This window comes from Staphylococcus sp. NWU MKU2 (assembly GCF_033283605.1).
Lineage (GTDB): Bacteria > Bacillota > Bacilli > Staphylococcales > Staphylococcaceae > Staphylococcus > Staphylococcus haemolyticus.
The window spans coordinates 1-57,671 of record NZ_JAVSMH010000010.1; the positions used below are offsets into that span (position 1 = coordinate 1).

At 32.7% G+C, this 57,671-nt stretch carries 62 protein-coding genes, 2 tRNA genes and 1 riboswitch (1 of these 65 running past the window's edge); of the genes, 56 read left to right on the forward strand and 8 right to left on the reverse strand.

Translation table 11 applies throughout. The features are described 5' to 3' along the window. Positions 1-82: 82 nt before the first annotated feature. From SBL15_RS11440 to SBL15_RS11475, 8 genes are all read left to right on the forward strand, one after another. Positions 83-157: transfer RNA gene (locus tag SBL15_RS11440), tRNA-Gln, on the forward strand. A gap of 3 nt (positions 158-160) precedes the next feature. Next, positions 161-233 (forward strand) — tRNA-Lys (locus SBL15_RS11445). A 222-nt stretch (positions 234-455) separates the two neighbouring features. Then, positions 456-1,262, forward strand: a complete 807-nt coding sequence (cdaA, locus tag SBL15_RS11450) for a diadenylate cyclase CdaA (RefSeq protein ID WP_011275189.1) — start codon at positions 456-458, stop codon at positions 1,260-1,262. A 1-nt stretch (position 1,263) separates the two neighbouring features. Further along, positions 1,264-2,196, forward strand: a complete 933-nt coding sequence (locus tag SBL15_RS11455) for a YbbR-like domain-containing protein (RefSeq protein ID WP_107612593.1) — start codon at positions 1,264-1,266, stop codon at positions 2,194-2,196. A 23-nt stretch (positions 2,197-2,219) separates the two neighbouring features. Further along, positions 2,220-3,572, forward strand: coding sequence for a phosphoglucosamine mutase (glmM, locus tag SBL15_RS11460; RefSeq protein ID WP_107612591.1), 1,353 nt, complete (start codon positions 2,220-2,222; stop codon positions 3,570-3,572). Between the two features lie 668 nt (positions 3,573-4,240). Beyond that, a complete protein-coding gene (gene glmS / locus SBL15_RS11465) occupies positions 4,241-6,046 on the forward strand; it encodes a glutamine--fructose-6-phosphate transaminase (isomerizing) (protein ID WP_037538885.1) in 1,806 nt (601 codons plus the stop codon). Between the two features lie 259 nt (positions 6,047-6,305). Beyond that, on the forward strand, positions 6,306-7,088 hold the full coding sequence (locus SBL15_RS11470; protein ID WP_317956037.1) for an ABC transporter ATP-binding protein: 783 nt from the start codon (positions 6,306-6,308) through the stop codon (positions 7,086-7,088). 71 nt (positions 7,089-7,159) lie between these two features. After that, entirely contained in the window at positions 7,160-8,014 is an 855-nt protein-coding gene (locus SBL15_RS11475) for an HAD family hydrolase (protein WP_233641638.1), read from the forward strand. A 56-nt stretch (positions 8,015-8,070) separates the two neighbouring features. Here the strand turns inward: SBL15_RS11475 and SBL15_RS11480 are convergent, their stop codons facing one another. Next, complete coding sequence (locus SBL15_RS11480) at positions 8,071-9,189, reverse strand: lytic transglycosylase (RefSeq protein ID WP_107612585.1); 1,119 nt, start codon at positions 9,187-9,189, stop codon at positions 8,071-8,073. 131 nt (positions 9,190-9,320) lie between these two features. Between SBL15_RS11480 and SBL15_RS11485 the strand changes: the two genes are divergently transcribed. Beyond that, positions 9,321-10,052 (forward strand): metallophosphoesterase family protein, encoded by a 732-nt coding sequence (locus SBL15_RS11485; RefSeq protein ID WP_107612583.1) that lies wholly within the window; start codon positions 9,321-9,323, stop codon positions 10,050-10,052. Between the two features lie 77 nt (positions 10,053-10,129). On the opposite strand, the gene czrB is transcribed toward SBL15_RS11485, so the two are convergent. Next, positions 10,130-11,080 carry a CDF family zinc efflux transporter CzrB gene (gene czrB / locus SBL15_RS11490; RefSeq protein WP_317956040.1) on the reverse strand — a complete coding sequence of 317 codons (951 nt, stop codon included), beginning with the start codon at positions 11,078-11,080 and terminating at the stop codon, positions 10,130-10,132. Further along, the gene (locus SBL15_RS11495; RefSeq protein ID WP_053041906.1) at positions 11,073-11,402 is read right to left on the reverse strand and encodes an ArsR/SmtB family transcription factor; all 330 of its coding nucleotides are present in this window, start codon (positions 11,400-11,402) and stop codon (positions 11,073-11,075) included. Before SBL15_RS11495 ends, czrB begins: the two co-directional genes overlap by 8 nt. 141 nt (positions 11,403-11,543) lie before the next feature. On the opposite strand from SBL15_RS11495, the gene SBL15_RS11500 reads away from it, so the two are divergent. The 6 genes from SBL15_RS11500 to SBL15_RS11525 all read left to right on the forward strand — a co-directional run bounded on the left by SBL15_RS11500 (position 11,544) and on the right by SBL15_RS11525 (position 16,617). Then, positions 11,544-12,200, forward strand: coding sequence for an NAD(P)-binding oxidoreductase (locus tag SBL15_RS11500; protein WP_107612579.1), 657 nt, complete (start codon positions 11,544-11,546; stop codon positions 12,198-12,200). 333 nt (positions 12,201-12,533) lie between these two features. After that, positions 12,534-13,466, forward strand: coding sequence for a type I phosphomannose isomerase catalytic subunit (locus SBL15_RS11505; protein WP_107611837.1), 933 nt, complete (start codon positions 12,534-12,536; stop codon positions 13,464-13,466). Between the two features lie 53 nt (positions 13,467-13,519). After that, positions 13,520-13,750: a hypothetical protein gene (locus tag SBL15_RS11510; RefSeq protein WP_107611838.1), complete on the forward strand. Its 231-nt coding sequence runs from the start codon at positions 13,520-13,522 to the stop codon at positions 13,748-13,750. A 227-nt stretch (positions 13,751-13,977) separates the two neighbouring features. Then, positions 13,978-15,351: an EVE domain-containing protein gene (locus SBL15_RS11515; protein ID WP_107611839.1), complete on the forward strand. Its 1,374-nt coding sequence runs from the start codon at positions 13,978-13,980 to the stop codon at positions 15,349-15,351. A gap of 190 nt (positions 15,352-15,541) precedes the next feature. Beyond that, positions 15,542-15,937, forward strand: a complete 396-nt coding sequence (locus SBL15_RS11520) for a thiol-disulfide oxidoreductase DCC family protein (RefSeq protein ID WP_107634606.1) — start codon at positions 15,542-15,544, stop codon at positions 15,935-15,937. Between the two features lie 236 nt (positions 15,938-16,173). Then, complete coding sequence (locus tag SBL15_RS11525; RefSeq protein WP_029376676.1) at positions 16,174-16,617, forward strand: Dps family protein; 444 nt, start codon at positions 16,174-16,176, stop codon at positions 16,615-16,617. Positions 16,618-16,690: 73 nt separating this feature from the next. On the opposite strand, the gene deoD is transcribed toward SBL15_RS11525, so the two are convergent. Continuing rightward, positions 16,691-17,401 carry a purine-nucleoside phosphorylase gene (gene deoD / locus SBL15_RS11530; protein ID WP_033079614.1) on the reverse strand — a complete coding sequence of 237 codons (711 nt, stop codon included), beginning with the start codon at positions 17,399-17,401 and terminating at the stop codon, positions 16,691-16,693. Positions 17,402-17,567: 166 nt separating this feature from the next. Here deoD and deoC point away from each other — a divergent pair, with 166 nt between their 5' ends. The 4 genes from deoC to SBL15_RS11550 all read left to right on the forward strand — a co-directional run bounded on the left by deoC (position 17,568) and on the right by SBL15_RS11550 (position 21,142). Continuing rightward, the gene (deoC, locus tag SBL15_RS11535) at positions 17,568-18,230 is read left to right on the forward strand and encodes a deoxyribose-phosphate aldolase (protein ID WP_107613684.1); all 663 of its coding nucleotides are present in this window, start codon (positions 17,568-17,570) and stop codon (positions 18,228-18,230) included. Between the two features lie 61 nt (positions 18,231-18,291). Then, positions 18,292-19,593: a pyrimidine-nucleoside phosphorylase gene (locus SBL15_RS11540; RefSeq protein ID WP_317956044.1), complete on the forward strand. Its 1,302-nt coding sequence runs from the start codon at positions 18,292-18,294 to the stop codon at positions 19,591-19,593. An 11-nt stretch (positions 19,594-19,604) separates the two neighbouring features. Continuing rightward, on the forward strand, positions 19,605-20,792 hold the full coding sequence (deoB, locus tag SBL15_RS11545; protein WP_011275210.1) for a phosphopentomutase: 1,188 nt from the start codon (positions 19,605-19,607) through the stop codon (positions 20,790-20,792). Further along, a complete protein-coding gene (locus tag SBL15_RS11550) occupies positions 20,792-21,142 on the forward strand; it encodes a hypothetical protein (RefSeq protein WP_107611844.1) in 351 nt (116 codons plus the stop codon). Before deoB ends, SBL15_RS11550 begins: the two co-directional genes overlap by 1 nt. Before the next feature lie 70 nt (positions 21,143-21,212). Here the strand turns inward: SBL15_RS11550 and SBL15_RS11555 are convergent, their stop codons facing one another. Next, complete coding sequence (locus SBL15_RS11555) at positions 21,213-21,683, reverse strand: S-ribosylhomocysteine lyase (RefSeq protein ID WP_107611845.1); 471 nt, start codon at positions 21,681-21,683, stop codon at positions 21,213-21,215. 255 nt (positions 21,684-21,938) lie between these two features. On the opposite strand from SBL15_RS11555, the gene SBL15_RS11560 reads away from it, so the two are divergent. The 3 genes from SBL15_RS11560 (at position 21,939) to SBL15_RS11570 (ending at position 25,234) form a co-directional block, all read left to right on the forward strand. Further along, complete coding sequence (locus SBL15_RS11560; RefSeq protein WP_317956047.1) at positions 21,939-23,123, forward strand: M20 family metallopeptidase; 1,185 nt, start codon at positions 21,939-21,941, stop codon at positions 23,121-23,123. Further along, the gene (gene ldmS, locus SBL15_RS11565; RefSeq protein ID WP_107611847.1) at positions 23,120-24,313 is read left to right on the forward strand and encodes an L-aspartate--L-methionine ligase LdmS; all 1,194 of its coding nucleotides are present in this window, start codon (positions 23,120-23,122) and stop codon (positions 24,311-24,313) included. Before SBL15_RS11560 ends, ldmS begins: the two co-directional genes overlap by 4 nt. A gap of 255 nt (positions 24,314-24,568) precedes the next feature. After that, positions 24,569-25,234: a DUF2750 domain-containing protein gene (locus tag SBL15_RS11570; protein ID WP_037538845.1), complete on the forward strand. Its 666-nt coding sequence runs from the start codon at positions 24,569-24,571 to the stop codon at positions 25,232-25,234. Between the two features lie 157 nt (positions 25,235-25,391). Here the strand turns inward: SBL15_RS11570 and coaW are convergent, their stop codons facing one another. Beyond that, on the reverse strand, positions 25,392-26,192 hold the full coding sequence (gene coaW, locus SBL15_RS11575) for a type II pantothenate kinase (RefSeq protein WP_011275216.1): 801 nt from the start codon (positions 26,190-26,192) through the stop codon (positions 25,392-25,394). A 190-nt stretch (positions 26,193-26,382) separates the two neighbouring features. Between coaW and SBL15_RS11580 the strand changes: the two genes are divergently transcribed. The 3 genes from SBL15_RS11580 to SBL15_RS11590 all read left to right on the forward strand — a co-directional run bounded on the left by SBL15_RS11580 (position 26,383) and on the right by SBL15_RS11590 (position 29,699). Next, positions 26,383-27,243 carry a GNAT family N-acetyltransferase gene (locus SBL15_RS11580; RefSeq protein WP_037538840.1) on the forward strand — a complete coding sequence of 287 codons (861 nt, stop codon included), beginning with the start codon at positions 26,383-26,385 and terminating at the stop codon, positions 27,241-27,243. Positions 27,244-27,357: 114 nt separating this feature from the next. Further along, positions 27,358-27,876: a DNA-directed RNA polymerase subunit delta gene (gene rpoE / locus SBL15_RS11585; RefSeq protein ID WP_011275218.1), complete on the forward strand. Its 519-nt coding sequence runs from the start codon at positions 27,358-27,360 to the stop codon at positions 27,874-27,876. A gap of 215 nt (positions 27,877-28,091) precedes the next feature. Next, complete coding sequence (locus tag SBL15_RS11590) at positions 28,092-29,699, forward strand: CTP synthase (protein WP_037551917.1); 1,608 nt, start codon at positions 28,092-28,094, stop codon at positions 29,697-29,699. A gap of 75 nt (positions 29,700-29,774) precedes the next feature. Here SBL15_RS11590 and SBL15_RS11595 read toward each other — a convergent pair whose 3' ends face one another. Then, positions 29,775-30,296 (reverse strand): DUF2529 family protein, encoded by a 522-nt coding sequence (locus SBL15_RS11595; RefSeq protein ID WP_317956049.1) that lies wholly within the window; start codon positions 30,294-30,296, stop codon positions 29,775-29,777. A gap of 200 nt (positions 30,297-30,496) precedes the next feature. Between SBL15_RS11595 and fdaB the strand changes: the two genes are divergently transcribed. The 27 genes from fdaB (at position 30,497) to fabZ (ending at position 54,019) form a co-directional block, all read left to right on the forward strand. Continuing rightward, complete coding sequence (gene fdaB / locus SBL15_RS11600; RefSeq protein ID WP_011275221.1) at positions 30,497-31,354, forward strand: class IIb fructose-bisphosphate aldolase FdaB; 858 nt, start codon at positions 30,497-30,499, stop codon at positions 31,352-31,354. A gap of 282 nt (positions 31,355-31,636) precedes the next feature. Further along, positions 31,637-32,908 carry a UDP-N-acetylglucosamine 1-carboxyvinyltransferase gene (locus SBL15_RS11605; protein WP_107611848.1) on the forward strand — a complete coding sequence of 424 codons (1,272 nt, stop codon included), beginning with the start codon at positions 31,637-31,639 and terminating at the stop codon, positions 32,906-32,908. Between the two features lie 186 nt (positions 32,909-33,094). After that, positions 33,095-33,430, forward strand: coding sequence for a winged helix-turn-helix transcriptional regulator (locus tag SBL15_RS11610; RefSeq protein ID WP_011275223.1), 336 nt, complete (start codon positions 33,095-33,097; stop codon positions 33,428-33,430). Positions 33,431-33,598: 168 nt separating this feature from the next. After that, on the forward strand, positions 33,599-35,026 hold the full coding sequence (locus SBL15_RS11615; protein WP_107611849.1) for an aldehyde dehydrogenase family protein: 1,428 nt from the start codon (positions 33,599-33,601) through the stop codon (positions 35,024-35,026). 253 nt (positions 35,027-35,279) lie between these two features. Continuing rightward, positions 35,280-36,596, forward strand: a complete 1,317-nt coding sequence (gene rho / locus SBL15_RS11620; protein ID WP_107611850.1) for a transcription termination factor Rho — start codon at positions 35,280-35,282, stop codon at positions 36,594-36,596. A 119-nt stretch (positions 36,597-36,715) separates the two neighbouring features. Next, positions 36,716-36,973 carry a type B 50S ribosomal protein L31 gene (locus SBL15_RS11625; RefSeq protein ID WP_011275226.1) on the forward strand — a complete coding sequence of 86 codons (258 nt, stop codon included), beginning with the start codon at positions 36,716-36,718 and terminating at the stop codon, positions 36,971-36,973. A gap of 150 nt (positions 36,974-37,123) precedes the next feature. Further along, positions 37,124-37,723 (forward strand): thymidine kinase, encoded by a 600-nt coding sequence (locus SBL15_RS11630; RefSeq protein WP_011275227.1) that lies wholly within the window; start codon positions 37,124-37,126, stop codon positions 37,721-37,723. Beyond that, a complete protein-coding gene (gene prfA, locus SBL15_RS11635; RefSeq protein WP_107611851.1) occupies positions 37,723-38,799 on the forward strand; it encodes a peptide chain release factor 1 in 1,077 nt (358 codons plus the stop codon). The genes SBL15_RS11630 and prfA overlap by 1 nt, the downstream gene beginning before the upstream one ends. Continuing rightward, the gene (gene prmC, locus SBL15_RS11640) at positions 38,786-39,622 is read left to right on the forward strand and encodes a peptide chain release factor N(5)-glutamine methyltransferase (protein WP_107611852.1); all 837 of its coding nucleotides are present in this window, start codon (positions 38,786-38,788) and stop codon (positions 39,620-39,622) included. The genes prfA and prmC overlap by 14 nt, the downstream gene beginning before the upstream one ends. 83 nt (positions 39,623-39,705) lie before the next feature. Continuing rightward, on the forward strand, positions 39,706-40,749 hold the full coding sequence (locus SBL15_RS11645) for an L-threonylcarbamoyladenylate synthase (protein WP_107611853.1): 1,044 nt from the start codon (positions 39,706-39,708) through the stop codon (positions 40,747-40,749). Next, the gene (locus SBL15_RS11650) at positions 40,746-41,162 is read left to right on the forward strand and encodes a low molecular weight protein arginine phosphatase (protein ID WP_107611854.1); all 417 of its coding nucleotides are present in this window, start codon (positions 40,746-40,748) and stop codon (positions 41,160-41,162) included. Before SBL15_RS11645 ends, SBL15_RS11650 begins: the two co-directional genes overlap by 4 nt. A gap of 110 nt (positions 41,163-41,272) precedes the next feature. Beyond that, positions 41,273-41,797 (forward strand): TIGR01440 family protein, encoded by a 525-nt coding sequence (locus SBL15_RS11655; RefSeq protein ID WP_107611855.1) that lies wholly within the window; start codon positions 41,273-41,275, stop codon positions 41,795-41,797. Between the two features lie 26 nt (positions 41,798-41,823). Continuing rightward, positions 41,824-43,062, forward strand: coding sequence for a serine hydroxymethyltransferase (gene glyA / locus SBL15_RS11660; RefSeq protein ID WP_016931218.1), 1,239 nt, complete (start codon positions 41,824-41,826; stop codon positions 43,060-43,062). A 26-nt stretch (positions 43,063-43,088) separates the two neighbouring features. Beyond that, positions 43,089-43,718, forward strand: coding sequence for a uracil phosphoribosyltransferase (gene upp / locus SBL15_RS11665; RefSeq protein ID WP_011275234.1), 630 nt, complete (start codon positions 43,089-43,091; stop codon positions 43,716-43,718). An 18-nt stretch (positions 43,719-43,736) separates the two neighbouring features. Beyond that, positions 43,737-44,870 (forward strand): non-hydrolyzing UDP-N-acetylglucosamine 2-epimerase, encoded by a 1,134-nt coding sequence (wecB, locus tag SBL15_RS11670; protein ID WP_317956054.1) that lies wholly within the window; start codon positions 43,737-43,739, stop codon positions 44,868-44,870. A 154-nt stretch (positions 44,871-45,024) separates the two neighbouring features. Next, on the forward strand, positions 45,025-45,375 hold the full coding sequence (locus SBL15_RS11675) for an ATP synthase subunit I (protein ID WP_107611857.1): 351 nt from the start codon (positions 45,025-45,027) through the stop codon (positions 45,373-45,375). A gap of 27 nt (positions 45,376-45,402) precedes the next feature. After that, a complete protein-coding gene (gene atpB, locus SBL15_RS11680; protein WP_011275237.1) occupies positions 45,403-46,128 on the forward strand; it encodes a F0F1 ATP synthase subunit A in 726 nt (241 codons plus the stop codon). Between the two features lie 32 nt (positions 46,129-46,160). Continuing rightward, positions 46,161-46,373 carry a F0F1 ATP synthase subunit C gene (gene atpE, locus SBL15_RS11685; RefSeq protein WP_011275238.1) on the forward strand — a complete coding sequence of 71 codons (213 nt, stop codon included), beginning with the start codon at positions 46,161-46,163 and terminating at the stop codon, positions 46,371-46,373. Between the two features lie 85 nt (positions 46,374-46,458). Continuing rightward, complete coding sequence (locus SBL15_RS11690) at positions 46,459-46,989, forward strand: F0F1 ATP synthase subunit B (RefSeq protein WP_016931216.1); 531 nt, start codon at positions 46,459-46,461, stop codon at positions 46,987-46,989. Continuing rightward, entirely contained in the window at positions 46,989-47,528 is a 540-nt protein-coding gene (locus SBL15_RS11695) for a F0F1 ATP synthase subunit delta (protein ID WP_107611859.1), read from the forward strand. The genes SBL15_RS11690 and SBL15_RS11695 overlap by 1 nt, the downstream gene beginning before the upstream one ends. Positions 47,529-47,548: 20 nt before the next feature. Further along, a complete protein-coding gene (atpA, locus tag SBL15_RS11700; protein ID WP_107611860.1) occupies positions 47,549-49,057 on the forward strand; it encodes a F0F1 ATP synthase subunit alpha in 1,509 nt (502 codons plus the stop codon). A gap of 31 nt (positions 49,058-49,088) precedes the next feature. After that, on the forward strand, positions 49,089-49,955 hold the full coding sequence (gene atpG, locus SBL15_RS11705; RefSeq protein ID WP_317956056.1) for an ATP synthase F1 subunit gamma: 867 nt from the start codon (positions 49,089-49,091) through the stop codon (positions 49,953-49,955). 21 nt (positions 49,956-49,976) lie between these two features. Next, positions 49,977-51,389, forward strand: a complete 1,413-nt coding sequence (atpD, locus tag SBL15_RS11710; RefSeq protein ID WP_011275243.1) for a F0F1 ATP synthase subunit beta — start codon at positions 49,977-49,979, stop codon at positions 51,387-51,389. Between the two features lie 20 nt (positions 51,390-51,409). Beyond that, positions 51,410-51,811 carry a F0F1 ATP synthase subunit epsilon gene (locus tag SBL15_RS11715; protein ID WP_011275244.1) on the forward strand — a complete coding sequence of 134 codons (402 nt, stop codon included), beginning with the start codon at positions 51,410-51,412 and terminating at the stop codon, positions 51,809-51,811. A 127-nt stretch (positions 51,812-51,938) separates the two neighbouring features. Beyond that, positions 51,939-52,172, forward strand: coding sequence for a DUF1146 family protein (locus SBL15_RS11720; RefSeq protein WP_011275245.1), 234 nt, complete (start codon positions 51,939-51,941; stop codon positions 52,170-52,172). 104 nt (positions 52,173-52,276) lie between these two features. Then, positions 52,277-53,542, forward strand: a complete 1,266-nt coding sequence (gene murA / locus SBL15_RS11725) for a UDP-N-acetylglucosamine 1-carboxyvinyltransferase (RefSeq protein ID WP_016931214.1) — start codon at positions 52,277-52,279, stop codon at positions 53,540-53,542. A gap of 39 nt (positions 53,543-53,581) precedes the next feature. After that, positions 53,582-54,019, forward strand: a complete 438-nt coding sequence (gene fabZ, locus SBL15_RS11730; RefSeq protein WP_016931213.1) for a 3-hydroxyacyl-ACP dehydratase FabZ — start codon at positions 53,582-53,584, stop codon at positions 54,017-54,019. A 50-nt stretch (positions 54,020-54,069) separates the two neighbouring features. Here fabZ and SBL15_RS11735 read toward each other — a convergent pair whose 3' ends face one another. Further along, a complete protein-coding gene (locus tag SBL15_RS11735; protein WP_317956059.1) occupies positions 54,070-54,513 on the reverse strand; it encodes a YwpF-like family protein in 444 nt (147 codons plus the stop codon). Between the two features lie 187 nt (positions 54,514-54,700). Here SBL15_RS11735 and SBL15_RS11740 point away from each other — a divergent pair, with 187 nt between their 5' ends. The 4 genes from SBL15_RS11740 to thiD form a co-directional block, all read left to right on the forward strand. Then, positions 54,701-55,099: a single-stranded DNA-binding protein gene (locus SBL15_RS11740; protein WP_011275249.1), complete on the forward strand. Its 399-nt coding sequence runs from the start codon at positions 54,701-54,703 to the stop codon at positions 55,097-55,099. A 335-nt stretch (positions 55,100-55,434) separates the two neighbouring features. Further along, complete coding sequence (locus tag SBL15_RS11745; RefSeq protein WP_107611863.1) at positions 55,435-56,142, forward strand: transglycosylase family protein; 708 nt, start codon at positions 55,435-55,437, stop codon at positions 56,140-56,142. A 110-nt stretch (positions 56,143-56,252) separates the two neighbouring features. Then, a riboswitch (TPP riboswitch) is annotated at positions 56,253-56,355 on the forward strand. 75 nt (positions 56,356-56,430) lie between these two features. Then, on the forward strand, positions 56,431-57,120 hold the full coding sequence (gene tenA / locus SBL15_RS11750; RefSeq protein ID WP_317956061.1) for a thiaminase II: 690 nt from the start codon (positions 56,431-56,433) through the stop codon (positions 57,118-57,120). Next, positions 57,113-57,671, forward strand: the 5' portion of a protein-coding gene (gene thiD / locus SBL15_RS11755; protein WP_317956063.1) for a bifunctional hydroxymethylpyrimidine kinase/phosphomethylpyrimidine kinase. It continues 263 nt past the right edge of the window; the window shows 559 of its 822 coding nt (coding positions 1-559); its start codon is at positions 57,113-57,115; its stop codon lies beyond the right edge, outside the window. The genes tenA and thiD overlap by 8 nt, the downstream gene beginning before the upstream one ends.

Below are 57,671 nucleotides of genomic sequence, written 5' to 3' on the forward strand. Positions count from 1 at the left end.
AGCGAAGTGGCTAAACGCGGCGGACTGTAAATCCGCTCCTTCGGGTTCGGCAGTTCGAATCTGCCCCCCTCCACCATTCTAATGGGCTATAGCCAAGCGGTAAGGCAACGGACTTTGACTCCGTCACGCGCTGGTTCGAATCCAGCTAGCCCAGCCATTAGAGCCATTAGCTCAGTTGGTAGAGCATCTGACTTTTAATCAGAGGGTCAGAGGTTCGAATCCTCTATGGCTCACTTATTAGCACTCCTAATCAGGAGTGCTTTTTTTATAAAATTAAATAAAAGTATTATATAGTTTATCTATTTGAAGATTGATTATATTGGGAATAAATCATTAATCAATTGCTGATTATTTGAATAATCTACTTTTTTTAATACAATTTATTTGTTCATATGACAGTTGTAATTATCATTGGTATAATTATGACTATGGAAAATATATTCGGAGGAGATGCTATGGATTTTTCCAACTTTTTTGATAATCTTAGTACATTAAAAATTGTAACGAGTGTGCTGGATTTACTTATAGTATGGTATGTCCTTTATCTTCTCATAACTGTATTTAAAGGAACCAAAGCAATTCAATTACTTAAAGGTATTCTTTTTATTGTAATTGGTCAACAAGTGAGTAAAATTCTAAATTTAACTGCTACATCTAAACTTTTTGATATTGTAATTCAATGGGGTGTTCTTGCGCTTATTGTTATTTTCCAACCTGAAATAAGAAGAGCATTGGAGCAGTTAGGTCGTGGAAGCTTATTTAAACGTTATACTAATACATACAGTCATGATGAAGAAAAGTTAATTGAAGCAGTATCGAAAGCTGTTCAATATATGGCTAAAAGACGTATTGGTGCTTTGATTGTTTTTGAAAAGGAAACGGGATTACAAGATTATATTGAAACGGGTATAGCGATGAATTCTGAAATATCTCAAGAATTATTAATTAATGTATTTATACCAAATACGCCACTACATGATGGTGCAATGATTGTTCAAAATTCTAAGATTGCTAGTGCAGCTAGTTACTTGCCCTTATCAGATAGTGCTAAAATTTCTAAAAGTCTAGGAACTAGACATAGAGCTGCAGTGGGTATCTCTGAAGTTTCAGATGCATTTACAATTGTTGTTTCAGAGGAAACAGGTTCAATATCTGTAACTTTTGATGGTAAATTACGTAGAGATATCTCAACTGAGGTATTTGAAGAATTATTAGCCGAACATTGGTTTGGCACACGCTTTCAAAAGAAAGGTGTGAAATAAGATGCTAGAGAGTAAATGGGGTCTCAGATTTATTGCTTTACTATTGGCAATCTTTTTCTATTTATCAGTTAATAATGTATTTGGAAATATTTTTAGTAATGATAATTTATCACAAAATTCATCTAAAACAATTGAAGATGTACCTGTTGAGATAATCTATAATTCCAAAGATTTACATGTAACTAAAGCTCCTGAGACTGTTAATGTAACTGTTTCAGGTCCACAATCTAAATTATTAAAAATCGAAAACACCGATGATATCAAAGTTGCAGTGGATTTATCCAACGCTAAAGCCGGAAAATACAAAGAAGACTATATCGTTAAAGGCTTAAGTAATGATATTAATTACAATGTTAAACCTAAGCAAGCTTATGTTACTTTGGAAAATAAAGAAACTAAAACGATGCATGTTCAAGCAGATATAGGGAAAGATGATATAGACCCAAACTATAAAGTGAAAGACAGTTCTGTTGAGCCTAATTCTGTCAAAGTAACTGGAGGACGAGAACAACTTAAGAAAATCGCATATTTAAAAGCTACTTATAAAGAAGCTAACAAATTAAGTCAAGATACTTCTGATGTAGCAGATGTTACTGCTTTTGATAAATCATTAAATAAATTAGTTGTTAATATACAGCCTAATGAAGTCAAATTAAATGTTAAACTCCAAGAATATAGCAAGAAGGTTAAAGTTAAAATTAATAAAAAAGGCAGTTTACCTGATGGTGCTAGCTTGGATGATATAAGACTTGATGAGAATGAGATAGAGATTTATGGTAATAGAGATGATTTGCAAGATATCAATGAGATAGAGGCAAATGTTGATCTTAATAATATAACTGAATCTACAGATCAGAATGTTCAATTAAATTTACCAGATAAAGTAAAGAAATCTGATCCAGATGAAATAACAGCACATATTAGCTTAAAATAACAAATTAAAAAGGAGTATTAATGATGGGAAAATATTTTGGTACTGATGGAGTAAGAGGAATAGCCAATAAAGAGTTAACACCTGAATTAGCATTTAAGTTGGGTCGTTATGGTGGTTATGTATTAGCACATAATGAAGGTGCTAACAGACCAAAAGTTTTAGTTGGTAGAGATACACGTGTGTCAGGTGAAATGCTTGAATCTGCATTGATTGCAGGATTAGCTTCAATTGGGGCTGAAATTATGAGATTAGGTGTTATATCTACACCTGGAGTAGCTTATCTTACAAGAGAAATGGGAGCTGAACTAGGTGTAATGATTTCAGCTTCGCACAATCCAGTGGCTGATAATGGAATTAAGTTCTTCGGTGCAGATGGTTTTAAATTATCTGATGCTCAAGAGGAAGAGATTGAAACATTATTGGATCAAGAAAATCCTGATTTACCAAGACCAGTAGGAACAGATATTGTACATTTTTCTGATTACTTCGAAGGTGCTCAGAAATATTTAAGCTACTTAAAATCAACTATTGATGTTAATTTAGAAGGATTAAAAATCACACTTGATGGTGCAAATGGTTCTACATCAGCACTAGCACCTTTCTTATTTGGAGATTTAGAAGCTGATACTGAAACAATTGGCTGCAGCCCAGATGGTTATAATATTAATGATAATTGTGGATCAACGCATCCTGAATTATTAGCTGAAAAGGTTCTTGAAACTGAAAGCGACTTTGGTTTAGCATTTGATGGCGATGGTGACCGATTAATTGCTGTTGATGAAAAAGGTAATATTATTGATGGTGACCAAATCATGTTTGTTATTGGTCAAGAAATGCATAAAAACCAAGAATTAAACAACGATATGATTGTTTCTACTGTTATGAGTAATTTAGGCTTCTATAAAGCTTTAGAAAACGAAGGTATCAAATCTAATAAAACAAAAGTTGGAGATAGATACGTAGTAGAAGAAATGAGAAAAGGTAACTACAACCTTGGTGGTGAGCAATCTGGACATATTGTTATGATGGATTACAATACTACAGGAGATGGCTTATTAACTGGTGTTCAATTAGCTGCTGTTATTAAAATGAGTGGTAAACCTTTAAGTGAGTTAGCTGCTCAAATGAAAAAATATCCGCAATCTCTAATCAATGTTAAAGTTACAGATAAGCATCATGTAGAAGAAAATGTAGATGTTAAAAAAGTGATGGGTGAAGTAGAGACTGAAATGAATGGTGAAGGTAGAATTTTAGTTAGACCTTCAGGTACAGAACCATTAGTTCGTGTAATGGTCGAGGCTTCAACTGATGAAGATGCGCAACGTATTGCACAGCGAATTGCTGATGAAGTTCAATCTAAAATGGGCTTAGAGTAACCAATTTAATAAAACAATTTTTGTTTTCCTTCAAAGTTTACATTTAATGTGTAACTTTGGAGGTTTTTTTAATGTTTAATTAATGGTTCTCATTAAAGCGCTTTCATTTAATTGGTTGCGATATTGTTCGGTAATAATTTAATAATTAGAAACAATTATTATGTATTTTAGAAGATTACAAAAGATATTTATTTTAAATTTTTACTAAAAAGGTCGGAAATTGTTTGCATTCATTTATCTGAAAAGTGTAAAATAAATAATATTGGAAGGAGGATAGTTCAAAATTAATTATAAAGCGCCAGGGCAAAATATGAATGTACCTATAATCAAAAGTTAAATATGAGAGCTTTTGTAGGGCAATTTATTTCTTTGCAGACGAGGAGAATAGTCATCGAAAATATCGGCGGATGCTATTCCGGATGAGGCTCATTCGTTAGCTTATTATTTAAAACATTTAGGTAACTAAATGCACAAAAATAATAAGAATGCCTAAAATTTATAAAATCTTAGAAATATAATATGGCTTTAATGGGTAAATACAATAAAGATAAAACATTAATAATAAATAGAATTGTTAATAAAATTACTAATGTTTAAAAACATTTTACCTTTTTAAATTTTATATAACAGATAAAATTTTCAAGCTATATTTAACGGAGGAAAAATTTATGTGCGGAATTGTAGGATATATTGGATATGATAATGCAAAAGAATTGTTATTATCAGGATTAGAAAAATTAGAATATAGAGGATATGACTCAGCTGGTATTGCAGTTGCAAACGATAATGGGACAACTGTTTTCAAAGAAAAAGGTCGTATTGCAGAATTAAGAAAAGTTGCTGACAACAATGACACTGATGGTCACGTTGGTATCGGTCACACACGTTGGGCTACACACGGTGTACCAAGTACAGTGAATTCACATCCTCATCAATCTAATAATGAACGTTTTACATTAGTTCATAATGGTGTGATTGAAAATTATGAAGAATTAAAAAGTGAATATTTATCAGATGTAACATTCCAATCTGAGACAGATACAGAAGTTATTGTTCAATTAGTTGAACACTTCTCGAATAAAGGTTTAGAAACTGAAGAAGCTTTCTCTAAAGTAGTTTCTTTATTACACGGTTCATATGCATTGGGCTTACTTGATAATCAAGATAGCGATACAATCTATGTAGCTAAAAACAAATCACCTTTATTAGTTGGTGTTGGAGAAGGTTTTAATGTCATTGCATCAGACGCATTAGCTATGATTAAAGTAACGAATGAATACAAAGAAATTCATGACCATGAAATTGTTATTGTTAAAAAAGACAGTGTAACTATTAAAGACCTTGATGGCAATGTACAAGATCGAGACACTTATACTGCTCAAATCGATGCTTCAGATGCTGAAAAAGGTATCTATGATCACTACATGCTAAAAGAAATTAATGAACAACCAGCAGTTATGCGTCGTATTATTCAAGAGTATGAAGATGAAAATGGCGACTTAAAAATTGATCCTGAAATTGTTAAAGATGTTGCAGCTGCAGATCGTATATATATCATCGCAGCAGGAACAAGTTATCATGCAGGTCTAGTTGGTAAAGAATACTTAGAAAAATGGGCTGGTGTACCTACTGAAGTACATGTAGCTTCTGAATTTGTTTATAACATGCCACTATTATCTGAAAAACCATTATTCATTTATATTTCTCAATCAGGTGAAACTGCTGATAGCCGTGCAGTGTTAGTTGAAACTAACAAATTAGGTTACAAATCATTAACAGTTACAAATGTGGCTGGTTCAACATTATCACGTGAAGCAGATCATACATTGTTATTACATGCTGGTCCTGAAATTGCAGTTGCTTCAACAAAAGCATATACAGCTCAAATTGCTGTTTTATCAATCTTATCTCAAGTTGTAGCTAAAGCACATGGTCGAGATAATGATATTGATTTATTGAGAGAATTAGCTAAAGTAACAACTGCAATTGAAACAATTGTAGATGATACTCCAGTAATGGAACAAATTGCTAAGGATTTCTTAGAAACAACGCGTAATGCATTCTTCATCGGACGTACAATGGACTATAATGTAAGTCTTGAAGGCTCATTAAAATTAAAAGAAATTTCATATATTCAAGCTGAAGGATTCGCTGGTGGAGAACTTAAACATGGTACAATTGCATTAATTGAAGACGGCACACCTGTAATCGCATTATCTACACAAGAAAAGGTTAACTTATCTATTCGTGGTAATGTCAAAGAGGTAGTAGCACGTGGAGCAAAACCATGTATTATCTCTATGGAAGGTTTAGAAAAAGAGGGAGATACTTATGTAATTCCACATGTACATGAGTTATTAACTCCGCTTGTATCTGTAGTTACATTACAATTAATTGCTTACTATGCAGCACTACACAGAGGATTAGACGTAGATAAACCTCGTAATTTAGCTAAATCAGTTACAGTTGAATAGTTCGTTTGAATTTTGAGCCGCGGTAAAATTTAATAAGGTTAGACAACATTGAAATTGAAGTGGCTAACTTAAATGTGAAAGTGTTAATAGCATGCTTTTCTCTAATATAGTTACCTTAGTAGGAGCAAGATGTTAAATTCATTAAGAATTTGATTTTGCTCCTTTTTTTATTTGTAATACTAACTTATAAAATAAGCAGTCTGTTATTTTGAAAAATTATCTGAATTATCTTACAATTATCGTATTGTGAGGTGATACTATGCTAATTTCAATGAATAATGTACGTCGATATAGAAGAGGAAAGCATATATTAGACGGTATTGATTGGAATATTAAAAAAGGGGATAAATGGATATTATATGGTTTAAATGGTGCTGGAAAAACAACTTTATTAAATATTCTAAACGCTTATGATTCAATTACAAGTGGCAACATAGTCCTTTTTGGTATGACACCTGGAATGGTTGGATATTCAGCAGATAATGTGAGACAACATATAGGTTTCATTTCAAACAAGCTCACTAATCAATTTCATGATGGAGAGCATGTGATAGATGTGGTATTAAGTGGTTATTTTAAATCTATTGGCCTATACAAAACATTCAATCAACAACAATTGATAGAGGCGCAGAAATTATTAAAATTCGTCGGCATGGCAGAATTTGAGAATGAGTACCTCGGTTATTTATCAACTGGACAAAAACAAAGGGTTATGATTGCACGTGCGCTTATTAGTAATCCAGAATTATTAATTTTAGATGAGCCAGCTTCAGGCTTAGATTTTTTAGCGCGTGAAACACTATTGGAAGTATTAGAAACTTTATCACATGAGCGACCTGAAATTACTATCATTTATGTGACACACTTCATTGAGGAAATCATACCAATATTTGATAAAATTTTTATTTTAAGTAAAGGCGTGAATTTTGCACAAGGAAATATTGATGATGTTTTAACTAATAAGACGATGTCATCTCTTTTCAATAGAAATGTAGAAGTTGTGAATTATAAAAATCGATTTTCTTTACACATGATAGGGTAATCTCGTTGCACATTTCATCAAATAATGCCACAATTTTAAGAAAGACACGTAAAGGAGAAGGCTACATGACATTGAATAATATCAAAGCGATTTTTCTAGATATGGATGGAACAATTTTACATGAGGATAATAAAGCTTCAATTAAAACAAAATCAGTTATTGATGAATTACGAGAAAAGGGATATAAGGTATTTTTAGCAACTGGTCGCTCATATACAGAGATTAATCAACTTGTACCTCCTCAATTTGAAGTTGATGGAATCATCAGTTCTAATGGTACGAGTGGAGAAGTAAACGGTGATAATCTTTTCATGCATAGTTTATCAAGTGAAAGTGTTAAACGAATCGTATCTTTAGCACAACAGCAAGAAATATATTATGAAGTTTTCCCATTTAATGGATCAAGAATTGCGCTAAATGAAGATAAAGCATGGATGCAAGAGATGATTAAAGGTGATACGCCTCCAAATCATGTAAGCGAAAGTGAATGGAAATCAAGATTAGATGCAATGTCTGGTAAGATTGATTGGAAAGAGGACATACCTGAAGATGACTATGCTAAAATTTATTTATTTACGCCAAACTTAGAAAAAATAACAACTTTTAGAGATGAACTTATTCAAAATCAAGTGCTTTTAAACATTAGTGTTTCTAATTCATCAAGATTTAACGCTGAAACTATGGCATATCATACCGATAAAGGAACGGGTATTAAAGAAATGATAGAACACTTTAATATTAAACAAGAAGACACGCTTGTAATAGGGGATAGTGATAATGATAGAGCTATGTTTGCATTTGGTGGTTATAGCGTCGCAATGAAAAATGCACGACAAGAAATACAGGAAATTACTAATGAAGTGACACAATTCACTAATGAAGAAGATGGTGCTGCATTATTCTTAGAAAGCAATTTCCTAAAATAAAATTGTTGAACATAAAAGGTGGAACCCTTATTTAATTGGGTTCCACCTTATTTGTGTTATTTATCTTTATTGAAATTATGACTTGCTTCATCTTTGGCGTTCTCAGCTTTTTGTTTAATATTGTTTGTAACATTATTTGAATGTTCTTCAACATTGTTTTTAGAAGATTGATGAGTATAGTCATTTTTTTGTTGATTACTCAATGTGTCATTTTTATGAGTTACGCTTTTATCTTTATTTTTGTGCTTTTTCTTCTTCTCGTTAGTAGTTTTATTTAATTTTTCACCACGTTTTAAGAAGTACTGAACTGCACCCATTATAAGAACAAAATAAAGGATTAATCGTAATACAACAATAATTACTTGTGCTACATACAGAATGACTGTAGCAACTTTTTGAGACATGTTTCCAGTTGTTACAGAAAGAATTGTACCAAGTGGTTGAGTAATGATAATAATAATTAAATTTATTAAAAGAACAGCTATAAAGAATTTAAACCAAGTTTTATGGCCATTTCTAATACCTCTAAAGCCATCTTTAAAGTGAGACATGGCACTATAGTTAGATTCTCTTACTAATGAAACAGTATAATTAATCATTAAAATGAAAAAGAACCATGATACGATTGATGTAATTAATCCAATAATAATTAAAATAATGATTTGAATTGTTAGTAAAATGGCAATTGCATTATCAGATGAACTTACAGCTGACTGTAATGATGTAAATAAAGGTGTTAATGCTAAATTAAATAAATAATTTAATGCCATTATAATTAAGTACATCACTATAAATAAGCCAATTGAGATTAATGATAAAATTAAACTCTTGCCATATTTACCTTTTTTGAATGCAACAAATAAGTCATTGAAATGAACATCTTCTCTTGAAATTGCTTTTGCAATAACATTAATTGCACCTGCTAGTAATTGATAACCTGCAAATATAAAGAATAATAATCCCAATAATAAAGCCAGGATCATAATAATTAAATATGGACCCGATGATTGTTGTAATTGCGCTGCTAGCTGCATTTGCATGAAATATTGCATAAAGAAAGTTCTAGCAACAGCAAAAACCGCAAATACTACGATGAAACTAACGATACTAAACAAAATCGTCTTAAGAATTTGCGGTTTAGCATTTTTTAATGCCAAACTATGATATTTGAACAAATATAAGCACTCCTTTACTTTAATATAAATACAATATCAAAATTTATACTTTTTTTAAAATAATATCTAACATATTTGAAGATTAAGTGTTAAAATATGCTAATGATTAAATTTTGAAAGGAGATATCATCATGAAATTCGCGATTATTACAGATGTGCATGGTAATTTCGATGCATTACAAACTGTCTTAGATGATATTGATAATAGAGAAGACATCGATAAAATTTACAATCTCGGGGACAATATCGGAATTGGTCATGAAACAAATAAAGTACTCGATACAATATTTGATCGTAATGATATGGAAATTATAGCTGGTAATCATGATGAAGCGGTTATGTCATTAGTAAATAACACGCCTTATCCTGAAGATTTGAAGGATAAATTTTATGAGCATCATCAATGGATAGAAAGTCATATGGATGAAGATTACTATGACCAACTTAATTTATTACCTAGATATATCGAAAAAACTATTTGTGGAAAAAAATTACTATTCATTCATTATGAAATTGAGAATCAAAAATTGGAGACTGGCATTGAAGGACAGCCGTTTAGTCCAATTACTGAAAATAGTAAAGACAATATTATTGAATTATTTAAAGATAAAGATGCTGATTTAATTGCATTTGGCCATAATCATCAAATGCATTTATATGATGATAATAAAACAATTTATTTTAATCCTGGCGCAGTAGGTTTAAACAATGGAGCCAATGCCGTCTACGGTATTGTAACGATTAATGATAATGAGTTTTCAATCGAAAGAATTAAGCTACCTTATGATAATGAAGAATATTTACAAGGGTTTGATGAAAAACAAGTGCCAGCGAAGCAACTCATTTTTGAACATTTTTTATAAGTTGTAAAAAACAGGGGTTAGACAGAATTCAACTCGAATTCAACGTCTAACCCCTGATTAATTTTTAATAAGTTATACTAATGTGAGTGTTGATGTATAACTCCAGAACATAAAATTGATTCGTCATGTTGATGTTTTGGTGTTTCTAATTGAATCGTCATATGTTGTATATTAAGATGTGCTAATTCATGTTCTATTTGTTTAAGTAATTGTTCACAAGCCTCTATCGTAAGTGATTTATCTACTACTGCATGACAACTTAAAGCATTCATATCATTAGAAATAGTCCAAACATGATAATCATGTACATTTTGTATTTCCTCATGCCCCATTATTGTATAGATGACTTGTTCTAAATCTATGTCAGAGGGCGTGCCTTCCATTAAAATATTAATAGCTGATTTCGTAATTCCGTATGCACTTTTCAAAATTAGCAGTGAAACCACTATACTCGCAATAGGATCTGCAATTGTAAAATTAAATGTCCATATGAGTATTGAGGCAATAATTGCACCAACAGATCCTAATAAATCTCCTAGTACGTGAATAAACGCACCACGCATATTTAAATTGTGATCGGTATCTCCGCCTTTAAACATAATAAGTGCTACTACGATATTAACTATTAAGCCTACTAAACTAATAATAAACATTTCTATTGATTGAACTTCAGGTGGTGAAAAAAATCTTTTAATTGCTTCAAAGATAATAACTATACTAATAACAAATAAAGTGACGCCATTAAACAATGCAGCTAAAACTTCAAAACGTTTATAACCAAATGTTTTACTAGATGTGGCATTCTTTTCAGCATAAATAAATGCAATAAGGGCAACACCTAGAGAAAATGTGTCGCTGAACATATGTAGTCCATCAGATAATAATGCTAAACTATTAGCAATAAAGCCACCTACAATTTCTATCACCATGAAAAGCCCAATAATAATAAAGGAAATGGCTAAAATTTTTTTATTATTAGTGTGTACATGTGAATGGTTGTGTGAATGTGTATGAGAATGATTAGTCATTTGAAACTTCACCTCTTAGATGTTTCGTATGATGAATGGCTTGTTTCAATAGGGTTGAAACATGTTGATCATCAATTGAATAGATTTTTGATTGACCTTGTCTTAAGGACTTAACAAGTCTAGCTTGTTTAAGGATTTTAAGTTGATGAGAAACATTAGACTGGCTCAAGTTTAGCGTATGTGTAATATGACCAACGCTAGATTCTTCTTGCTCTAACAATAATAGTATTCTTAATCTATTTGTATCACTTAGTGCTTTAAAAATTTCAGTAGTCTGTATTAAGGTAGCATCTTCGTTCCAATTGTTTAAAGGTACATTCAAATAAATCACCCCTTATATATGAATATATGTTCATGTATTAATTTAATATACATGATTGACTATGTCAAAAATGACTTACGTTTTAATTTTTATTTAAGTGGTAAATTGATGGAAGTAGAAATATTAAGGAGGACGATTTGAATGAGTTTATTAGTTATAGGTGCTAACGGTGGAGTAGGTTCTAAATTAGTAAAGCAACTAAAAGAAGATCAGGTAGATTTTACAGCTGGTGTACGTAAAAACGAACAAATCGAAACATTAAAGCAAGATAATATTAAAGCAACTTTAGTTGATGTAGAAAAAGATAGTATTGAAGACTTAACTAAAACATTTAACGGTTATGATAAAGTTTTATTTACTGTGGGTTCCGGAGGCAGTACAGGTGCTGACAAAACTATTATTGTAGATTTAGATGGTGCGATTAAGACAATTGAAGCTAGTAAACAAGCAAATGTTAAACATTATATTATGGTGTCAACGTATGATGCTCGTCGTGAAGCATTTGATCCAAGCGGTGATTTAAAACCATATACTATTGCTAAGCACTATGCTGATGAACACTTGAAAAATTCTGGATTAAATTATACGATTGTTCATCCAGGTGCGTTAGAAGATAAAGAAGGAACTTCTAAAATAGAGACTGATTTATACTTTGATGGAAGAGGTTCTATACCTAGAGAAGATGTGGCATCTGTGTTAAAAGAGGTTGCTTTATCTGAGAATAAATTCATAAATAAAGAATTCCAAGTTATTACAGGTAATCAATCAATAAGCGAAGCATTGTCTTCATTTGAATAAATGAGTTGTTTAAAGATAATCATTGACTTAAAAAATGCTTTCATTAAACTTTAACTAATAGTAAATATTTCAGTTGTAGTGGGATAATGAATTCTAATTGAATTCTGTCCCGCTTCTTTATGTGTTTTATCATTTAAATAATTTCTATTAAAATAGAGATAAAGTTGATATAATAAAGATACGAATGGTAACACATGTGATGTTAAATAATTATTTTGAATATAATTTCACTTTTACATAATTAACGTTTAAGTTTTATACATATAAATCAGATATTATCATTTACTTTAGAAATAGAGAATATAGCTTTAAATGGTTTTAGGGGGTGCAACTATGCCATTATTTTTAGAGCCTATTTTTTTCGAAAAAATTTGGGGCGGTAATAAATTAACTCAATTCAATTATGATATACCTAGTGAATCCACAGGAGAATGTTGGGGGATTTCTGCACACCCAAATGGAAAGAGTATGATCCTTAACGGGCCTTATGCTGGACAAACATTAGACCAAGTTTGGACGCAACATAGAGAATTGTTCGGTGATTTTCCAAGCAAAGATTTTCCGTTATTGTGCAAAATAGTTGATGCGAACGAGCCGCTATCGATTCATGTTCACCCAGATGATTCTTATGCTTATGAATTTGAAAATGGGCAATATGGCAAATCAGAATGTTGGTATATTATTGATGCAGAAGAAGATGCTGAAGTTTTAATTGGTACTACGGTTAACTTTAAAGAAGAACTCGAAAATCAGATTAACCAAGATAATTTCTTGGAATCTTTAAAAAGAGTTAAAGTACAACCTGGGGAATTTTATTTTATTCCTGCTGGTACTATACATTCAATCGGTTCAGGTATAACTGTATATGAAACAATGCAATCTTCAGATATTACATATAGATTATATGATTATAATAGACAACGTGAAAATAGTTCTTCGTTAGATGTTGATAAAGCATTAGATGTTATTCAATATTCTCAAGAACTACCTAGTATCGTTCCTGAAAATGAAATTATTGAAAATCATAAATGTAGTCATATTGTGTCTAATGATTTCTTTACAATGGTTAAATGGGAAGTTAGTGGGACATTAAATTATATGAAACCTAGAGAATTTTGTCTTGTTTCAGTTTTAAATGGTGATGGACAAATTATTATTGATGGAGAAATCTTCAAGATTCAAAAAGGTTCCAATTTTGTGCTGACTTCAGAAGACTTAGATAGTGTCTTTGAAGGAGACTTTACACTAATCATTAGTTATATTTGATTTTTATAGTTCGTGTTATAAATGATTCATTGTATTAAAGAGGAGTGTGAATATTGAAACAGTTTTTATATATCTCTTTAGTATGTGGTGTGATAGCTGGGGCAGGTGTCTTTTTCAATATGCCACAATATCCTTCACTTGTTATTCCTAGAGTTGTTGCTATATTAGGTATTATAAGTGCAATTATTACCTTTAAAGATAAAGATTTAAGTGGATTACTAAAACTTGGTGGCATCATGATCAATCTAATGCCATTATTAGGTAGTTTACTAGCACCTCATTAAATTAATGTATAGGGGAATATTTAGAATTATTTATAATGGATTCTGAATGTTCCCCTTTTTAGCAACTTATTAAATTGAGATAAAATACTAAAAAAAATTAAACATAAATAACGACGATATGTTAAGATTTATAGCATAACTTAATAAACATAGCTTTTAATTAAAATACAATGAAATCAATTAAAATACATAATAACTTTCGAGAATTAATTTAAAGGAGACCCACAATGGAAGAAGAAGTAAATTACTTTTGGCTTAACTGTGGCTATACTAGATGGAATCACAATGAACCGTTAGTAGGTCAAACAACATTATTTGAATCTGGAGCTCAATTCAACCCTACTCAAGGTTTTAGAGCCTTCAAAAAGGCTAAGACAGGGGATCAAGTTATATTTTATCAAGTCCAAACAGATACCGGATTACTTGGTATTGGAGAAATTATTAGTGTTCAAACAGGTGCTCAAAATAAAATTAGAGTTGAATTTAAATTTAATGAACTATTAAAACCACTTACAACTGATTATTTAAAACGTAGTGAAACGCTTGATTTTCGTATGAATAATATGCGTGAAACTTTAATCAATCAATTAACTAAAGAAGAGTATGAATTAATTGTTTCACTAGGTAAAGGTGAAGAGAAACTTCCACGTTATTTCTTCCTTTCTGAAACTGAGTCATTTGAATCAGGAGAATATTATACTATTTATACTCATACGTATAACGGCATTAAACGTAATGGATATCATTTTTACAATCAGTTAGAAATAGGAGATAATCTTATCTTCTATAATAAATATGAAGATCAGTCAGTGGTAGGTATTGGAGAAGTTTCTCGACATATTCATGAGAAACCACCTATTCCTGGGAGAACAAATAGTACCGCCATTGAAATATATTATGATAAGCATATTACTCCAGTGACATTAGGTGCATTAAATAAACATCCTAAATTAAAAAATCTTTATTTTTTACAAGAAAATGCGAAACAGGCCATCGCAAGCATGAGTCAAACTCAATACGATGCTATTATTGAAATGAGTAATAATGATGGCGTGAAAACACCTTTTGAAACAATTAAAAAAACTGAAATTGATTCAGCTAGTCATGATGAGTCATTAAAACCTTTTATATTGTTGGTTGTAGAACAACGAGAAGAAGGATTGAAAGCGGCAAATAATTTATTACAAAAGACAAATGCAAATCCTGTAATAACTAGTGGACATCCGAATTTTACAGAGGACATGTTATATGGTAAATATTTACCAAATGAAACTGGTGCCCTATACTATCGCGAAGGTTTTATCACTCAATTAATGCCTAAAAATGATAAAAGTTATTTAGTCATCGATAATTTTAATAGAATTGATCCTGACATTTTCCAAACTTACATCAATGTGTTAGAAGGATATGAAGTAACATTACCTAGATATAATAAAGAGGGACAAATGGTAAAATGGTCAAGAGAAAAAGATTCATTCTATCATTTTAATCCGAACTGGCATATTATTGGTGTAACTTACGACCGTCTAGAAGATATAAAACGCAAATATTCAAATCAATTTCTTAAATATACAAGAATTGTAAAAGTAAATCATGAATAACTTAAGATAACTAAACCTGAGACGTTTTACTATGTCTCAGGTTTTTAATTTTATTATTATTGCTTTAACATTATGTATCAAATTTAAATCATTCATAGTTAAAGGCATGCTATGCTATGGACATTTTTAGTGTTTAATGTATGGCATAGAATGGAATATTAATAATAAGACTTAGAGGAAGGTGAAAGAAATGCCTATTATTTATTACGATGGTAATTGTGTTTATTGTTATAACTATTGCATTTGGTTAATACAGAATGGACTTCCTAAGAGTTATGAATTCGCAACTTTAAAAGGGAAATCAGGGCAACACTTATTTGAACAACATCCAGAAGCATTAAATAAAAACAGCGTGATTTTACAACGTGGTCAACATTTAGAGTTTAAATCCAATGCGATTGCTAGTCTTATCATGACTACAACGAATTACAAGTGGTTAGGATTGTTAATTAAAGTTATTCCACGTCAAATAAGAGATTTAGCGTATAATTTATTTGCAAATAATCGAAATAGGATGTGGAAGACGCATTGGCATAAACCAAATGAATATGAAAAATCCTTTTTCATAGATGATAAACGCATCTAATTGATAAAATATTATCATAATTGATAATTAGAGGTTTGTTTGTAAATATATATTATTTTAGTTGCTGATGCAAATCACTTTTCAAATACTGATATATAAGTTTTAATAGTTAATAGGAAAAGGTAGTTATAAAAATCAATGCAAAAAATGTTAAGCATAACCATTTACAGATTATAATAATTATAATATAATAATTGTAATAAAGAGAAACTAATTCAGAAGTACAAGGAGAGAATATAATGAGTCAACAAGATGTAGTAAAAGAATTAAATCAACAAGTTGCAAACTGGACTGTAGCGTATACTAAATTACACAATTTCCATTGGTATGTTAAAGGACCTAATTTCTTCTCATTACATGAGAAATTCGAAGAGTTATACAATGAAGCTAGCCAATATGTAGATGACTTAGCTGAACGTATTTTAGCAATTGGTGGAAATCCAGTAGGTACATTGAAAGAAAGTCTTGAAATTTCTATCGTTGATGAAGCGGGTAAAAATTACTCAGCTGAACAAATGGTTGAAGCCTTCTCTAATGATTTAACTCATATCTCAGAGCAATTAGTTAAATCTATAGAAGTAGCTGGAGAAGCTGGCGATGATGTTTCAGAAGATATGTTCATCGGTATGAAAAATTCTGTTGATAAACACAATTGGATGTTCAAATCATATTTAGTTTAATTAATCATATAAAAAGGTGCTTGAGATTTCATTATCGTCTCAAGCACCTTTTATTATCTATTAGAATTTGATATTACTCGGCGATTTCCAATGCTATTTCCATCATTTGAGTAAATGAATTTTGTCTTTCTTCAGCTGTAGTTGCTTCGTCTCTTAGAATATGGTCACTAACTGTAAAAATACCTAACGCTTTTTTACCAGCATTAATTGCATTCAAGTATAAACCGGCTGATTCCATTTCTATACCCAATATACCCATTTTTTGCCAGTTATCATTGAATGTTTTATCAGCATTGTAGAATGTATCTGAAGATAAAACATTACCTACATGGCTTACTGCTCCTATTTCATCTGCTACATTTTTAGCTTTAGTGATGAGTTCATAGTCAGCTATTGGAGCAAAGTGACCAGGTATATTAAATTGATCAACATAATTAGAATTTGTAGATGCTGCTTGAGCAATAATGACATCATATAAATTTACATTCTCTTGTAATGCGCCACATGAACCTACGCGAATAATAGTATCAACATCAAAGAAATTATATAACTCATAAGAATAAATACCGATACTTGGTATTCCCATCCCTGATCCCATTACAGAAACTTCTTTTCCTTTATATGTACCTGTGTAACCAAACATATTTCTAACTTCATTAAATTGTTCAACATTTTCTAAAAAGTTATCAGCAATATATTTTGCACGTAATGGATCGCCAGGCATTAAAACAGTCTTTGCGATTTTTGTTCCGTTAGGTTGAATATGAGGTGTGCCATTTGTCATTAATATCTTCTCCTTATCATGATTGTTAAGATTAAGATAACATTTGTTTAACTTTTTTGCGAATTTTTGTACTATAGAAATGAGAGGACTATATTAATTTAAATAGTTAATATTCCAATTAGATGGAATATCATTTAAATTTAACAACATATTGGAGGAAACTACTATGAATTATGCTAAATTTATTGATCACACATTATTGAAACCTGAATCTACACGTCAACAAATCGATCAAATTATTGATGAAGCCAAAGAGTATAACTTTAAATCTATTTGTGTAAATCCTACACATGTAAAATATGCAGCAGAACGATTAAATGATTCTGATGTATTGGTTTGTACCGTTATAGGTTTCCCACTTGGTGCTACTACAACTGCTACTAAAATCTTTGAAACTGAAGATGCCATAAAAAATGGCGCATCTGAAATTGATATGGTTATCAATATCGGCGCACTTAAAGATGGAAGATTTGAAGATGTTCAAAAAGATATTGAGGGCGTAGTTGGAGCAGCAAATGGAAAAACAGTAAAAGTGATTATTGAAACTGTGCTTTTATCAGATGAAGAAAAAGTTAAAGCAAGTGAATTAGCGAAAGCAGCTGGTGCTGATTTCGTTAAAACATCAACTGGTTTTGCTGGGGGAGGCGCTACACCTGAAGATGTGAAATTAATGAAAGATACGGTGGGAGACGAATTAGAGGTTAAAGCATCAGGTGGCGTTCGCAGTTTGGAAGATTTCAACAAAATGATTGATGCAGGTGCTACGCGCATAGGTGCGAGTGCAGGTGTTCAAATTATTCAAGGCTTAGAGTCAGATTCTGATTATTAATAATGCAATTAACGTAACAGCACACAGATACAACAGCTTATTTTGAGAGGGGTTCAGAATTATGAGAATGGTAGATATTATTGAAAAAAAACGCGATGGTAAATCATTATCAAAAGAAGAAATTGAATTCTTTATCAAAGGTTACACGAATGGGGATATTCCAGATTATCAGGCATCGAGTTTAGCTATGGCTATCTTTTTCCAAGATATGAATGACGAAGAGCGTGCAGCATTAACTATGGCAATGGTTAATTCAGGTGATGTGATTGACTTATCAAAAATTAATGGTATTAAAGTTGATAAGCATTCAACAGGAGGCGTTGGTGATACCACTACATTAGTATTAGCGCCTCTAGTGGCAGCAGTGGGTATCCCAGTAGCCAAAATGAGTGGTCGTGGCTTAGGACATACGGGTGGAACAATTGATAAATTAGAATCAATAAAAGGATTCCACGTTGAAATCTCTGAAGAGGATTTCATTAAACTTGTTAATGAAAATCAAGTTGCTGTTATTGGACAGTCAGGTAATTTAACTCCAGCTGATAAGAAACTTTATGCATTGAGAGATGTAACAGGGACAGTTAACTCAATTCCTTTAATTGCATCATCTATTATGAGTAAAAAAATTGCTGCGGGTGCTGATGCTATCGTCTTAGATGTTAAAACTGGTAACGGTGCTTTCATGAAAACATTAGAGGACGCTGAAGCGTTAGCTCATGCTATGGTTAGTATAGGGAATAATGTAGGTAGAAATACAATGGCTATTATTTCTGACATGAGCCAACCACTTGGTCGAGCAATTGGTAATGCTTTAGAATTGAAAGAAGCTATTGATACATTAAATGGTAAAGGACCAGAAGATTTAACTGAACTTGTATTAACACTCGGTTCTCAAATGGTGGTTCTAGCTAATAGAGCAAATACACTTGAGGAAGCACGTCAATTATTAAATGAAGCAATTGAAAATGGTTCAGCTTTAGAAAAATTTAAAACATTTTTAGAGAATCAAGGTGGCGATGCCTCAGTAGTTGATGCGCCTGAACTATTACCAACAGCAACATATCAAATCGAGTATAAAGCTCAATCAAGTGGCGTAGTTTCAGAACTTATTGCAAATGAAATTGGTGTTGCTTCAATGATGTTAGGTGCAGGGAGACAAACTAAAGAGGATGAAATAGATTTAAGTGTTGGGATTGTATTAAACAAGAAAGTAGGAGACGTTGTTAAAGAGGGAGAATCTTTATTAACCATTCACAGTAATCGTGAAAATGTTGACGACGTTATTAAGAAACTTGATGAAAGTATTGCAATTCAAGCACAAGCAACAACACCAACATTAATTCATAAAATAATTACAGAGTAGGAGTGTTAAATATGACTACACCATTCAAAAGAGTACATTTAATTGTTATGGATTCAGTAGGTATCGGTGAAGCACCTGATGCTGCAGCTTTCAATGATGAAGGATCTCATACATTAAAGCATACATTAGAAGGATTTAACCAAACGCTACCTAATTTGGAAAAATTAGGATTGGGTAATATTGAAGAATTACCTGTGGTCAATAAAGTTGAACAACCAGGTGCTTTCTATACTAAACTTAGTGAAGCTTCCGTGGGTAAAGATACCATGACAGGACATTGGGAAATCATGGGTTTAAATATCATGCAACCATTTAAAGTATATCCAAACGGATTTCCTGATGAGTTAATACAAGAGATTGAAGAAATGACAGGTCGTAAAGTTGTAGCAAATAAGCCCGCTTCAGGGACAGCCATTATTGATGAATTAGGTGAGCATCAAATGAAAACTGGGGACTTAATCGTCTATACTAGCGCTGACCCAGTACTTCAAATTGCTGCACATGAAGATATTATCCCTCTTGAAGAATTATATGATATTTGTGAAAAGGTTCGAGAATTAACTAAAGATCCTAAATACTTAATTGGTCGCGTAATTGCACGTCCGTATGTAGGTGAACCTGGAAACTTTACACGTACTTCTAATCGACATGATTACGCGCTAAAACCATTTGGCAAAACTGTTATGAATACATTAAAAGATAATAACTATGATGTTATTGCTATTGGAAAAATTAATGATATTTATGATGGTGAAGGTGTAACTGAAGCAATAAGAACAAAAAATAATATGGATGGTATGGATCAATTAATAAATGTCGTAAAAAAAGATTTTAATGGCATAAGTTTTTTAAATTTAGTTGATTTCGATGCATTATACGGCCATCGTAGAGACAAAGAAGGTTATGCACAAGCTATTAAAGATTTCGACGAGCGATTACCTGAATTAATCGACAATCTTCAAGAAGATGATTTAGTTATTATCACGGCTGATCACGGAAATGACCCTATTGCCGATGGTACTGATCATACTAGAGAGTATATCCCAGTACTTATGTTTAGCCCTAAAATTGATAAATACCATGAATTATCAGGAGACAGTACGTTTAGTTCAATCGGTGCGACTATTGCAGATAATTTCAATGTGGAATTACCTGAATTTGGTAAGAGTTATTTGAATGAAATGGGAGTTGAACATTAATGAAAGTATTGCGTTATTTATTAGGTTTAGCTTTTGGAACAGCTGGCGTTCTACATTTTACAAATGAACGCTCATTTAGAAATATTGTTCCAGAATACTTACCATTACGTAAAACAGCTGTTTTGGTAACAGGTGTATTTGAAATTTTCTTTGGATTTATGTTGTTATTAAAACGTCCTGCCAATTGGTTAAAAACAGGTATAAATCTTTTCTTACTAGCTGTATTACCGGCAAATATATATATGGCACGAAAAGAATTACCTTTAGGTGATAAACAAGTACCTAAATGGGCATTATACTCAAGACTACCAATGCAATTTGTTTTAATTGCTTTAGTAAAAAAATTATAAAAGAGAAAAGTAAAACCACCAATACTTAAATATACTTAAGTATTGGTGGTTTTTATTTTAAATATGAAATTTATTTGCCTTCACCAAAAATATCTGACCATTGATTGCGTTTATCTAAAAATGCTTGCGCAATTTCTTTTGCACCTTCAAGTGAATGACTTGCTGCCCAACCGCATTGTACTTCATTGCAAGCGGGTACCTCAGTAGCTTCTAAAACATCATTTAGTGTTTTTTCAATTATATTTAACACATCTTCATAGTCGTCATGATTAATAAATGAAACATAAAAACCAGTTTGACAACCCATTGGACTTAAATCTACAACTTTATCAGTATGATTTCTAATGTTTTCAGCCATTAAATGCTCTAGTGAGTGTAACCCAGGCATTTTCATGTGCTCTTTGTTAGGTTGTTTAAAGCGAATGTCATACTTTTTAATAACATCACCATTTAAGCCTTCCATTGTACCAGCTAAACGGACGAAAGGTGCAACAACTTTAGTGTGATCAAGATTAAAACTTTCAACGTTCATTTTAGTCATGATAAATCCTCCTATATTAAATAAGCTTAATTATTAAGTTAACGATTTGATTGTATCAATAGTTAAGGGTATTTACAATTTTCAAAATTATAGTTAAACAAAGTGAATTGTGAGAAAATTTCGTAAATATAAGGTTATTTAATGACAACAATCTTTAAATCCGATAAAATAAGTAATAATTAATTGAGAAACGATATGGTTACAATATCCAAAATATTTTTAAAGATTTTTACAATAATAAGGGAGTTATGATTTATGAGTAATAAACAAGGAATTTTAGATTATATAGAGAATAATAAATATGATTATGTTGAAATTAGTCATAGAATACATGAACGCCCTGAATTAGGCAATGAAGAAATTTTCGCGTCTAGAACGCTTATAGATAAATTGAAAGAGAATGATTTCGATATAGAAATGGATATTGCTGGACACGCTACTGGATTTATAGCTACATATGATTCTGGACAAGAAGGCCCAGTTATTGGTTATTTAGCTGAATATGATGCATTACCAGGCCTAGGTCATGCATGTGGTCATAATATTATTGGAACTGCTAGTGTACTTGCGGGTTCAGCATTGAAACAAGTTATAGACCGCATCGGTGGCAAAGTTGTCGTGCTCGGTTGTCCTGCAGAAGAAGGTGGTGAAAATGGAAGTGCAAAAGCGTCATATGTTAAGGCTGGTATTATCGATGATATCGATATAGCATTAATGATTCATCCAGGTAATGCAACTTATCCAACCATTGATACACTAGCGGTGGATGTATTAGATATAAAATTTTATGGCAAAAGTGCACATGCTTCTGAAAATGCTGACGAAGCTTTAAACGCATTAGATGCAATGATTTCATATTTTAACGGTGTAGCACAATTAAGACAGCACATTAAAAAAAGTCAACGCGTACATGGTGTTATCTTAGACGGAGGAAAAGCTGCAAATATTATACCGGATTTTACACATGCTCGATTCTATACACGTGCAACCACTCGAAAAGAACTAGATATTTTAACAGAAAAAGTTAATCAAATTGCTAGGGGTGCTGCAATTCAAACAGGTTGCGATTATGAATTTGGCCCTATACAAAATGGTGTGAACGAATTTATTAAGACACCTAAATTAGATGAATTATTTGAGAAGTACGCGCTCGAAGTTGGTGAAGATGTAAGTCATGATGATTTTGGTTTTGGATCAACAGATACGGGTAATGTCAGTCATATAATACCTACGATTCATCCTCATGTGAAGATAGGATCTAGAAACTTAGTTGGTCATACACATAGATTTAGAGAGGCTGCGGCAAGTGTACATGGTGATCAAGCGTTAATTCATGGTGCGAAAATCATAGCATTAATGGGATTAGAACTAATTGAAAATAAGGGAATGTTTGATGAAATTGTTCAACAGCACTCTCATATAAAGGGGCAGTCAAAATGACGATAAATGAAAAGGGTCTAAAATTAACTTTAAGTGACTTATATAATGAAAATATAGTGTATAACTCGAGACCATCTTATGTTTCAAATCCATGGTTAAAACCTGAGGAACATCAATCTAATTTCTTAACTGGTCGGGAAATGCTTATTGCAGATTCAATGCCAATGATTGTACATGCAGCAAGTATTACTGAAAAATTAGATCAATTATTTAATCTTGTTGGAAAAAAAGTTCCCACAAATACGTATCAATTTAAAAACCGTGAAACATATGAAGCACTATTAAATCGAATTGTTAAAGAAGAAGGTAAAGATATATATTTTCAATATATTCATAGTGAAGATGTTGTTTCAGATAAATGCTACGCTGTAGATAAAGAGACCTTTGTAGCTTTGAACAATAAAGCGCGAATACCAGAATGGACGAATCATAAATATTTACCAGAGCGAGAAATTGTATCGATAAATGATTTTAAAGCGCGCATAAAAGAATGGGATTTCCCTTTTGTAATTAAACCAGGTGATGACTTACCAACAGCTGGTGGATATGGTGTAATGATTTGCTATGATGAAGAAGACTTAGCTAAAGCAACACAACGTATTTTAGAAGCAAGTGATGCTACGGATAATTTAATAATTGAACAAAAAATTGAAGCGGTAAAGAATTATTGTGTTCAGTATGCTTATTCTGAAGAAATAGGTGTGACATATTTAGGCACTGCACATCAAATCACTGATAAATATGGATTTTATGCTGGAAATGAAAATGTTCATGATGTTCCTCAACAAGTCATTGATGCAGGAAGAGAAATTATGGAAAATGGTGTAAAGTTGGGTTTCTTCGGTGTAGCTGGATTTGATTTACTATTAGATAAAAACGATGATGTTTTTGCGATCGATTTAAACTTTAGACAAAATGGCTCTACAAGTATGTTATTATTACAAGAAGAATTAAATTCATCATATCAGAAATTTTATAGTTACTTCTCTAATGGTGATAATGAACATTTCTTTAATACAATTTTAAAATATGTTAAAAAGGGCGTATTATATCCATTATCTTATTATGATGGTGATTGGTTTGGAAAGAATGCAGTTAATTCTCGTTTTGGTTGTATATGGACTGGAGATTCAAAAGAAGCCATAGAGAAAATTGAAAAATCCTTTTTAGCTGAATTAGATAAAAATTAAATTACCCTAATCAATATCCGTTGATAGGTATATAGCAATAATTTTAAAAAGCAGAATTTCAATTCTTAGCATTTAAATGAATCAAAAAATATTAATTTAATATAGTTATAACTCTATGCGTCAATTTGGGATCAAGACATGGCATTCATCAAGAATACAGTCTTGGTCCCTTATTTTTTAGAATAGAAATTTGACGACATAAGTATTGTCATTTAGTATTTTAATAGTTGCAAATTAGAAATGGAGGGTTATGCATTGTCTTATAAGAATGAGGCGTACTTTAAAGATGTACTGATTAATGAAGTGTTTTATGTTGCTAACAAAAATAAAAAACTGGTCAGACTAAATAGTAATAACCAAGATTATGTTGGCGTTTGGACTCAAGAAGGACAAGCGGAAGACTATTTAAAACATGCGTCAATTGATTATGACCGTGTGCTAAAAATTGATATTGATACATTCGTTACATATGAATTGGACGACTTATTTGATGAGGATGATCAAGTTATCATTAATCAAACATCACAAGAAACTGGTCAAATTGTAAAAGTCGTTAAAATGACTGATGAATTAATGTCAGAGTTGGATAAAATTCGTATTAAAGAATTTGTAAAGGATGTTGCCAAAGAAGACCAAGTATTTGGTTTATCAAAACATGGCGAAAATCACTTTATATTGATTAGTGATCATAGTGAAGAAAAACCTCAAATCATGCCGGTTTGGAGCTTGAAAAATAGAGCGCTCAAAGTTCGTGATGAAGATTTTGAAGAATGTGAATTAATTGAAATCGAAGGTAGTGTATTTAGCGATTGGTTAGATAAGTTGCGTGATAATGACCAAGCTGTCGCAATTGATTTGAAACCTGGTGTGGTAGGAACAGTCATTTCTGCACAAAAATTATCAAATGAATTAACTTTTTAATTTTAAGCACGTAGCATTTAGTGAAATCTTGTCTTTATATATACATTAATAAATCGTCGATGTTAAATATGTCGATGCAGTTGAGATTTAGATGAATTGTTAAACCCTTAATCACATCTTTTGGTGATTAAGGGTTTTTTATAAAAATTAAAAGTAATTAATTTAAATAAATTGCGCCAAGTGCTCCTGAAAAAGCACCATTCTCAATGTAATATGGTTTGAAACCACGTAATACCGTATAATCTTCAATTACTTCACGTAAAAGTGGATTATTATTGAAAGAAGACCCGATATATACAACATTCTCAGTTTTATTTTCACGAGCAACGGTTATGGCCATAGTAGTTATTACTTCACCAACAACTCCAACCACTGATGCTAATTTATTAGCAGGTGAAAAATCTACGTCTAAATTATGTAAGACGTTTCCAAAGTTAGCAGCTGTTAATTCACCTGGAATAGGTGGTTCAGTATCTTTGTAAATATGCTTAACTTTAAGATCAATCGTATCTCTATCTCCAGATTGAGCTAGATTTGTAAGTGCTTCATAATCTGTAATTTGTGATAATAAGTATCCCAGTCCTTGAATCATACCTCCACCAGTACCTACACCGCCTACACGACGTTGTTGTTTGCCATCAAAATAGTGTAACGAAGTGCCTGTACCGACATTAGCGAATATATATTCGTCAATATGATGACCTTGCTCTTTAAGAAGCATACCCAAACCTTTAGATGATGCATCGAATTCAACAAATATAGTTGCATCCACATTTAAATTTTCAGCAATAACACCTGCATTTCCGCCAGTAAGACTGATTGATTCAAAAGTGTTTGCGTTTAACCATGCAATTACTTCTGAAATGTTTGTAGTAAGTTTTGTTTCATACGAACGTCCTTGTTGAGATTCTTGGACGATTTTTATTAGCGTACCACCGGCATCTATACCGACTTTCATTCTAGTTCACCTCGTGATTTTATATGTCATATTTATAGTAAAGCAAATTAGCTAAATTTCAATAGATTATTTTTAAATTGTAAAAATTTAAAACAATTGTACCTAATTAAAGTGGATTTTATTTTGATAAGTGTAAAAAAACAATTATAATAAAATTGATTAATTAAAAGAGGCATAGGGGTTAGTGGTTATGACTATAAAAAAGCAGTTTGAAAATATAACGATTCAAGAATTTGAAGAAAAGTATAGACAGGATGTAGTTAACTTTGAATTAAGTGAGAGACAACAAATATACTCATCCTTACCGAAATCAGTTCTAGATGATGCTCTTTCAGATTCAAATAGAGTGGCAAATATAGCTATTAATGAGTATGGTGATGTTGTAGGTTTCTTTGTATTACATCAATATTACCAACATGAAGGGTATGATACACCTGAGAATGTCGTATATGTAAGATCATTATCAATAAATGAGAAGTTTCAAGGAAATGGGTATGGAACTACGATGATGATGTATTTACCTCAATATGTACAAGATTTATTCCCTGATTTCAATCACTTGTATCTGGTTGTCGATGCTGAAAATAAAGGGGCTTGGAATGTGTATGAACGTGCTGGTTTTATGCACACTGCTACTAAAGAAGAAGGTCCTATTGGTAAAGAACGCTTATATTATTTGGACTTAGATTCAAAACATGTGTCTTCACTACGATTAACGGAAAATGAAGCATCAAGTATTTCATCTTATAGTGTTGTTGATTTACTTAAAGATAACCACAAAGTAGGTTTTATAGCACTTGAACAAACGGATAATCGAATTAATATTGTTGCTATTGAAGTGTATAAAGAACAACGAAAAGAAGGTATCGCTGAAAGTGCATTAAGACAAATTCCTACATATGTACGAAAGCATTTCAAACAAGCTAAAACGATTATGATTACGTTATTTGGTGAAAACAATGAATTAAAATCATTATGTGTAAATAGTGGTTTCGTAGAAATTGACCAGTCAGATGATTTAATTATTTTCGAGAAATATGTAAATTACTAAGATAATCGTAATTGCGAAATCGTGTATTGTCATTTATAATTTATTTTTGTTACTATTAATTAATGAAATCCAACGACATAATTAAAAAATTCTTCGAAAGGAAGATTAGCTATAATGAAAATCCAAGATTATACTAAAGAAATGGTTGATGAAAAGTCATTTATCGATATGGCTTATACGTTATTAAATGATAAAGGTGCAACGATGAATTTATACGATATCATCGATGAATTCAAAGATTTAGGTGGTTATGAATTTGAAGAGATTGAAAATCGTGTAGTTCAGTTCTATACAGATTTAAATACTGATGGACGTTTCTTAAACGTTGGTGAAAATCAATGGGGATTACGTGATTGGTATTCTGTAGACGATATTGAAGAAAAAATCGCACCTACAATTCAAAAATTCGATATTCTTGATGATGAAGATGAAGAAGATAAAAATCTTAAATTATTGGGTGATGACGAAATGGATGACGACGATGACATTCCAGCCCAAACGGATGATCAAGAAACTTTAGACGACCCTGAAGATGAACAAGTAGAAGACGAGATTAGTGAATCAGATTTAGTAATTGAAGATGACGAAGATGATGAACTCGACGAAGAAGACGAGGACGAATTCGAAGACTAAGAAGATTTTAAAACTAAATTTTAGTTTTAATTGACTTTTACTTAAAAAATGATAGAATTTTATTCGGGCTCCTTTAAATAGGACACGTGTATAAATCATATACGCTCCCCTTACAGATATGTGAGAGGGAGCGATTTTTTTATTTTTCAAAAGTGATTATTTAAAAAGAATAAATAGGTAAGGAAGCATCCCTTTATAAATTAGGAGGTCAGGAAATGACAAAATTTATTTTTGTAACGGGCGGAGTAGTATCATCATTAGGAAAAGGTATCACAGCCGCTTCTCTAGGTAGATTGTTAAAAGATAGAGGCTTAAAAGTAACAATTCAAAAATTTGATCCATATTTAAATGTTGATCCAGGAACTATGAGTCCGTATCAACATGGAGAAGTATTTGTTACAGATGATGGTGCTGAAACTGACTTAGATTTAGGACACTATGAGCGCTTTATTGATATTAATTTAAATAAATATTCAAATGTTACAGCTGGGAAAGTTTATTCACATGTACTTAAGAAAGAACGTCGTGGTGATTATTTAGGTGGAACAGTTCAAGTTATTCCACATATTACTAATGAAATTAAAGAACGATTACTACTTGCTGGTGAGAGTACAAACGCAGATGTAGTTATTACTGAAATCGGTGGTACAACTGGAGACATTGAATCACTTCCATTTATCGAAGCAATTAGACAGATTAGAAGTGATTTAGGTCGTGAAAACGTAATGTATGTACATTGTACTTTGCTTCCATACATTAAAGCTGCTGGTGAAATGAAAACAAAACCAACACAACACAGTGTTAAGGAACTACGTGGTTTAGGTATTCAGCCAGATTTAATTGTAGTGCGTACAGAATATGAAATGACACAAGATTTAAAAGATAAAATTGCATTATTCTGTGATATTAATAAAGAGAGCGTTATAGAATGTAGAGACGCATCATCTTTATATGAAATTCCATTACAATTAAGTGCACAGGATATGGATGATATTGTTATCAAGCGATTAGATTTAGATGCTAAATATGAAACGCAATTAGATGAATGGCAATATTTACTAGATACTGTTAATTCACTTGATGGTACAATCACTATCGGATTAGTAGGTAAATATGTTAGCTTACAAGATGCATACTTATCAGTTGTAGAGTCATTGAAACATGCTGGCTACCCATTGAAGAAAGACGTTGTAGTTAAGTGGATTGATTCTGGCGAAGTTAATGATAATAATGTTGAAGACTATTTAAAAGATGTAGATGGCATTCTTGTACCAGGTGGTTTTGGATTTAGAGCAAGCGAGGGTAAAATTGCTGCAATTAAATACGCTCGTGAAAATAATGTTCCATACTTTGGTATTTGCTTAGGTATGCAATTAGCGACTGTTGAGTTTGCGCGCAATGTACTAGGTTTAGAGGGAGCACACTCAGCAGAACTTGATCCTAGCACACCTTATCCAATAATTGATTTATTACCTGAGCAAAAGGATATTGAAGATTTAGGTGGTACGTTACGTTTAGGATTATATCCATGTAAAATCAAAGAAAACACATTAGCACATCAAATTTATGACGCAATAAATATTGAAGAAAGACACCGTCATAGATATGAATTTAACAATGAATTTAGAGAACAATTAGAAGCTAATGGTATGGTGTTCTCTGGTACTAGTCCAGATGGTCGATTAGTAGAAATGGTAGAAATTCCAGAGAATGACTTCTATATCGCATGTCAATTTCATCCTGAATTCTTATCAAGACCTAACAGACCTCAACCTATTTTCAAATCGTTTGTAGAAGCGGCTTATAAACATCAAAATAAATAATATAATAAATCAACCCTTACGTACTGAAATGGTGACGTAAGGGTTGATTTTTAAAATGAGTATTGGTATATGACATTACAATTCTAAATCTCGTGTCATTTCAATCATTTGAGTGTAAATTTCATAATATATGTAATTAAAAGATATCGTATGAGGTTGAACCACTTTATCATAATCCTCAGTATAAACAATTGGTCTAGGGGTAGCTAGATTGATGAAATGTATAAAGTGTTCTGGTATTTCTAAATCTTTGGGTCGATTACAAATTAAGACAACATCTATATCATTATCTACTAATGTTTGTACATCTTTAGCTACTTCTTCAGTGTAATATGGTGAAAAGAGTAACACGCGATCAGTTGAATCTATATCATCAAATGTTGTGAGCGTGGATAATAATTTACTAGATTTAAGGTGCTCTTCACTTTCTATAACGAAAGGCTCGAAAAATTTCAAATCGCCATAGCCTTTAATGTATACATAACCTTCGCCACCGATTGCTTGTATTAGACATTGAGCAGCCATTTGAATATCTAAAGCTTGATATTCTAACCGATTAAATATACCCGTTAATTGAGTTTGTAATATTTTAGACATGTTGTTCCTCCGTTTCATATGTATTGTAAATAAACTCAAACTTATGTGCAATGAAACCGTTCATATATTGAATTATTAGTAATTTAGTATTTAATAGTAAAAGTTTATTTTAAATCAAGCATGCATTCACATGCAATTCAAAAAAATATCTGATATAATGATTTTAAAAATTGTGCAGTTGCACACAAGGAGGAACTTTCATGCCATTAGTTTCAATGAAAGAAATGTTAATCGATGCGAAAGAAAATGGTTATGCGGTTGGTCAATACAACTTAAATAACTTAGAATTTACTCAAGCTATTTTAGAAGCTTCACAAGAAGAGAACGCGCCAGTTATCTTAGGTGTTTCAGAAGGTGCTGCACGTTATATGAGTGGTTTCTATACAGTAGTTAAAATGGTTGAAGGTTTAATTCATGACTTAAACATTACTGTACCTGTAGCTATTCACTTAGACCATGGTTCAAGCTTTGAAAAATGTAAAGAAGCGATTGATGCTGGATTCACTTCAGTAATGATCGATGCTTCTCATAGTCCTTTTGAAGAAAATATCGAAATCACTTCAAAAGTTGTAGAGTATGCTCATCAACATGGTGTATCAGTAGAAGCTGAATTAGGAACAGTTGGTGGACAAGAAGATGATGTTGTAGGTGGCATTATTTATGCTGATCCTAAAGAATGCCAAGAATTAGTTGAAAGAACTGGCATTGATACTTTAGCTCCAGCATTAGGTTCAGTTCACGGGCCATATAAAGGTGAACCTAAATTAGGATTCAAAGAAATGGAAGAAATTGGTGCATCAACTGGTTTACCATTAGTTTTACATGGTGGTACTGGTATCCCAACTAAAGACATTCAAAAAGCAATCCCTTATGGTACTGCTAAAATTAATGTTAATACTGAAAACCAAATTGCTTCAGCTAAAGCAGTAAGAGAAGTATTAAATAATGATCAAGATGTATATGATCCACGTAAATATTTAGGACCTGCTCGTGAAGCGATTAAAGAAACAGTTAAAGGTAAAATTAGAGAATTTGGTACTTCTAATCGTGCTAAATAAATAATGTAATTGAAGATGTTTTGAACTAGGAGTGAAACGTTAAGTCGTTTCACTCTTTTTCTTTATAATTTGAGTATTCATATTTAAATATTTTTCAAAAATGATTTATAATATTTGTAAATATAATTCTCGAATTAGTTTTATAAAGTTTGAATCGATAATTTTAATAATTGCAATTATCATTAATTCGTAATAATTTATGTTTTACAAATAAAGAATATGTTTTTTATAATGCTACTAATGTATTATTTTAAATAAATGAGAAACAAAGGAGATAAACTTATGACTCAAGAGGTAATAAAAATTCGCGGTGGTCAAACACTAAAGGGAGACGTTACGATAAGTGGTGCCAAAAATAGTGCGGTAGCAATTATCCCAGCAACATTATTAGCTCAAGGCCAAGTTAAATTAGATGGCTTACCACAAATTTCCGATGTAGAGACGCTAGTTAGTTTATTGGAAGATTTAAATATTAAAGCCCATTTAAATGGAAAAACTTTAGAAGTAGATACTACAGAAATTGAAAATGCACCACTGCCTAACAATAAAGTTGAATCTCTTAGAGCATCTTATTACATGATGGGAGCAATGTTAGGGCATTTTAAAAAATGTGTAATAGGATTACCTGGTGGTTGTCCATTAGGGCCACGTCCAATTGATCAACATATTAAAGGTTTTAAAGCATTAGGAGCAGAAATAGATGAATCAAATGATACATCTATGAAAATAGAAGCTAAAGAACTACATGGTGCTAATATCTTCTTAGATATGGTTAGTGTAGGCGCAACAATCAACATTATGTTGGCAGCTGTTCATGCAACTGGTCAAACAGTCATTGAAAATGCAGCAAAAGAACCTGAAGTTGTAGATGTTGCTAATTTCTTGAACAGTCTTGGTGCAGATATTAAAGGGGCAGGGACAAGTACGTTAAAAATTAATGGTGTTGATAGCTTACATGGTTCTGAATATCAAATTATCCCTGATCGTATTGAAGCAGGGACGTACATGTGTATAGCGGCAGCAGTTGGAGAAGAAATTACTATTAATAATATTGTTCCAAAACATGTTGAAGCACTTACTGTTAAATTAAAAGAACTTGGTGTAGACATCCAAGTAGATGGTGATGCTGAAAAAGCAATCATCAAACGCAAATCATCTTATAAAAATGTAGATATTAAAACATTAGTATACCCTGGGTTTGCAACAGATTTACAACAACCAATCACGCCTTTATTGTTTATGGCAGACGGCCCTTCATTTGTATCAGAAACAATATATCCTGCACGTTTTAGACATGTCGATGAGTTAAAAAATATGGGTGCTAATATTGAAGCCGATATGGAAACTGGAACTGCTACAATTAAACCATCATCACTTAATGGTGCTGAAGTATATGCAAGTGATTTGCGTGCAGGTGCATGTTTAATTATTGCAGGTCTTTTAGCTGAAGGCGTTACTACAATTTATAACGTTAGACATATTTATAGAGGCTATACTGACATTGTTAAGCATTTAAAAGAATTAGGTGCAAATATTTGGACTGAAGAAGTCTAAAGGTATTGATAAGTTAATATTGGCAGTTTCAACTCTCGACATATTAGCTTTTTCTGGTATAATAATTATATTAGATACTAATAAGATTTTGGCTTATAGATATCATTAAAGCCTATACAATGTTTATATTTATAAGCGATTTTTAGTACCTACAATCTAAAGAAGTTTTGAATAGAGGTGAAGACAATGGAAATCTGTCCATATCTTGAAGAAACCTTTAAAATTGTTGGTAGAAGTTGGAACGGTTTAATCATTAATTATCTATCACGATGCACTGATTATACTGCGCACTTTTCCGATATGAAAAGGGATTTAAAGACCATTACACCACGTGCATTAAGTATTAAATTAACTGATTTAGGTGAATGGGGATTAGTTGAAAAGAAAGTAGTCTCAACTAGTCCAGTTTCAATCATTTATGAATTGACTGATAAAGGTAAAGCTTTAGCAGAAGCTTTAAAACCCATTGAAAAATGGGCTCAAGAACATGTAACACTTGAAGAAGAAGTTAAATCTAAATAATATAATAAAGAGTTTTGTGCCTTATATAGAATGAATAATCACTTTTATAATTGTTCATCATTGCCAGGTGCAAAACTCTTTTGCTATTTCATACTAAGATGGTATGTTTAATTTTCGATGAAAAAAGGTACACAAATGATATAACGATTCTTAAGGAGTGAAGAATTGATGAGAAATTATACTCAACAATATATAAATGGCGAATGGATTGATAGCGATAGTAATAAAACGATTGAAGTAATCAATCCAGCAACTGAAGAAGTTATTGGTAAAGTAGCTAAAGGTAATGCTAATGATGTGGAAAAAGCAGTAGAAGCTGCAAATAACGTTTATTTAGAATTTCGTCATAGCTCAGTGAAAGAAAGAAAAGAACTATTAGATAAAATTGTAGAAGAATATAAAAATAGAAAACAAGATATTATAGAAGCTATAACGGATGAATTAGGTGCACCTTTAACATTATCTGAGAATGTCCACTACCAAATGGGACTAAATCATTTTGAAGAGGCAAGTAGAGCACTAGATTCATTCGAATTTGAAGAAAGACGTGGAGATGCATTAGTTACTAAAGAGGCAATTGGTGTTTCAGGTTTAGTAACACCTTGGAATTTCCCAACTAATCAAACTTCATTGAAATTGGCAGCCGCTTTTGCAGCAGGTAGTCCTGTAGTTCTAAAACCTTCTGAAGAAACACCATTTGCTGCAGTCATTTTAGCTGAAATATTCGATAAAGTAGGCGTACCAAAAGGTGTATTTAATCTTGTTAATGGTGACGGCGAAGGTGTAGGTAATCCACTAAGTGAACATCCAAAAGTTAGAATGATGTCATTTACTGGTTCAGGACGCACAGGTTCAAAAATAATGGAAAAAGCTTCTAAAGATTTCAAAAAAGTATCACTTGAATTAGGTGGTAAATCGCCTTATATCGTATTAGATGATGTTGATGTTAAAGAAGCAGCGAAAGCAACTACTGGCAAAGTAGTTAACAACACAGGTCAAGTATGTACTGCAGGTACTCGTATTTTAATTCCTGAAAGCAAAAAAGAAGACTTCTTAACTGCACTCAAAGAAGAATTTAGTAAAGTTAAAGTTGGAGATCCACGAGAAGAAGGTACTCAAGTTGGACCGATTATTAGTAAGAAACAATTTGATACAGTCCAATCATATATTGATAAAGGTATTGAAGAAGGTGCAGAGTTATTTTACGGTGGTCCTGGTAAACCTGAAGGATTAAATACTGGTTATTTCGCGAGACCAACTATTTTTATCAATGTAGACAATAACATGACAATTGCTCAAGAAGAAATCTTTGGACCAGTTGCTTCTGTAATCACATATAATAATTTAGATGAAGCAATCAAGATTGCTAATGATACTAAATATGGATTAGCAGGATATGTAATAGGTAAAGATAAAGAAACACTTCAAAAAGTAGCTCGTTCAATTGAAGCAGGTAGAATTGAAATCAATGAAGCTGGCAACCAACCAGATTTACCATTTGGTGGATATAAACAATCTGGAATTGGTCGTGAGTGGGGCGATTATGGTATAGAAGAATTCTTAGAAGTGAAATCAATTGCTGGTTATTTCAGTTAATTTATATATTATTTATATCAGTTCATGGAATATTTTTAGTTCCATGATCTGTTTTATTTTTGGAAATTTAATAAAATCGTTTTGTATTTAAATTGAAAATTTGCTATATTAATTCTAGTATTCAAGACTTTAAATATTATTTTATGAGATATCACAAATAGATTTAGTGAGTTCTTGAAATGAAACTATTTAAAATATCTCTTCTCTAATCAAATTGAAGTCTTTATAAATATATAAGAAATGGGTGCAATTTATGCCTGAAAAAGTACGTACATCTCCACAGTATGAGTCGTTTCATGAATTGTATAAAAATTACACAACGAAAGAATTAACACAAAAAGCAAAAACATTAAAACTTACTAATTATAGTAAATTGAATAAGAGTGAATTAGTTTTAGCTATCATGGAAGCCCAAATGGAAAAAGATGGTAACTATTACATGGAGGGTGTCTTAGATGATATCCAGCCTGATGGTTACGGGTTCCTAAGAACAGTCAACTATTCAAAAGGTGAAAAAGATATTTATATATCTGCAAGTCAAATACGACGTTTCGAAATTAAACGTGGTGATAAAGTAACCGGAAAAGTTCGTAAACCTAAAGATAATGAAAAATATTATGGTTTATTGCAAGTTGACTTTGTTAATGATGAGAATGCTGAAGTTGTAAAAAAACGCCCTCACTTTCAAGCTTTAACGCCTCTCTATCCTGAGGAAAGAATCGTTTTAGAAACAGATCCCCAAAATTATTCAACACGTATAATGGATTTAGTTACGCCTATTGGTCTAGGTCAACGTGGACTTATTGTTGCACCTCCTAAAGCGGGTAAAACGTCTTTATTAAAAGAAATTGCAAATGCGATTAGTAAAAATAAACCTAATGCAAAATTATTTATTTTATTAGTTGGGGAACGTCCGGAAGAAGTAACTGATATTGAAAGATCTGTTGAATCTGCTGAAGTAGTGCACTCGACTTTTGATGAGCCACCAGAACACCATGTTAAAGTAGCTGAATTATTACTAGAACGTGCTAAACGATTAGTTGAGATTGGTCAAGATGTTATTATTCTGATGGACTCAATTACTCGATTGGCAAGAGCGTATAACTTAGTTATACCGCCAAGTGGAAGAACATTATCAGGTGGTCTTGATCCTGCTTCATTACACAAACCTAAAGCATTCTTTGGTGCTGCACGTAACATTGAAGCAGGAGGAAGTTTAACGATATTAGCCACTGCATTAGTTGAAACTGGATCACGCATGGACGATATGATTTATGAAGAATTCAAAGGAACAGGAAATATGGAACTTCATCTTGATCGTAAATTATCTGAACGTCGAATTTTCCCTGCGATTGATATTGGAAGAAGTTCTACGCGTAAAGAAGAATTACTAATTAGTAAATCTGAACTTGATTCACTATGGCAGTTAAGAAACATGTTCACAGACTCCACAGATTTCACAGAAAGATTTATTAGAAAATTAAAACGCTCTAAAAGTAATAAAGAATTTTTCCAACAGTTGCAAAAGGCTGCTGAAGAAAGTACAAAAACAGGAAAACCGATTATTTAACGAATGTCAGTTTGAGGGTTGCGTTTTAATCTAATAACTATTATAATTACCAAGTATTGGGTAAAAAACTCACAAATAACTCTGTTCCAGATGGTTCAGGGCAAAGGAGCTGAAAATTAATGAGACAAGGAATCCATCCTGATTATCACAAAGTTATCTTTTTAGATACAACTACTAACTTTAAATTTTTAAGTGGTTCAACTAAAACATCTTCAGAAACAATGGAATGGGAAGATGGTAATGAATACCCAGTTATTCGTTTAGATGTATCTTCTGATTCACACCCATTCTACACAGGACGTCAAAAATTCGCTGCTGCGGATGGTCGTGTGGAACGTTTCAACAAAAAGTTTGGTCTCAAATCAAACAACAACTAATTATAAGTTTAAACTGTCTGCCTAATCTATTTTATATAGAAATGCGTAGACAGTTTTTTTAAATTTAAGTAGTATTTAAAGAGATATTTATAATACATAGAAATATGATATAATTAAGCGATTATGTTTTTGTAAAAGGTGGAACTTATAATGTATGAAACTTACCATTCCGGTTGGATTGAATGCATTACTGGAAGTATGTTTAGCGGTAAGTCAGAAGAACTAATTCGTAGACTAAGAAGAGGGATATACGCTAAACAAAAAGTAGTAGTGTTTAAACCAGCGATTGATGATCGTTATCATAAAGAAAAAGTTGTTTCTCATGACGGTAATGAATTAGAAGCAATTAATATTTCTACTTCAAGAGATATATTATTACAGGATTTGTCTCATGTTGATGTCATTGGTATTGATGAGATTCAATTTTTCGATAAAGAAATTGTAAATATAGTGGAAAAGCTTGCTGAAAATGGCCATCGAGTAGTGGTTGCAGGCTTAGATATGGATTTCAGAGGGGAACCATTCGAACCCATGCCACAAATCATGGCGGTAAGTGAACAAGTTACTAAATTACAGGCTGTATGTGCAGTATGTGGTTCATCATCAAGTAGAACACAACGCTTAATCGATGGACAGCCAGCTAAAGTAGATGATCCTATCATTTTAGTTGGGGCGAATGAAAGTTATGAACCGAGATGTCGTGCACATCATATCGTAGCACCAAGTACAAGTGACGAGGAGGAAATGTAGTGTTTGATCAATTAGATATCGTTGAAGAAAGATATGAACAACTCAATGAAATGTTAAGTGACCCTGAGATTGTTAATGATTCAGATAAGTTACGTAAATATTCAAAAGAACAAGCTGATTTACAAAAAACAGTTGATGTATATAGAGATTATAAAAGTAAAAAAGAAGAAATTGCTGAAATTGATGAAATGTTAAATGAAACAGAAGATAAAGAAGAAATTGAAATGTTGAAAGAGGAAAGTGCTAGTTTGAAAACTGCGATTCCTGAGTTGGAAGAACAACTTAAATTTTTATTAATTCCAAAAGACCCTAATGATGAGAAAGACGTTATCGTTGAAATCAGAGCAGCAGCAGGTGGAGATGAAGCGGCAATCTTCGCTGGCGATTTACTAAGAATGTATAGTAAGTATGCAGAATCTCAAAACTTTAAAACTGAAATTGTTGAAGCGGCTGAAAGTGACCATGGTGGTTATAAAGAAATTAGTTTCTCAGTTTCAGGTAGCGGTGCTTATAGTAAATTAAAATTTGAAAATGGTGCACACCGAGTTCAACGTGTACCTGAAACAGAATCAGGTGGACGAATTCATACTTCAACAGCGACAGTTGCTGTTCTTCCTGAAGTTGAAGATGTTGAGATTGAAATCCGTAATGAAGATTTGAAAATAGACACATATCGCTCAAGTGGTGCTGGTGGTCAGCACGTTAATACAACTGACTCAGCTGTTCGTATCACTCACTTACCTACTGGTGTTATTGCAACTTCTTCTGAAAAATCTCAAATTCAAAACCGTGAAAAAGCGTTGAAAGTTTTAAAAGCACGTTTATATGATATGAAATTACAGGAAGAACAACAAAAATATGCAGCACAACGTAAATCAGCAGTGGGTACAGGAGATAGATCTGAAAGAGTTAGAACATATAACTATCCTCAAAGCCGTGTAACTGACCATAGAATAGGATTAACTTTACAAAAGTTAGATCAAATTATGGAAGGTAAATTAGATGAAATTATTGATGCATTAACTTTATCTGAACAAACTGAGAAGTTGAAAGAACTAAACAATGGTGAACTTTAAAGAACAATTAGATTATGCGATTAAACAAGCTGTAGATAAGGGTTATGAACAATCGAGAGCAGAATGGTTGATGCTTGATTTATTTGGGTGGTCAAGAACTGATTATTTAATTCACATGTATGATGACATGTCAAAAGCAGAAGAAATCAAGTTTTCACTCGCGACTGAACGGATGCTTTTAGGTGAACCTATACAATATATTGTTGGTTTTCAATCTTTCTATGGCTATCAATTTCAAGTTAATGAACATTGTTTAATTCCACGTCCTGAAACGGAGGAAGTGATGTTGCATTTTCTTGAAAATTGTAAATCAAGTGCTACAATCGCTGATATTGGAACTGGCAGTGGTGTTTTAGCTGTTACTTTAAAAAAGTTGAATAAAGATTTCACTGTTTATGCAACAGACATTGTTCAAGAGACCTTAGAAGTTGCATCAGATAATGCACATTATCATGAGGCAGCTGTAACTTTTTTAAAAGGCAATGCATTGAAACCTTTCATACAAAATAATATAAAATTGGATGGTATTGTTTCTAATCCACCATATATCGATGTCGATGAGATGGAAATGATGGAGAACACAGTTGTTAAGTATGAACCTCATACAGCATTGTTTGCAGAGAATAAGGGTTTCGCTATTTATGAATTAATCCTTAATGATTTGCCTAAAGTTTTAAATAAAGATGCTTATGTCACCTTCGAAATTGGTTATAACCAAGGTGAAAGGTTAAAAAATATTATTTTAGAAAAGTATCCAAAACTTGATGTTAAAGTTATTAAAGATATAAACGGTAATGAAAGAATAGTGTCATTTAAATGGTAAAACTCAAAGTTACTTATCTGATAAAATTTAGATGAGTAACTTTTCATATATATGAATAAAACAATAATGAAGGAGTGAGCTTGATGAAAACTGAGATATGGGATATGCGTGATTATCAAGAATCGCCATTGGATTATCCAGAATTGGAAAATATAAAACAGGTATATAATGATGGTGGGTTAATTGCAATTCCAACAGAGACTGTTTACGGATTGGGTGCAGATGCTCGAAACCAACATGCAGTTTCAAATATATATCAAGCCAAAGGACGTCCTTCTGATAATCCATTAATTGTCCATATACATGATAAATCTCAGCTTGATCAAATTGTTTCTCATTTGCCTGAAGAAGCCAAATGTTTGATGGATGAATTTTGGCCTGGACCTATTTCATTTATTTTACCTTTAAGACAGGGTTATCTTTGTGAGAAAGTAACAGGTGGCTTACAATCAATTGCGGTAAGAATGCCAAGCCATCCAATAGGAAGAGCTATACTTCAATACATTGATATGCCTATCGCTGCCCCTAGTGCTAATGTAAGTGGGCGACCTTCTCCTACAACCTTTCAACACGTTTTTAATGATTTAAATGGCAAAATTGACGGTATAGTCAATGGTGATCAAAGTGAAGAAGGATTAGAAAGCACTGTGTTAGATTGTACACAGTTTCCTTTCAGAATAGCAAGACCAGGATCAATAACACAAGCAATGCTTAATGATGTTTTTCCAGGAAGTGTTGAGGATTATCATTATGACGTCAATAGCCAACCAATAGCACCTGGAATGAAGTATAAGCACTATGCCCCTGATACACCAGTAACGATGCTAACGCATCTTAGTAAACCTATTAAAACAATTAAAGAATGGAGTAATATAGCTTTTATTTTACCGGAAACTTTGAAGCAGTATGCTCCAAGTGATGCACTATTCATTAAACTTTGTAAAGATGAAAAAGATATAAGACAAGCTAATCATAACTTGTATCAAATACTTCATAGTATTGATGAAAATCCATCAATAGATCAAGCATATATTTATGCTTTTGATAAAACAGATGAATCTGAAGCAATAATGAATCGGATTATTAAAGCTACAGGTAATCACATTGTTCGAGGTGATAACTTATGAGAATAACATTTGTATGTACTGGAAACACTTGCCGAAGTCCAATAGCCGAAAGTATCGCGAAGAAAATGCTTGTAGATGACACAATTAATTCTAGAGGACTGTTCGCGATTGATGGTCAATCCGTATCACCAGAGTCATTAGAAGTCATTATGGAGCATAATTTGCCTGAACCTACTGTAGCTAAGCAATTTAGTGAGGAAGATTTGAATAGTGACTTAATTTTAACGATGACAGATATGCATAAACAACAACTGGTTTCTCATTATGGTGACAATGGTCGCATTTATCAACTCAGTGAATATGTTGGAGAAATAGGTGACATTGTTGATCCTTTTGGTGGTAGCATAGATACTTACCGTCAAACCTTTGAACAACTTCTGTATTTGATAGGTAAGTTACGTACAAATTCATAAGTCAAATATTATACAATTAGTATATGTTAAGCTTTAAATAAGTTATAATGAAGAAGTATAGCTAGTTTGCTATGCTTCTTTTTAATTATGTATTTAAGGTGGAGATTTCAATGCAAGAACTTAAAACTTTGCTTGATGAACTTAAATCGCAATCATTTTTCAATGAAAATGAAATTTGTGTGATAGGATGTTCGACTTCTGAAGTTATAGGACAGAAGATTGGTTCTGTAGGGTCAATGGAAGTTGCTGAAGCGATCTTTAATGCATTAGAAGAAGTGAAACAAGATACTGGTGTTTCTTTTGCATTCCAAGGTTGTGAACACATTAATAGGGCAGTCACAATTGAAAGTGAAGATTTCAACCCTCTAACTATGGAAGAAGTCACTGTTGTTCCCGATGTTCACGCAGGAGGTAGTCTTGCTACATATGCTTATAAGCATATGAATGACCCAATCGTAGTTGAACATATTTCTGTACCTAAAGGTATTGATATAGGTCAAACATTAATTGGAATGCATATTAAACACGTTTGTGTACCGGTTAGGACAAGTGTCAAACAGGTTGGTGAAGCAATTGTAACGATTGCAACCTCAAGACCTAAGAAAATCGGTGGTGAACGAGCTAAATACGAATAAGCTTGAAAGCGTAGGAGGGGATTTTTATGTCTTATATCCAAAATCAAGATAAAGCTGTCTATGAAGCGATTCAAAATGAATACAATAGACAAAATAACAACATTGAATTAATAGCATCTGAAAATTTTGTATCTGAAGCGGTAATGGAAGCACAAGGTTCTGTAATGACTAATAAATATGCTGAAGGCTATCCTGGTCGTCGTTATTATGGTGGTTGTGATTATGTAGATGTTACTGAAACAATTGCTATCGAACGAGCTAAAGCATTATTTGGTGCTGAACATGTAAATGTGCAACCACATTCAGGTTCTCAAGCAAACATGGCAGTTTATCTTGTCGCTCTTGAGATGGGTGATACTGTTTTAGGAATGAATTTAAGTCATGGTGGTCACTTAACACACGGGTCACCAGTTAATTTTAGTGGTAAATTCTATAACTTTGTTGACTATGGTGTAGATAAGGAAACTGAAAAAATTGACTATGAAGTGGTGCGTCAATTAGCACATGAACATAAACCTAAATTAATAGTTGCAGGTACATCAGCATATTCTAGACAACTGGATTTTAAAAAGTTTAAAGAAATCGCTGATGAAGTTGGTGCTAAATTAATGGTTGATATGGCCCATATCGCTGGTTTAGTAGCAGCAGGTTTACATCCAAATCCTGTTGAACATGCAGACTTTGTCACTACAACTACTCATAAAACATTACGTGGTCCACGTGGAGGCTTAATTCTTTGTAAAGAAGAGTATAAGAAAGATATAGATAAAACAATATTCCCTGGAATTCAAGGTGGCCCATTAGAGCATGTCATTGCAGCTAAAGCAGTTGCGTTTGGTGAAGCGCTTGAGCAAGATTTTAAAGTTTATCAAGAACAAGTAATTAAAAACGCTAAAGTACTTTCACAAACATTGCAAGAAGAAGGCTTTAGAATTGTTTCAGGAGGGACTGATAATCATTTACTTTCTGTAGATGTTAAAAATTCAGTTAATGTTACTGGTAAAGAAGCTGAAGCGACTTTAGATTCTATTGGAATAACATGTAATAAAAATACAATCCCATTTGATCAAGAAAAAGCTTTCGTAACAAGTGGTATACGTTTAGGTACACCTGCAGCGACTACGAGAGGCTTTGATGAGGAAGCGTTTAAAGAAGTAGGTCGTATTATTAGCTTAGCACTAAAAAATCCTAATAATGATACTAAATTAAAAGAAGCAAGAGAAAGAGTAAGTCGTTTAACTGCTAAATATCCGCTATATGAATAATTTATAAAATTTTGGAGGAAATATAAATGAGTAAAGTACATGTATTTGATCACCCACTAATTCAACACAAATTAAGTTACATCCGTGATATGAATACGGGAACTAAAGAATTTAGAGAACTTGTTGATGAAGTAGGCATGTTAATGGCGTATGAAGTTACTAGAGATTTAGAACTACAAGATGTAGAAATTAAAACGCCAGTAACAACAATGACTGCAAAAAGATTAGCTGGTAAAAAATTAGCTATCGTTCCAATTCTTAGAGCTGGTTTAGGTATGACAGATGGTGTGTTAAGTCTAGTACCAGCAGCTAGAGTAGGTCATATTGGTCTATATCGTGATCCTAACACATTAAAAGCAGTAGAATACTTTGCTAAACTTCCACAAGATATTGATGAGAGACAAATCATTGTTGTAGATCCAATGCTAGCAACTGGAGCATCAGCAATTGAAGCCATCAATTCATTAAAGAAACGCGGTGCAAAAAATATTAGATTTATGTGTTTAATTGCAGCACCAGAAGGTGTAGAAAAGATGCAAGAGGCGCATGATGATGTAGATATTTATATTGCAGCATTAGATGAAAAATTAAATGACAAAGCATACATTACGCCTGGTTTAGGTGATGCTGGGGACAGATTATTTGGTACAAAATAGTATTTAGGAGCTTAAAGTATGAAAAAAATTATGACAGTCTTTGGTACTAGACCAGAAGCAATTAAGATGGCACCTTTAGTAAAGGCACTCGAATATGATGCTGAGTTAGAACCAATGATTGTTGTAACTGCTCAGCATCGTGAGATGTTAGATTCAGTATTACATACTTTTAACATTAAGCCACATTATGATTTAAATATTATGAAGGAAGGTCAAACACTTTCCGACATTACCTCAAGAGCTATGACGAAACTTGAAGATGTTATAAAAAAAGAGAGACCAGATATGGTATTAGTTCATGGCGACACAACTACAACATTTTCTGGTGCTCTTGCTGCTTTTTATAATAAAGTTGCTATTGGTCATGTTGAAGCAGGTTTAAGAACGCGACATAAATATGCGCCATTTCCAGAAGAAGTGAATAGGCAAATGGTTAGCAATTTAGCCGATTTACATTTTGCACCTACTAAAGGGGCGGCTAATAATCTACTTCAAGAAAACAAGAGTCCTGATTCAATAATTATTACTGGAAATACTGCTATCGACACACTCCAACTAACAATACAAAAAGAATATACTTCAGATATTATAAGAAAACATCAAGGTAAACGTATTATATTATTAACTGTACATAGACGAGAAAATGTCGGACAGCCAATGATTGATATTTACAAAGCGATGCGCAAAATTGTGGATGAATATGAAGATATCGTTATTGTGTCTCCATTGCATTTAAATCCTAAAGTAAGAAAACTAGCTTACGAGTATTTAGGAGAAAATGAACGTATAGAATTAATTGAACCACTCGATGTTGTAGATTTTCATAACTTTGCAAATAAAGCATATTTAATTTTGACTGATTCAGGGGGGATTCAAGAAGAAGCCCCTTCATTAAATAAACCTGTTCTTGTTCTAAGAGATGTAACTGAAAGACCAGAAGGTGTAACAGCAGGTACTTTAAAGGTTGTAGGTACTGATTTTGATAATGTTTTTAAATCAACAACAGAAATCTTAGAAAATCAAATGATTTATGATCAAATGGCGCTAACTCAAAATCCTTATGGTGATGGAAATGCATCTTTGAGAATATGTGAGAGTATAAAATATTATTTCGGCTTAACTTCAAAAATGCCAAAGTCTTTCAATTCATAAAATAATCATAATTGTGAACATTTTGTGACAATTAAAGAGTTAATTTTTACAACAATTTGAATAGAATTGACACACTATTTACCCTATATTATTATTAAATTTGTATGAGTGGAACGGTTTACATGGTTGTCATAAGTTAATTTGGAGGAAAAAAATGAGGCGTTTCAGCATCATATTTAAACAATTCATTCAATATTATATTTATTTTCTAATTTTATTTGGTGTATTGTATATCATTATTCCAAAACCTTTTATTCTTGGATTGATAATCGGCACAGTTGGATCTTTAATAAATACCTATATTTTCGAATTATATTTATCTCGGGCAAAGCAACCAGATAACATACATATTTCTACGGGCAATACTTGGAGGTACTTAGTCGCTATCATTGCGTGCGTAATATGGTTTTTATTAAAAGATTATGTCAATATTATTGGAGTAATGATAGGTCTTATGTTTTCTTATGTTTTAATCATACTACGCCCTCTACTGCTAAAGAGTTAAAATTTTAAGAACGAAAGAGGTGAGTACATGGATCACAAAAACCCGCTCGTGAGTTGGAATGTGTTTGGTTTTGATCTCGTTTTCAATTTAGCAAGCATCATGATGTTAGTTATTACAGCAATCATTGTTTTTCTTATAGCTATTATTTGTACACGTAATTTAAAGAAAAGACCATCAGGTAAACAGAATTTTATCGAATGGATCTTTGACTTTGTGAGAAGCATCATTGAGAGTAATATGGCTTGGAAAAAAGGTGGTCAGTTTCACTTCTTAGCTGTAACATTGATATTATTTATCTTTGTTGCAAACATGTTAGGGTTACCATTTGCTATAGTGACTAAAGATCATTATCTATGGTGGAAATCACCAACAGCAGATGCAACAGTCACATTGACATTGTCAACTATGATGATATTACTTACACACTATTATGGTGTGAAAATGCGTGGTACTAAGGCATACATAGGTAATTACTTCAAACCATTCTGGCCTTTAGCAATTATCAATGTTTTTGAAGAATTCTCTTCAACACTAACACTTGGACTACGTTTATACGGTAATATTTTTGCCGGTGAATTATTACTTTCATTATTAGCCGGTTTAGTTGTAAGTAGTGCTTGGGGTTGGATTATAGGTATTCCAGGTTTAATCGTATGGCAAGGATTTTCAATCTTTGTTGGCTCAATCCAGGCATATATATTTATCATGCTTTCAATGGTTTACATGTCCCACAAAGTAGCGGACACACATTAACTTAAACAAACATTTTAGGAGGAATTATTAATATGGGTTTAATCGCAGCAGCAATTGCAATTGGTTTATCAGCACTAGGCGCAGGTATCGGTAACGGTCTTATCGTTTCAAGAACAGTAGAAGGTGTAGCTCGCCAACCAGAAGCACGTGGACAATTAATGAGTATCATGTTCATCGGTATTGGTTTAGTTGAGGCATTACCTATCATCGGTGTTGTAATCGCATTCATGACTCTTTTCCAATAAGAAAATTTCATGGCGAAGTCACTTGGATCTTCGCCGTTCGTTTTATTTAATGGCAAGTGGTGATTAATTATGAAAGGAGTGTCAAATGCCAGTGAATGCATTAACTAATTCATTCGTTCTAGGTGCAGCAGGTGGTGGTGTTGAATGGGGTACTGTAATTGTAACAGTTATCACATTTGCTATATTACTAGCACTACTTAAGAAATTTGCTTGGGGTCCATTAAAAGAAGTAATGGATAAACGTGAACGTGACATCAACAGAGACATTGATGAAGCCGAAGAAGCAAAATTAAATGCACAAAAACTTGAAGAAGAAAACAAAAAGACACTAAAACAAACTCAAGATGAAGTTCAACGTATTTTAGAAGATGCTAGAGTTCAAGCACGTAAACAACATGAAGAAATCATTCATGAAGCAAATATTCGTGCAAACGGTATGATTGAAACTGCTCAAAGTGAAATCAATAGCGAGAAAGAACGTGCATTAGCGGATATTAACAATCAAGTGTCTGAATTATCAGTATTGATTGCTTCTAAAGTACTTCAAAAAGAAATTTCAGAACAAGATCAAAAAGAACTTGTTGATAAGTATTTAAAAGAGGCAGGCGATAAATAATGACAAATGTAGCAAATAAATACGCTAAAGCATTATTTGACGTCGCTATTGATAAAGACAGATTAGATTTAATGTATGATGAATTGAGTGAAGTTAGTGAAGCTACAAGAAACTATGGTGAAGATTTAAGAGCAATTGACTCAAATCCAAACCAACCAGCTTCTGAAAGACGCAAATTTGTTGGTATCGTTTTTGGAGATGCTAATTATTACTTAAAAAATATGCTAATGATATTAGCTAATAATCGTCATTTAGTACTTATCAATTCAATTTTTAAAGAATTCAAAAGTTTATATAATGAATATCATAATGAAGATTCAGCAATTGTTGAATCAGTTTATCAATTAAGTGATGAAGAACTTGATCGCATTAAAGACTTAATTTTAAAACAAACTAATTTATCACAAGTACATATTACTACGAAAATAAATCCAGAATTAATTGGAGGATTTAGAGTTAAAGTTGGTACTACTGTGCTAGATGGCAGTGTTAAAAAAGATTTAGAACAAATCGAACGCAAATTTAGAAGAGTAAACTAAAATAAAGAGGAGTGACATAGATGGCCATAAAAGCTGAAGAAATCAGTGCATTACTTCGCTCACAAATTGAAAATTATGAGTCTGAAATGTCTGTAACTGATGTTGGTACGGTACTCCAAATTGGTGACGGTATCGCATTAATTCACGGATTAAATGACTGTATGGCTGGTGAGCTAGTAGAGTTCTCAAATGGTGTTCTTGGTTTAGCTCAAAACCTTGAAGAATCAAATGTGGGTGTAGTTATTTTAGGACCATATACTGAAATTACTGAAGGCGACGAAGTTAGACGTACTGGACGTATTATGGAAGTTCCAGTAGGGGAAGAACTTATTGGTCGTGTTGTTAACCCACTAGGTCAACCTATTGATGGACAAGGTCCTATCAATACAACTAAAACACGTCCTGTTGAACAAAAAGCTACAGGTGTAATGGCTCGTAAATCTGTTGACGAACCACTTCAAACTGGTATTAAAGCGATTGACGCACTAGTTCCAATTGGACGTGGTCAACGTGAGTTAATTATCGGAGATAGACAAACAGGTAAAACAACAATCGGTATTGATACAATCTTAAACCAAAAAGGTTTAGATACAATTTGTATTTACGTAGCAATTGGTCAAAAAGATTCAACTGTACGTGCAAATGTAGAAAAATTGCGTCAAGCTGGTGCATTAGATTACACAATTGTTGTTTCAGCTTCAGCATCTGAACCTTCACCATTACTTTACATTGCACCTTACTCAGGTGTAACTATGGGTGAAGAGTTTATGTTCAATGGTAAACATGTATTAATCGTTTACGATGATTTAACTAAACAAGCTGCTGCTTACCGTGAGTTATCATTATTATTACGTAGACCACCAGGTCGTGAAGCGTATCCAGGTGACGTATTCTACCTACATAGTAGATTATTAGAAAGAGCAGCTAAACTAAATGATGATTTAGGTGGCGGTTCAATTACTGCGTTACCAATCATTGAAACACAAGCAGGGGATATTTCTGCATACGTACCAACTAACGTAATTTCAATTACAGATGGACAAATTTTCTTACAATCTGATTTATTCTTCTCAGGTGTAAGACCAGCGATTAACGCAGGACAATCAGTTTCACGTGTAGGTGGATCTGCTCAAATTAAAGCGATGAAGAAAGTAGCAGGTACACTACGTTTAGACTTAGCTTCGTATAGAGAATTAGAATCATTTGCACAATTCGGTTCTGATTTAGATGAATTTACAGCTAGAAAACTTGAAAGAGGTAAACGTACGGTTGAAGTCTTGAAACAAGATCAAAACAAACCACTTCCTGTTGAAAATCAAGTTTTAATTATCTATGCATTAACAAAAGGTTACCTAGATGATATTCCTGTAGAAGACATCACACGTTTTGAAAATGAATTGAATAGTTGGACTAAATCAAATGGTTCAGACTTATTAAATGAAATTAGAGAAACTGGTGGCTTACCATCTGATGATAAATTTGAAGCAACTATTAATGAATTCAAGAAAAGCTTTAGCAAATCTGAATAATTAAACTTTAAATTGAAAGGGTGGTGAGATAATGGCTTCATTAAAAGAAATAGATGGTCGTATTAAATCGACGAAAAAAATGAAACAAATTACCAAAGCGATGAACATGGTATCAAGTTCAAAATTACGTCGAGCTGAAAAAAACACTAAACAATTTGAACCTTATATGGAGAAAATGCAAGATGCTATTACTGCAATTGCAGGTGCTAGTAAAAATTCTAGTCATCCTATGCTTAGACCTAGACAAGTTCAACATAGTGGCTACCTAGTTATTACAAGTGATAAAGGCTTAGCAGGTGCTTATAGTTCAAATGTACTAAAACGACTTATTAATGACATTAAAGAAAAGCATACTAGTAGTGACGAATATAGCATTATTGTATTGGGTCAATCTGGTGTTGATTTCCTTAAAAATAGAGGTTATGAAATTGAGAATTCGCTTGTTGATGTTCCTGATCAACCTTCATTTAAATCAATACAAGCAATTGCTAAACATGCGATTGACTTATTCAGTGAAGAACATATTGACGAATTAAAAATTTATTATAGTCACTATGTTAGTGTTCTTGAGAATAAACCAACAACTAAACAAGTTTTACCATTATCTCGTGAAGATTCTAGCCAAGGTCAAGGTCAAATGTCTTCGTATGAATTTGAGCCTGATAAAGAGTCTATCCTAAGTGTTATTCTTCCTCAATATGTTGAAAGTTTAATTTATGGAACGATTTTAGATGCTAAGGCTAGTGAACATGCAGCGAGAATGACTGCAATGAAAAATGCTTCTGATAATGCAACTGAACTTATTGATGACTTATCATTACAATATAATAGAGCTAGACAAGCTGAAATCACTCAACAAATCACTGAAATTGTTGGTGGTTCCGCAGCACTTGAATAATAATTTAAAGGAGGAAACAACATGAGTAATGGCCGTGTAACTCAGGTTATGGGTCCTGTTATTGACGTTCGTTTTGAACATAATGAAGTACCTGAAATTAATAACGCCTTAATCATCGAAGTTCCCAAAGAAGATGGTACTTTTGAATTAACGCTTGAAGTTGCATTACAACTAGGTGATGACGTTGTCCGTACAATTGCTATGGATTCAACAGATGGTGTTCAACGTGGTATGGAAGTTCAGAACACTGGAAAAGACATTTCAGTACCAGTTGGCGAAGTAACTTTAGGACGTGTATTTAACGTATTAGGTGACACAATTGATTTAGAAGATAAATTAGATGGTTCAGTAAGACGTGATCCAATTCATAGACAATCACCTAACTTTGACGAATTATCTACTGAAGTAGAAATTCTTGAAACTGGAATCAAAGTTGTAGACTTGTTAGCACCATACATCAAAGGTGGTAAAATCGGTCTGTTTGGTGGTGCCGGTGTTGGTAAAACCGTTTTAATCCAAGAATTGATTAATAATATCGCACAAGAACATGGTGGTATCTCAGTATTTGCTGGTGTAGGTGAACGTACACGTGAAGGTAACGACCTATATTATGAAATGAGAGATAGTGGTGTTATTAAGAAAACAGCAATGGTATTTGGTCAAATGAACGAGCCACCTGGTGCACGTATGCGTGTGGCACTTTCTGCATTGACAATGGCTGAGTATTTCCGTGATGAACAAGGACAAGACGTTCTGTTATTCATCGATAACATTTTCAGATTTACTCAAGCAGGTTCGGAAGTATCAGCATTATTAGGACGCATGCCTTCAGCTGTAGGTTATCAACCTACTTTAGCTACGGAAATGGGTCAATTACAAGAACGTATTACATCAACGAATAAAGGTTCAGTAACCTCAATTCAAGCTGTATTCGTACCAGCCGATGACTATACTGACCCAGCGCCAGCAACTGCATTTGCTCACTTAGATGCTACAACTAACTTAGAACGTAAATTAACTGAGATGGGTATCTATCCTGCCGTGGATCCTTTAGCATCTACATCAAGAGCATTAGAACCAGCAATTGTTGGTCAAGAGCATTATGAAGTGGCACGAGATGTCCAATCAACACTTCAAAAATATAGAGAATTACAAGATATCATTGCTATTTTAGGTATGGATGAGTTATCAGAAGAAGATAAATTGACTGTAGAACGTGCACGTCGAATTCAATTCTTCTTGTCACAAAACTTCCATGTAGCAGAACAATTCACTGGTCAAAAAGGTTCATACGTTCCTGTTAAAACTACAGTAGCTGATTTTAAAGACATTTTAGATGGTAAATATGACCATATTCCTGAAGATGCTTTCCGTTTAGTTGGAAGTATGGAAGATGTAATTGCCAAAGCAAAAGATATGGGTGTTGAAGTCTAAACAATTAGGAGGTATAGATAATGAGTACAGTTAATCTTGATATTGTCACTCCTAATGGTTCAGTCTACGAAAAAGATGACGTTGAATTAGTTGTTTTTCAAACTACAGCTGGTGAAATGGGTGTCATGAGTGGGCATATTCCGACAGTTGCCGCATTAAAAACAGGCCATGTAAAAGTGAATTTTAGAAATGGTACTGAATATATAGCTGTTAGTGGTGGCTTTGTTGAAATTAGACAACATAAAGTATCTGTCATTGTTCAAACAGCTGAAACTGCAAGTGAAATTGATGTAGAACGAGCTAAATTAGCTCGTCAAAGAGCACAATCTCATTTAGAAGATCAGGATAACAGTGATATAAACAGAGCTAAAAGAGCGTTGGCAAGAGCTGAAAACCGCTTACGCGTAGCAGAATTAAAATAATAAAAAAGGTTTGGAAACTAACTTTAGTTTTCAAACCTTTTTTATGTTGTATCATAGTCACGATTAGTATCATTCTGTGCTTATTTAATGTACAATATAGTACAGAAATCTAAAAGGAGAGAATGTCATGGATTATATTGGACAATTTGCAATAGTACACTTAATTTTACATGTTCTGTGTATTTGTATAGCTTATTGGGCATTAAACTCTCTTAAATTAGATCAATTTTTTAAAAAAGGCTATGCTACTCAAGTACAAGTTTGTCTAATGTTTTTAGCGGTATTATTGGGTACAGCTGTTAGTAATTTTTTAATTGATTTATTACAATTCTCAACACAAGTGAAATTTTTATTTCAATAATGAGGTTATTGTAAATTCTTTTTAAAAATGGATATAATAAATAAATAATTGATTGAAAATCGGGAAATGATGATAGTAATAGGAGTTTAAAGTGGAGGATTATTATGGATAAAATAGTTATAAAAGGTGGCAATCGCCTAACTGGAGAAGTTAAAGTTGAAGGAGCTAAAAATGCAGTTTTACCAGTACTAACTGCATCACTGTTAGCATCAGAAGGTCAAAGTAAACTTGTTAACGTTCCAGATCTAAGTGATGTTGTAACAATAAATAATGTGTTATCAACATTAAACGCTAATGTGGAGTATAACAAAGAAGAAGGTGCTGTATTAGTTGATGCATCTACAACATTAAAAGAAGAGGCACCTTATGAATATGTTAGTAAGATGCGTGCGAGCATATTGGTTATGGGTCCTTTACTAGCTCGATTAGGACATGCCATTGTCGCATTACCAGGTGGTTGTGCAATTGGTGCACGACCAATAGAGCAACATATTAAAGGTTTTGAAGCTCTAGGTGCTGAAATTCACCTTGAAAATGGAAATATTTATGCAAGTACAAAAGATGGTTTAAAAGGTACAGATATTCATTTGGATTTCCCTAGTGTAGGTGCAACTCAAAACATTATTATGGCTGCTTCACTTGCAAAGGGTAAAACAGTAATTGAAAATGTTGCTAAAGAACCTGAAATTGTTGATTTAGCAAACTATATCAATGAAATGGGTGGTAAAGTTACCGGAGCTGGTACTGATACTATTACAATTCATGGTGTCGAAAAATTAAGAGGTGTTGAACATTCAATTATTCCAGATAGAATTGAAGCAGGTACCCTTATCATAGCTGCTGCAATTACACGTGGCGATGTATTTGTTAGAGACGCTGTGAAGGAACACATGACTAGTTTAATTTATAAACTAGAAGAAATGGGTGTTAATTTAGATTTCCAAGAAGATGGTGTAAGAGTCACTGCTGAGGATGAACTTAAACCAGTTGACGTTAAAACATTGCCACACCCTGGATTCCCAACAGATATGCAATCACAAATGATGGCGTTATTATTAACAGCTGAAGGTCATAAAGTGATAACTGAAACAGTCTTCGAAAATAGATTTATGCACGTTGCCGAATTCAGACGTATGAATGCAAATATTACTGTAGAAGGCAGAAGCGCTAAAATACAAGGTAAGAGTCAATTACAAGGTGCTCAAGTTAAAGCAACGGATTTACGTGCAGCTGCGGCATTAATATTAGCTGGTTTAGTAGCTGAAGGTACAACCCAGGTTACTGAATTGAAACATTTAGACCGTGGTTACGTTAATTTCCATGAGAAATTAAAATCATTGGGCGCCAACATTGAAAGAGTAAATGATTAATAAGATAATTATCGTATAAACTTCTGGAGGACTTACATTATGGAAACAATTTTCGATTATAATCAAATTAAACAAATCATTCCACATAGACAACCGTTTTTACTAATTGACCGTGTAGTTGAATATGAAGAAGGCAAAAGATGTGTGGGCTTAAAACAAGTATCTGGTAATGAGCCATTTTTCCAAGGACACTTTCCAGATTATGCTGTAATGCCTGGCGTACTAATTACTGAAGCATTAGCTCAAACAGGGGCTGTTGCTATGCTTAACAGTGAAGAGAATAAAGGTAAAATTGCTTTATTTGCAGGTATTGATAAATGTAGATTTAAAAAGCAAGTAACTCCTGGTGATACTTTAATGTTAGAAGTAGAAATTACTAAAATTAAAGGTCCGATTGGAAAAGGTACAGCTAAAGCAACTGTTGATGGACAATTAGCTTGCAGTTGTGAACTAACTTTCGCAATTCAAGATGCCTAAATAATAAAAAAATTGCCTCCTAACTTAATAAAGTGTTAGGAGGCAATTTTTTATTCTCTCTCAAATTTTTCTTCTTTAAGTTTTGGTTTTGATTGCATCATTCGATTGAATGTTAATTTTAACTCTTCACCAGAAAGACCTTCATCAATTAACTGTTCTAATAAACTCTCTGCATATACTTGACGTAAAGTATAAATATGACAGTCAAATACTATTGACATTGTTGTTTCGAATTCAGAAATGCTTTTAATTGTGGCATCAAATAAAGCGGGATCATTTGAAGGACGCGTTATCACGACTCTAATGTCCAATAAAGTTTGATCATCATAATATTTTTTCATTGTCTCATAATGTGCATTTGAAATGACAACCTCTAAGAGCCAACCTGTGCCACTATTTTCTTTATTAATGATTACACCATCTTCTAACTCGAATTCAGTTATTCCACCATTCTCGTTTACGATTTGAAAACGTACAGCTTTAAATGTCTTCACTTCATCACATCCCCAAAAAATTTAAAATTATGCAAAAAATGAAATTATTAATAATCTAATATGAGTTTTACAATTATTTTCTTTAAATATATCAAACTTTGTGTATTAAGAGGAATAAAAATATTAAAAATAGAATTTTGACGCCTAAATTATAAATGAATAATATAGTTATAGAAGGAGGTGACACATGCTAAATAAAATTGTGATAGTAGGTCGATTGACCAAAAAGGCACAAATATTTGAAAACGAGGAGGTGAAGATAGCTACGTTCTGTGTTGCAACTGAACGTAATTATAAAGATGAAAATAATGAAATAGCTTGTGATTATATTTTTTGTAAGGCATTTGGTAAAACAGCAACAAATATAGAATCATATACAGACCAAGGCACTTTAGTTGGTATTACAGGACAAATGAGATCTCGTAAATACGATAAAGATGGCCAAACGCACTTTGTGACTGAATTATATGTTGAAACAATTAAATTTATGTCCCCTAAATCTAAAAACGATAATATTCTTCCTAACACCTCATATGATGAAGACGCTTATTCCTTTGATCACCTTGAAGTGATTGATGTTAACTAATGTTCTAATAGCTCCATCCCTATTTACTATAAAAACTTCTTTTAATTATACTCATGGCCTCTCTTATATAAAGAATTTATAAGGGAGGCTATTAAATTATCCATTTAATTATCTGAAAGATTTCATAAATATTACAAAGATAAGATGTTTATATACCTATTCAAAACTGTCATGATAGTTTGCAATTGAAATAATTATGGTTTTACTAATGTAATTTCTATGTAAAAAAGTCCTGTCTTTTTTTATTTCACTGTAACCTACTATGATTTTATGGATGTTAAAGTGTTACTTGTAAAATTAATTAAGACACAAACATTCTTAGGAGGATATATATTATGAAAAAGACAATTATTGCTTCATCATTAGCAGTAGGTTTAGGAGTAGTTGCTGGCAACGCTGGACACGCAGATGCGAGCGAAGCTCAAGTAAATAAAGCAGAATTAGCTCAATTAGCTCAATCAAATGATCAATCATTAAATGATAGCCCTATCCAAGAGGGTGCTTACAATGTAACTTTTGATTATGAAGGTTTCACTTACCATTTTGAATCAGATGGTACTAATTGGAGTTGGAACTATGCACAATCAGGTCAAGCTTCTCAACAACAAGATGTAAGTGCACAAGCTTCAACTGTTTCTAATCAAACTTCAGCTGAACAAGTTGGTTCACAACAACAATCTAGTCAAGCTCAACCAACTCAAACTCAACAAGCACCTCAAACTGAACAAACACAACAACCACAAACTGAAGCTACAACTTCTAACTCAAGTTCTTCAAATAACAATACTTCAAGTGGTTCTTCTGTAAATGTTAACAGTCATTTACAACAAATTGCACAACGTGAATCTGGTGGCGACATTACTGCTATCAACCCAAGTTCAGGTGCAGCAGGTAAATATCAATTCCTACAATCTACTTGGGATTCAGTAGCTCCTGATGAATATAAAGGTGTTTCACCAGCACAAGCTCCTGAAGACGTACAAGATGCTGCAGCAGTTAAATTATATAACACTGCAGGCGCTTCACAATGGGTAACTGCATAATATAGTAATTTAATCATTTTAAAGTAAGAGTGGAACAGTGAATTTTGTTCCACTCTTTTTTGTTTTGTTTGATAAAACGCAGTCATTTTGATATTGTTAAATTAATAAATTAATGCTACTAGGGGAGCCATAGTAAATGGCTGAGATGATTAATTCAGACCCTTATAACCTGATTTGGTTAGCACCAACGTAGGAAAGTAGTTATGTAAATGTTACGTTCTCTTTATTGAATGATAGCTACATTTCTACGTTGAAATGTAGCATTTTTTAATTTTAAGGAGGATTAATATGACATTTTCAACTGAGATTAAAGAGGCTGCGCAACCTATTATTGAAGAAATTTATAATGATGGTTTTATACAAGACCTATTAAAAGGGGATTTAGATGCTCAAGCAGTACGTCAATATTTAAGAGCAGATGCATCATATTTGAAAGAATTTACAAATTTATATGCACTTCTTATCCCAAAAGCGCCATCAATGAAGGATGTTAAATTTTTAGTTGAACAAATTGGATTTATGCTTGATGGTGAGGTTGAGGCACATGAAATCCTAGCAGATTATATCAACGAACCTTATGAAGAAATTGTTAAAGAAAAAGTATGGCCACCTAGTGGAGATCATTATATTAAACATATGTATTATCACGCATATGCACATGAAAATGCTGCGTATACTATAGCTGCAATGGCACCTTGTCCTTATGTATATGAAGTAGTAGCTAAAATGGCATTAGATGATCAAAATCTAAATAGAGATTCAGTAACAGCGAAATGGTTTGATTTCTATAGCACAGAAATGCGACCATTAATCGAAGTATTTGACAATTTATTAGATGAATTAACAGCAAATTGTACAGAACAAGAGAAAAAAGATATTAAAGAAAGTTTCTTACAAAGTACTATACATGAACGTAATTTCTTTAATATGGCTTATATTAATGAACAGTGGAACTTCGGAGGCGACAAAAATGCATAAACCCAAAATTGCTTTAACAATTGCAGGAACTGATCCATCAGGTGGCGCTGGTGTGATGGCCGATTTAAAATCATTTCATGCCTGTGGCGTCTACGGTATGGCAGCAATAACAAGTATTGTTGCGCAAAACACTAAAGGCGTTCAACACATCCATAATCTTGAGACAAGTTGGGTACAAGAACAATTAGACAGTGTCTTTAATGATGAATTACCACATGCTATTAAGACAGGCATGATTGCAACTCATGAAACAATGGAGTTAATCCAACATTATTTGAAACAACATTCAGATATTCCATACGTTATTGATCCAGTTATGCTTGCTAAAAGTGGTGATTCACTTATGGATGATGATACTAAGAAACATTTACAGAATACATTACTACCTTTAGCAGATGTCGTTACGCCTAATATTCCTGAAGCAGAGGAAATTACTGGTATCAAAATAGACACTGAAGAAAATATACGAAAAGCTGGTAACATATTTATTAACGAGATAGGTAGTAAAGGCGTCGTTATAAAAGGTGGGCATTCTGCTGATTTAAACAATG

What these genes read in the sequence shown, in the direction of transcription:
- SBL15_RS11625 (WP_011275226.1), top strand. Translation starts at nt 36,716, where the DNA reads ATGAGACAAGGAATCCATCCTGATTATCACAAAGTTATCTTTTTAGAT.
- atpG (WP_317956056.1), top strand. Translation starts at nt 49,089, where the DNA reads ATGGCTTCATTAAAAGAAATAGATGGTCGTATTAAATCGACGAAAAAA.
- SBL15_RS11695 (WP_107611859.1), top strand. Translation starts at nt 46,989, where the DNA reads ATGACAAATGTAGCAAATAAATACGCTAAAGCATTATTTGACGTCGCT.
- coaW (WP_011275216.1), bottom strand. Translation starts at nt 26,192, where the DNA reads ATGAAAGTCGGTATAGATGCCGGTGGTACGCTAATAAAAATCGTCCAA.
- glmM (WP_107612591.1), top strand. Translation starts at nt 2,220, where the DNA reads ATGGGAAAATATTTTGGTACTGATGGAGTAAGAGGAATAGCCAATAAA.
- SBL15_RS11515 (WP_107611839.1), top strand. Translation starts at nt 13,978, where the DNA reads ATGGAAGAAGAAGTAAATTACTTTTGGCTTAACTGTGGCTATACTAGA.
- wecB (WP_317956054.1), top strand. Translation starts at nt 43,737, where the DNA reads ATGAAAAAAATTATGACAGTCTTTGGTACTAGACCAGAAGCAATTAAG.
- prmC (WP_107611852.1), top strand. Translation starts at nt 38,786, where the DNA reads ATGGTGAACTTTAAAGAACAATTAGATTATGCGATTAAACAAGCTGTA.
- SBL15_RS11740 (WP_011275249.1), top strand. Translation starts at nt 54,701, where the DNA reads ATGCTAAATAAAATTGTGATAGTAGGTCGATTGACCAAAAAGGCACAA.
- czrB (WP_317956040.1), bottom strand. Translation starts at nt 11,080, where the DNA reads ATGACTAATCATTCTCATACACATTCACACAACCATTCACATGTACAC.
- SBL15_RS11675 (WP_107611857.1), top strand. Translation starts at nt 45,025, where the DNA reads ATGAGGCGTTTCAGCATCATATTTAAACAATTCATTCAATATTATATT.
- SBL15_RS11500 (WP_107612579.1), top strand. Translation starts at nt 11,544, where the DNA reads ATGAGTTTATTAGTTATAGGTGCTAACGGTGGAGTAGGTTCTAAATTA.
- atpD (WP_011275243.1), top strand. Translation starts at nt 49,977, where the DNA reads ATGAGTAATGGCCGTGTAACTCAGGTTATGGGTCCTGTTATTGACGTT.
- fdaB (WP_011275221.1), top strand. Translation starts at nt 30,497, where the DNA reads ATGCCATTAGTTTCAATGAAAGAAATGTTAATCGATGCGAAAGAAAAT.
- SBL15_RS11455 (WP_107612593.1), top strand. Translation starts at nt 1,264, where the DNA reads ATGCTAGAGAGTAAATGGGGTCTCAGATTTATTGCTTTACTATTGGCA.
- glyA (WP_016931218.1), top strand. Translation starts at nt 41,824, where the DNA reads ATGTCTTATATCCAAAATCAAGATAAAGCTGTCTATGAAGCGATTCAA.
- SBL15_RS11580 (WP_037538840.1), top strand. Translation starts at nt 26,383, where the DNA reads ATGACTATAAAAAAGCAGTTTGAAAATATAACGATTCAAGAATTTGAA.
- SBL15_RS11630 (WP_011275227.1), top strand. Translation starts at nt 37,124, where the DNA reads ATGTATGAAACTTACCATTCCGGTTGGATTGAATGCATTACTGGAAGT.
- tenA (WP_317956061.1), top strand. Translation starts at nt 56,431, where the DNA reads ATGACATTTTCAACTGAGATTAAAGAGGCTGCGCAACCTATTATTGAA.
- SBL15_RS11655 (WP_107611855.1), top strand. Translation starts at nt 41,273, where the DNA reads ATGCAAGAACTTAAAACTTTGCTTGATGAACTTAAATCGCAATCATTT.
- deoC (WP_107613684.1), top strand. Translation starts at nt 17,568, where the DNA reads ATGAATTATGCTAAATTTATTGATCACACATTATTGAAACCTGAATCT.
- glmS (WP_037538885.1), top strand. Translation starts at nt 4,241, where the DNA reads ATGTGCGGAATTGTAGGATATATTGGATATGATAATGCAAAAGAATTG.
- upp (WP_011275234.1), top strand. Translation starts at nt 43,089, where the DNA reads ATGAGTAAAGTACATGTATTTGATCACCCACTAATTCAACACAAATTA.
- SBL15_RS11595 (WP_317956049.1), bottom strand. Translation starts at nt 30,296, where the DNA reads ATGTCTAAAATATTACAAACTCAATTAACGGGTATATTTAATCGGTTA.
- SBL15_RS11690 (WP_016931216.1), top strand. Translation starts at nt 46,459, where the DNA reads ATGCCAGTGAATGCATTAACTAATTCATTCGTTCTAGGTGCAGCAGGT.
- SBL15_RS11555 (WP_107611845.1), bottom strand. Translation starts at nt 21,683, where the DNA reads ATGACTAAAATGAACGTTGAAAGTTTTAATCTTGATCACACTAAAGTT.
- SBL15_RS11615 (WP_107611849.1), top strand. Translation starts at nt 33,599, where the DNA reads ATGAGAAATTATACTCAACAATATATAAATGGCGAATGGATTGATAGC.
- ldmS (WP_107611847.1), top strand. Translation starts at nt 23,120, where the DNA reads ATGACGATAAATGAAAAGGGTCTAAAATTAACTTTAAGTGACTTATAT.
- cdaA (WP_011275189.1), top strand. Translation starts at nt 456, where the DNA reads ATGGATTTTTCCAACTTTTTTGATAATCTTAGTACATTAAAAATTGTA.
- SBL15_RS11540 (WP_317956044.1), top strand. Translation starts at nt 18,292, where the DNA reads ATGAGAATGGTAGATATTATTGAAAAAAAACGCGATGGTAAATCATTA.
- SBL15_RS11470 (WP_317956037.1), top strand. Translation starts at nt 6,306, where the DNA reads ATGCTAATTTCAATGAATAATGTACGTCGATATAGAAGAGGAAAGCAT.
- atpB (WP_011275237.1), top strand. Translation starts at nt 45,403, where the DNA reads ATGGATCACAAAAACCCGCTCGTGAGTTGGAATGTGTTTGGTTTTGAT.
- SBL15_RS11560 (WP_317956047.1), top strand. Translation starts at nt 21,939, where the DNA reads ATGAGTAATAAACAAGGAATTTTAGATTATATAGAGAATAATAAATAT.
- SBL15_RS11610 (WP_011275223.1), top strand. Translation starts at nt 33,095, where the DNA reads ATGGAAATCTGTCCATATCTTGAAGAAACCTTTAAAATTGTTGGTAGA.
- rpoE (WP_011275218.1), top strand. Translation starts at nt 27,358, where the DNA reads ATGAAAATCCAAGATTATACTAAAGAAATGGTTGATGAAAAGTCATTT.
- SBL15_RS11485 (WP_107612583.1), top strand. Translation starts at nt 9,321, where the DNA reads ATGAAATTCGCGATTATTACAGATGTGCATGGTAATTTCGATGCATTA.
- rho (WP_107611850.1), top strand. Translation starts at nt 35,280, where the DNA reads ATGCCTGAAAAAGTACGTACATCTCCACAGTATGAGTCGTTTCATGAA.
- SBL15_RS11720 (WP_011275245.1), top strand. Translation starts at nt 51,939, where the DNA reads ATGGATTATATTGGACAATTTGCAATAGTACACTTAATTTTACATGTT.
- SBL15_RS11520 (WP_107634606.1), top strand. Translation starts at nt 15,542, where the DNA reads ATGCCTATTATTTATTACGATGGTAATTGTGTTTATTGTTATAACTAT.
- deoB (WP_011275210.1), top strand. Translation starts at nt 19,605, where the DNA reads ATGACTACACCATTCAAAAGAGTACATTTAATTGTTATGGATTCAGTA.
- SBL15_RS11605 (WP_107611848.1), top strand. Translation starts at nt 31,637, where the DNA reads ATGACTCAAGAGGTAATAAAAATTCGCGGTGGTCAAACACTAAAGGGA.
- murA (WP_016931214.1), top strand. Translation starts at nt 52,277, where the DNA reads ATGGATAAAATAGTTATAAAAGGTGGCAATCGCCTAACTGGAGAAGTT.
- SBL15_RS11645 (WP_107611853.1), top strand. Translation starts at nt 39,706, where the DNA reads ATGAAAACTGAGATATGGGATATGCGTGATTATCAAGAATCGCCATTG.
- SBL15_RS11505 (WP_107611837.1), top strand. Translation starts at nt 12,534, where the DNA reads ATGCCATTATTTTTAGAGCCTATTTTTTTCGAAAAAATTTGGGGCGGT.
- fabZ (WP_016931213.1), top strand. Translation starts at nt 53,582, where the DNA reads ATGGAAACAATTTTCGATTATAATCAAATTAAACAAATCATTCCACAT.
- SBL15_RS11590 (WP_037551917.1), top strand. Translation starts at nt 28,092, where the DNA reads ATGACAAAATTTATTTTTGTAACGGGCGGAGTAGTATCATCATTAGGA.
- SBL15_RS11715 (WP_011275244.1), top strand. Translation starts at nt 51,410, where the DNA reads ATGAGTACAGTTAATCTTGATATTGTCACTCCTAATGGTTCAGTCTAC.
- deoD (WP_033079614.1), bottom strand. Translation starts at nt 17,401, where the DNA reads ATGACAAATGGCACACCTCATATTCAACCTAACGGAACAAAAATCGCA.
- SBL15_RS11550 (WP_107611844.1), top strand. Translation starts at nt 20,792, where the DNA reads ATGAAAGTATTGCGTTATTTATTAGGTTTAGCTTTTGGAACAGCTGGC.
- SBL15_RS11745 (WP_107611863.1), top strand. Translation starts at nt 55,435, where the DNA reads ATGAAAAAGACAATTATTGCTTCATCATTAGCAGTAGGTTTAGGAGTA.
- atpA (WP_107611860.1), top strand. Translation starts at nt 47,549, where the DNA reads ATGGCCATAAAAGCTGAAGAAATCAGTGCATTACTTCGCTCACAAATT.
- SBL15_RS11650 (WP_107611854.1), top strand. Translation starts at nt 40,746, where the DNA reads ATGAGAATAACATTTGTATGTACTGGAAACACTTGCCGAAGTCCAATA.
- atpE (WP_011275238.1), top strand. Translation starts at nt 46,161, where the DNA reads ATGGGTTTAATCGCAGCAGCAATTGCAATTGGTTTATCAGCACTAGGC.